Below are 43,305 nucleotides of genomic sequence, written 5' to 3'. Positions count from 1 at the left end.
CGGGTGGCACCGCCTCCCCCGCCTTGGATGCGTTGCGTCTTCGCACCGGCTATGCTGCCCTCGATGGCGGCGGCGATGCGATCCATTGCCTCGTTAATCTCAGTGAGGCTTTCACGGCGATCCTTGATCGGCAGGTAGGTCAGATCGAAGTTGAAAAGTCCGCCGGGGCTCGCCGGGCCGAAATAGGCGCCGGCGAGGCCGTGGACGACCTCGACCCTTTCATACATCTCGATGGGCTGCGCAGTGGCGGCGACGATGTTCATACCATCGAGGCGATTGTTGAAAACCGGCGTGCCCTGCATGCCACGCGATTGCGGGCGCCCGACATCGCCGCCGCCGCGCGCCTCCATCTGCGTCGAGGGCATGTATTTCAACAGATCGGGCAAGGTCGTCGCCTGCTGGTTTTCAATCAGCGTCTTGTCGATGACGCTGACCGAATAGGGCGTGTCCTTGATCTCGCGCCGGCCAAGCGGACCGATCGTCGCGGTTTTCGCGCGCACCCCGCTCTTGCCGCTGTCGTCGCCCCCCTGGATGACGACCTGATCAAGAACGATGGCGTCCTGTCCGGGCAGCGTCTGCGCATGACCTGCTGTGGCCAGGCAGAAAAAAGAAATCGCTATCCCACCATTCGAAACTGCGCGACGCATGGCACCCTGGTCCCCCGTGATATCTGGATCGCGTGGTTCCACGCCACCGACAATCGTGAGGTACCATCACGATATGCTTGTGTAAACATATCGAATCGCGTCAAGATGCCGCGTGACGTGATTGCCAAATTATTATTCCGGGAGTTGTGGGTGTGTCGGATACGGCCTCTCCCATGGACGTTCTCTTTCGTGCCGGTGCTCCAGCACCCGCTACCTTGGCGCGCCGACACCACTTGGGAATCGTCCGGTCTATCTCCTACCCCTCCTCTGCGGCACCGCTTGCAATGCAGCTTTCAGTGCCTATCCGCCTCGCACGGTATGATGCCTTTGGCTGATATGCGTCAGCATCGGCTGTTCCGACATCCGCTCGAGTCGGGTGCTGTTGGATACGATCGGTTGTTTCCGAAGGTCTGCCTCCGCTACCGATGCGCGTGTGCGCGATCCCAGTCCTCGCGCTTGGGCAGCTGCTCGAAGGTGTGCTCAGGCGGCGGCGAGGGCAGGGTCCATTCCAGCGTGTCGGCATGCTCGTTCCAGTAGTTCGGCACGTTCACGCGCTTGCCGGCGAAGAGCGTGTAGAACACGATGCCGATGAAGAACAGGAAGGACGCGAAGGAGATATAGGCGCCGATCGACGAGATATTGTTCCAATAGGCGAACTCGACCGGATAGTCGATGTAACGCCGCGGCATGCCCTGGCGGCCCAGGAAGTGCTGCGGGAAGAAGATCAGGTTCGAGCCGATGAACATCATCCAGAAATGCAGCTGGCCCGCCCATTCCGGGTATTGCCGGCCCGACATCTTGCCGATCCAGTAATAGGTGCCTGCAAAGATCGCGAAGACGGCGCCAAGGCTCATCACATAGTGGAAATGCGCCACGATATAGTAGGTGTCGTGATAAACGCGGTCCAAGGGCGCCTGGGCGATGACGACCCCGGTGACGCCGCCGACGGTGAACAGGAACAGGAAGCCGAAGGCCCAGAGCATCGGCGTCTTGAACTCGATCGAGCCGCCCCACATGGTCGCGATCCACGAGAAGACCTTGATGCCGGTGGGCACCGCGATGGTCATGGTCGCCATCTGGAAATAGGTCTGCTGGGTCAGGGACATGCCGGCCGTGTACATGTGATGCGCCCAGACGATGAAGCCGAGAAAGGCGATGGCGGCCATGGCCAGAACCATCGGCAGATAACCGAAGATCGGCTTCCTGGCGAAGGTCGAGATGACGTGACTGATGATGCCGAAACCGGGCAGGATCAGCATGTAGACCTCGGGATGGCCAAAGAACCACAGGATGTGCTGATACAGCACCGGATCGCCGCCGCCGGCCGGGTTGAAGAAGTGGGTAGCAAAATTACGGTCCATCAGCAGCATGGTGATACCCCCGGCCAGCACCGGCAGCGACAGCAGGATCATCCAGGCGGTGATGAAGACCGCCCAGGCAAACAGCGGCACCTTGAACAGCGTCATGCCCGGCGCACGCATGTTGAGGAAGGTGGTGATGATGTTGATCGCACCCAGGATCGAGCTTGCGCCCGAGACGTGGACGGCAAAGATCGCCAGGTCCATCGCATAGCCGGCCTCGGTTGTGGAGAGCGGCGGATACAGAACCCAGCCCACCCCTGCCCCCGGCTGATCCGAGCCGCCCGGCGACAGCAGCGAGGCGATGGCAAGCGAGACCCCGCAGACATAGAGCCAATACGACAGGTTGTTCAGCCGCGGGAAGGCCATGTCCGGGGCACCAATATGCAGCGGCATGAAATAGTTGCCGAACCCCCCGAACAGCGCCGGGATCACCACGAAGAACATCATCAGGATGCCGTGATAGGTCACGACGACATTCCACAGATGGCCGTTGGGCGTGCATTCCGACAAGGCGTCGGCGACCAGCCGCATCCCCTCCAGGCACATGTATTGCACGCCGGGATGCTGCAACTCCATGCGCATGTAGACGGTGAATGTGACCGAGATCAGCCCGGCCAGACCCGCCGTGAACAGGTAGAGGACACCGATATCCTTGTGGTTCGTCGACATGAACCAGCGGGTGAAGAAGCCCCGCTTCTCTTCGATGCTGTCGCTGATCTGGGCTGACATGGTCCTGTCCTTTATCTGTGCTGGCTCCGGTCTGCGGATACGCGGATGGTCGGGCGCGGCGGCAAGCCGACCTGGCCGGCCCTGCGGTTATCGGCAAGGCGAAGGGTGGCATCGAGCCTTGCGGTGATCCGCCGGGCTGCCGCCGCGCCCTTCATACAGGCCTCGACCCGTTGCCATGATTCCCAAGGGGCGGCAGCAGGGCATGGGCAGGCTTCACGCGCCATCGATCTGGTCCAGCACCGCAAGCGCCTTGTTGGCATGGGCATAGGCGGCTCCGGCGCGCATCTCGGCCGCGACCCAGATCGCCTCCATGATCTGTTCGTTGGTGGCGCCCTCGCGGCGGGCGCCCTTGACATGGCCCTCGATGCACCAGAGGCATTGCGTGACATGGGCCACGGCGACCGCGATCAGTTGCTTGGTGCGCTTGTCCAGCGCACCGTCGGCAAAGACGGCCTTCAACAGCGCCAGAAAGGCATCGTCGATGGCTGGCGCCAGCGCGTGACGTTTCGCGCCAAGCGCGGCGCTGGCCTTGGGCATGGAGATGTCGGCCATGGTCGTCCTCCCTTCAGATTCATTCGCGCCAATAGTCGTTGGCCGCGGCGATGGTCGCGAATCAGGCCGCCGCCACGGCCGAGACGTCGATCAGGCTGGCCGCATCCTCGGCATAGCGTGACCGCTGCGCCTTCAGCATCGCGACATCGGGCTGGGTCGTCCTGACCGCCCGCCGCGCCATGACGATGGCCAGATCGAAGCCCTGCTGCGGCGTATCGACCTGCAGGGTCGGCAGCCACGTCTCTGCCACCGCTGCGCCCGTGGCAGACTGGCCGGTCTGGGCAAGGCTGGCAGGCGGCAGCAGCGCCAGCGAGGCGGCAAGGATGCAACTGGATCGGAACATGGAACCTCCTCCTCGATTGGATCACATGGGGCGGGCTTCGGGGCGTTGGATGCGGGGCCGGCGGCAAGCGTCGCGGGATCGCATGAATAGCGGCCCGGCTTCCAGCAGCAGGCTCATGCGCCCTTTTCAAAGCGCGGGAACAGCACGTTGTTTTCCAGATGGATATGCTCCATCAGGTCGGCCCGCAGCTGCGCGGTCCCGGCGTAAAGCGCCTGCCAGGTCCGGCAGGCGCCCTCGGGCACGGTATGGTTCTGCGTCAGCCGCGCCAGCTCTGCCAGGAAGGCGCCGTGATCGTCGTGATCGTGCCGCATCTCGGCGATGGGGACGGCAATCCGGTCCGCCGCCTGCCGGCGCATGGCCGGGAAAAGGATCAACTCTTCCTTCTTCATGTGCACCTCCAGTTCGCCCCATATCTGCTGCAGCACGTCGGCTAGCCCCTTGGGCACGTCCGGGTGGCCGGCATGGACCGCCTCGACCTTGCGCGAAAGCGCGATCAGTTCGGGGATCTGCCGGCGATGCGCCTGGTGATAGCGGGTCTGGATATGGTCGATCAGCGCCCCGGTCTCCCGTGGCGCATCGGGGATCGCCAGGGGGTCGAGGTTGCCCAGGACCGCCTCGAGCGCGCCAAGGTCCAGGTGGCGCCGATTGGCTGCCTCTGCCAGCGGCACCTCTCCTTGGCAGCAGAAATCGATGCCGAAGCGACGGAACACGCCGGACGCGCCGGGAAGCCGCGCGGCGATCTCGCCGACCGTCCGGTCGTGCAATGGGAATGTGGTCTGGGGCATGGCGGTCTCCATGAGCGGGGGGTGTCTGACGGTGAGTCGGGCGCCGCGGGTCAGGAGGATGCGCGAAGCCCTTATATTCGGCACTTGCAATACCGAATATCTTCCCACATAATTGGTATTGTCAATACCAATTAGGAGAGCCGATGCGTCTTGCGACCTTTACCGACTACGGATTGCGGGTGCTGATGCGGCTGGCGGGGGCGCCGGAAAAACCGATATCGACCGGGCAGATCGCCAGGGAGTTCGCCATCTCGCAGCATCACCTGGCCAAGGTGGTCAGCGACCTAGGGCTTGGCGGCTTCGTGCGGTCCGAGCGCGGCCGATCCGGCGGGCTGCGGCTGATGCGCCCGGCGCATGAGATCACGCTGGGACAGGTGGTGCGCCATCTGGAGCGCAAGTTCGCCATCGTGGAATGTTTCCGCGCCGATGGCGGCGAATGCGTCCTGAGGCCGCGCTGCCGCCTGCGGCCGCAGCTTTCCGCCGCGCGCGAGGCGTTCATGGCCGAGTTGGACCGCACGACGCTCGAGGATTGCGCCTGGCCCGGAGCGGGTCCGGGAGGGCGCGTGGTGGCGGCCGAGTGAGGCCGGGAAAGAGAGGGGGCGATGCCTGGGATCGAATTGCAGCAAGACGGCGCCCGGATCGACGCGGCCGTCCTGGCCAGGGCATTCGGGATCAGCGCCGACGATCTGCGGCAGGGCATGCGCGACGGCACGATCACCAGCCGGTTCGAGCGCGGCGAGGGCAAGGATGCCGGCACGGTGCGGCTGCTCTTCTTCTCGTCCAGCCGCCGCATACGGATCACGGCGGACGCAAGCGGCAGGATCCTGAGCTGCGGCGCGATGGATTTCGCCCGATCGCCCGGCCCCGGAAGCCCAGGCGCGGAGGCCGGCGGGGATCACGGGACCCCCTTGCCGGCGAGGGACCGGGATCCGGGACAGGCGGCGCATGTCGAGACGCTTCTCGACCTGGCGCTGCAAGGAACCTTCCCCGCCAGCGATCCCATCGCCATCACCATCGACGCACAGCCCCCGGCATCCCGCCCACAAGGAGAGGGGCCATGATCGTCGATCGCTCGGACGAGGTGCCGCGTCTGAAGTGGCCACGGCGCTTTCCGGTCCCGCGCAACCTGGGTGTGGCGGTGCATTCGCGCATCGCCGAGGGTAAATCCTGGCCTGCGCCGGAGGGCGCCACGCGGATCGCAACGCTCCGCATCTATCGCTTCGATCCCGACGGCATGGCCGGCCCGCGGCTGGATACGTTCCGCGTCGATCTGGACGATTGCGGGCCGATGCTGCTCGACGCGCTGATCTGGATAAAAAGCAGGATCGACACGACGCTGACCTTCCGGCATTCGTGTCGCGAGGGCGTATGCGGGTCATGCGCCATGACGATCGATGGCACGAATTGGACCGCTTGCACCCGCGCCATGGCTGATCTGGCCCAACCCGCGATGATCTTTCCGCTGGCCAACCTGCCGGTGATCAAGGATCTGGTGCCCGACCAGAGCCATCTGTTCGCCCAATACGAGATGATCGAGCCCTGGCTGCACGCCGAGACGCCGGCGCCGGAGCGCGAGCGGCTGCAATCGCCCAGGGAGCGGGCAGCACTTGACGGCTATTACGAATGCATCCTGTGCTTCTGCTGCACCTCGGGCTGCCCCAGCCACTGGTGGAACGGTGACCGCTTTCTAGGTCCCGCCACGCTTCTTCAGGCGTGGCGCTGGCTGGCCGACAGCCGCGACGAGGGACGCGGCGAGCGGCTCGACGCCCTCGAGGATCCGTTCCGCCTCTATCGTTGCCACACGATCCTGAACTGCACCCGCACCTGTCCTCGCGGGCTGAACCCCGGCCGCGCCATCGCCGAGATCAAGAAGAAAATGATCGAGCGGCAAGGCTGACACGAAGGAAGCGCCATGTCTCACCGCCGTCCAAAATCACCCAACATGCAGAACTACCGGCCACAGCTGACCTCCGTCCTGTCGTTCGGGCACCGGCTTTCGGGCGTGGCGCTGAGCCTCGGCGCCTTCGGCCTCGCAGGCTGGCTGATGGCCGGCGCCTCGGGCCAGGACGCGTTCGGAAGCGCGCAGGCGCTGCTGCTGTCCGTGCCTGGCCGTATTGCGCTTTTTCTTGTAACGCTGGCGCTGTTTTACCATCTTTGCAACGGCGTCCGGCATCTGGTCTGGGACAGTGGCCGGGGCTTCGAATTGCGCGCGATCTATGCCGGCGGATGGACGGTGGTGGGGACAAGCCTGATCCTGGCACTGGCGTTGTGGACATGGTGGCCGGCATGACGATCCGCCATATCCCGCCATTCGCACGGGCACGCGGCCTTGGAGCAGCGGGGCATGGCACCGCTCATTGGTGGGCACAGCGGGTCTCGGCCGCGGGTCTGGTGCCGCTGGTCCTGTGGTTCGCCCTAGCGTTGGCCGGCGGCGCGGCCGCGGATCACGCCAAGCTGGTGGCCTGGTTGGCGGCGCCGCTCAATTCCGGGCTCATGATCCTGCTGTTGATGGCCGGCTTTCATCATGCGGCGCTGGGGCTCCAGGTCCTGGCCGAGGACTACATTCATTCCGGCGCGCGGTTCGTCGCCGTGGCGGCGATCCAGCTGGCCTGCTTTGCAGGCGCCGTGTTCGGCATCGCTTCGGTGCTGCGCGTCGCGCTGATGCCATAGGAAGGAGTTCACGTGCTTATCCAGAAATATCTGCCTACCGCGCGCCGGCACCTGCAATCGATCGATGTGAACGCGGCGCTTCTGCAGGCGGCAAGGCGGCTTGGCGAGGGCTGCGACATGCTGCTGGTCTGCGATGCTGCCGGCCGACTGGCGGGTGTCCTGACCAAGACCGACGTGGTGCGCCAGACGGGTCGCTGTGCCGGCGCCAGCTGCACCGCACCCGTCATCGAGGCGATGACGCGCGACGTCACCACCGTGACCCCGGACGGTTGGCTGCAGGATGTCTGGGACATCATGAAGACCCGCGGCTTCAAGAACATTCCGATCGTCGATGCAAACCGCCACCCGCTCGGCGTGCTGAATGCGCGCGATGTTCTTCAGACGCTGCTGCAGGAAGTCCGGGAGGAGGAAAACCTGCTGCATGATTATGTCATGAATATCGGCTACCGCTGAGCAGGCGCAAGGGAACACCCATGTCTCTTGCATCGGCATGGGCCCTTCGCCGGCAATGGCGCAATGCACCCCTGCCTGGGATGTGGCCAGGCGATGATCCTTCTGCAGGCAATGCCCGCAAATAACGCGGCCGACAGGACATCGCCTGGAGGCACCGACAACCGCTGTCCCCTTGCCTTAGGCCAGCCTGTTCCCTTGCATTAGCCGCCGGCGATGATCGCCCGCAAACCGGCACCGGAGCAGTAATCAGCGCAGGCAGGGGCTGCAGCACCGGCATGATCGAGTCTTCCCCAGCGCCCTGACGCGGCGACCTCCGGCTCCTGACGACGCATCATTGCATGATCGGGGGGGTGTTGGAATCACGCCCGACCCGACCAGATCTTCGCCGCCTGCTGCGCCTCCCACATCGCGCGGTAGCGGCCCGGCCGCGCCAGCAGCTCGGAATGCGTGCCGAGTTGGACGACGCGCCCGTCATCCACGACAGCGATCTGATCCGCGCCGGCGATGGTCGACAGCCGATGGGCGATCACGATGACCGTGCGGTCGCGCACGACGGCATCAATGGCGCGCTGAACGGCGCGTTCGCTTTCGGTATCCAGCGCCGCGGTAGGCTCGTCCAGGATCAGGATCGGCGCGTCCTTCAAAAGCGCGCGCGCGATCGAGATGCGCTGACGCTCCCCGCCTGACAGGCGGCTGCCGATCTCGCCCAGGGGCGTATTCCAGCCAAGCGGAAGCCGCTCGATGAAATCGAGGCATTGCGCGGCACGGGCTGCCTCGCGGACCTCGGCCTCGGTCGCGTCTGGGCGGGCCATGCGGATATTGGCCATGACGGTGTCGTTGAACAGATGCACGTCCTGGAACACCACGGACAGCATCCCGCGCAGGGCGCTCTCGGGGATCTGGCGCAGATCCGCCCCGCCGATCAGGATGCGGCCCTTCTGGGGATCGGCGTGGCGCAGGATCAGTCGCGCCAGCGTGGTCTTGCCCGATCCCGAGGGACCGACCAGTGCGGTCAGGCTGCCCTCGGGGATCGTCAAATCGACATCGCGCAGGGCCGGGGCATCGGCCCCTGCATAGGCAAAGCTGGCAGCTTCGAATCTGATGCCGCAGTGTGCCGGCGTTCGCGCGGGCAATGCCTGATCCAGGGGGGCAATGGCAAGCAGCGCCTTGATCCGGTCCAGGGCTGCCTCGACCAGTTCCAGGATCGCGGTATAGAGGATGAAGGTCGCCAGCGGCTCGGACAGCCGCACCACGATCACCAGAAGCGCGGCGAAAAGCGCGAGATCCATCGTCCCCGCGACCACGTAGGCCACGCCGAGCCCAAGCATCAGGACCAGCCCGACCTCGACGACGGTCGAGACGATGAGATTCGGCTTTTCTCCCTTGCGATGCCCGTAGATCTGGATCTCCTCGAGCTTGCGGAATGTCCGTTCAAGCCTGCCGGCGCGCGCTCCGGCCTGCAACGCGGCGCGCAACACGGGCAAGCCCTGCGTGTATTCCAGCACATCCGCATTCGCCTGCTGGTGGGCGGCGCCCAGAATGCGCTTGCCGCGTCCGATCGCGGGCCGGCGCCAGCGATACAAAGGCAGGATGGCGGGAAACACGACCAGGATCAGCAGCCCCGCCCGCCAGTCCAACGCCAACAGCGCCAGCCCCGTCACCAGCGGCGTGACGACCGAGATGAAGATCAGGTTGAGAATGGTCAGCGTGGTCAGAAGGTTTTCATCGACGTTGTTGATGACCATCGAGTTCAGCTCGCCGGTGCGGTGGCCGTGCAGCGTCTCCAGCGGCATGCGCCGCATCTGCTCGCCCAACCGCAGCCGGACACGATGCGTGGCCGCGGCCATGCGGCCGTTGAAGTCGAAGCCCTGCGCCCACCATCTTGTTGCCGTCGCCGCGATCATGAGGATCGTGCAGATCCCCAGCCAGCGCAGTGCACCCAGCCAGTCCCTGCCGTCGAAGGCGGCGACAAGGAGCGGCGCGATGGCCGCCAGCGCCAGTCCCTGCAACGCTGCGGCAAGCAAGAGGCCGAGAATGACCGCCCGCAAGCGCGGGGCGTCCTCGCCCACGCTGTACTGCAGTTGGCGCCAGGTCTCGCGGATCGCGGTTGGGCCGGGGCGGCCGGCCGGGATGGTGCGCCCGGTCATTCGGCGGCTCCCTTCCTCATGTGTCCCAGGGTCCATGCCTGCGCCTCGGCATGGCTGGCCCAAAGCCGTGCATAGCGCCCCGGCTGCGCCAGCAGGTCGTGGTGGCGACCCGTCTGGACAAGCCGGCCCGCATCGAAGACCAGGATCTGGTCGGCATGGACGATGCTTTGCAGGCGGTGGGTGACCGTGATCACCGTCTTGCCACGGGTGAGTTCGCCAAGCGCACGGATCAGCGCGGCCTCGTTTTCCGAATCTGCAAAGGCCGTCGCTTCGTCCAGGACGAGGACGGGCCGGTTCTGCAGAATCGCACGTGCGATGGTGATGCGCTGTCGCTGGCCGCCCGACAGCAGCCCGCCCCGCTCGCCGGCCGGCGTGTCGTAACCTTGGGGCAGTGCCGCGATGAAATCATGCGCCTGCGCGGCGCGGGCCGCGGCGATCACCTCTTCATCGGTCGCATCGGGACGACCGAGCCTGATATTCTCGGCGATGCTGTCGGAAAACAGGAAGGTATCCTGAAAGACGAAGGCCACCTGCCGCATGAGGTCGTCGGCGCCCATGTCGCGAATATCGACCCCGCCGATCAGGATGCGGCCGCCGGTCACGTCCCAGAACCGCGGGATCAGCCGCGCAACGGTGCTTTTGCCCGCGCCGGACGGTCCGACCAGCGCCGTCACGCTGCCGGGTGCGGCAACGAAACTGACATGGCGCAGCACCTCGGTCTCGTCAGGGCCATAGCGAAAGCTCACATCGTCGAAGACCACGCTGGAATCCGCCGGCCGGCGCAAGTGGCCCTGCGCCGGGACCGGCAGCAGCGGCGCGGCCAGCACGTCATGGATGCGCGCGATCGACAGCCGCACCTTGTCGATCATGTGGCGCAGCATCATCATCGGCATGACCGACTCGGCCATCCCGGTGCATAGCAGAAGAATTGCCAGCCACCGCACCGCGTCGAGGTCGCCCTCCCGGACCCGCCAGAGCCCCAGCCACAGCACGACGGCCAGCGTCGGAAGCGGGCTGAGGATTGCCCAGGTCATGCGGACCGAACGGCCGGAATCGCGATACCACCGCGCCAGCACCGCCAGATAGGCGTCAAGCGCCTGCTGATACCGGCCAAAGCTGGAGTGGCCGGTGTCGAAATTGCGGACCACCGGCATCGCCTGGACGAACTCGACCACCGCCGCGCTGACCTTCTCGCGCGCTTCGTTGTAAAGCCGCGCCATGTTGCGTCGGCGCTTCTGCGCGCCACGCATCGACAGGATGCCCAGGCCCAGAACCGCCAGCACCGCGAGCGCCATCCGCCAGTCGAGCCAGAGCAGGATCGCCGCCGTGGCCAGCGGCGTGACATAGGCGCGGGCATAAAGCGGCGTGCTGTCAGCGACGAAGACGTGCAAGGCCTTGACGTCGTCATGGATTACCTTGGTCAGCCCGCCGGCACCCTGGGCCTGGATATAGCCCAGGGGAACCTCCGCCATCCGCTCGGCCAGACGGCTTCGCAGGATACGCTCCAGCCGGAAGGCGGCATAGTGGGATTGATTGAACGCACCCAGCCGGGTCAGATAGCTGGCGACCGTCCCCACCAAAGCACCCAGCATCCAGACCCACGGCACCTGGCCCGGATGATTGCGCAGCGCCAGCACCGTCATCGCCAGGCAGATCATCGTGGCGAGGACCGCCAGCCCGGAGACCGCGCCCAACCCCATGGCAAGGCGGATCTGGCGACGTACGGGTTCCATGATGGCCCAGGCCCGGTCGTCGTCATCCCCGCGCTCTGGCCTTGCGGCATGGCTGGCAGCTCTCATGCGTCATGCTCCCTTGAACTGCATTGGGGCCGGATAGGGGATATCCGGGCTCTTGGGCCGGGCAGGTCAGAACCCGTCGGCAGATTGGTTCCATCGACCCGGTGGTTGACCATCTTGCTACATCGATATGCGTTCGTCGGAGAAGTCGTGGACACAGCCATGGACACCATCCGGTTCGATACCGTGCAGGTCACGCGGGCGTTGCGGACCGCCTGCCCGAGCAAACCCGTCAACCAGATCGCAGGTCATGATCTAGGGCCGCCGCGCCTGGATCAGGCGCCACCAGCCCTCGATGCTGGGCTCCTGAAGCAGTTCCCGCGCGCTGACCGTGATGCCCGCCTGCTTCAGTTCGGCGACCAGCTTCAGCACCGACAGCGAATCCAGCCCGAGGAACAGCAGGTTTTCATCGGAACCAATCTCCGCCTCGTCGGGGACAAGCGCCTGCACACGCGTTTCCAGCCATGCCCGGCCGAGCGTTTCGATAGATCCGATGTCGTTCATTTCGATCCCGTCCTGTCCTGCGCGGCCAAGCCTTTCCTTGACACCGCCATTAGTTGAGTATTTTTATCAACAACTATCGCCAGACGCAAGGGGATGAACATGGACCTGACCGCCATGCAGGCAGCCTATTGGACCGGGCGCGATTGGAAGGGGCCGGGCGGCGGCGTATCCGCACATCTGCATACCGAATTCCAGCCGCAGGGGCTGGAGCCGCAGCGGCTGGACCGCGCGGTGCGCGGGCTGTTCCGCCGGCACCCCATGCTGCGGCTGCGGGTCACGGCCGCAGGCCAGCAGGTGATCCAGCCGCTGGACGACCGCCACGCCCTGCGGGTCGAGGATCTGCGGGCGCTGGCGCCGGATCAGGCGCAGGCACGGCTGGCCGCGACGCGGCGGCGGATGACGCATCAGCGGCTGGACATCGCCTCGGGCGAGGCGGCGGAATTCCTGCTCAGCCTGCTGCCGGGCGACGAGCAGCGGCTGCATGTCGACCTGGACATGATCGCGGCCGATCCCTCCTGCTTCGGGCTGGTCATGGACGACCTGGCCCGGCTTTACGAAGATCCGGCCGGGATCACTGCGGTCGAGGAACCCGAGGGCTGCTATTTCGACTATCTGGGCCGGCTGCCCCCCGACCCGGCGGCCGAGGCGGCGGATCGGGACTGGTGGCGGGCGCGGCTGCGCGACATGCCGCCGGCGCCCTCGCTGCCGCTGCGCGACGGGGCGGCCGCGCCGGAAAGCACCCGGATCTCGGCCCTGCTGCCGCCGGCGCAGGCCGCTGCGCTGCGGGGCCTGGCGCGGGAACTGCCGGTCACGCAAACCTCGCTTTACCTGGTAGTCTTTGCCGCCATTCTGGCGCGGGCGACGGGCGACCGGGCCTTTCGCCTGACGCTGCCGGGCTTCTTCCGCGCCCCGGTGATGCGCGGCGCCTCGCGGCTGGTCGGGGATTTCACCAATATCCTGCCACTCGGCCTGCGGGTCGGGCCCGAGGCCACGCTGGCCGGACTGGCGCGCGAGGCAGGGCGCGAGATCGCCGAGGCGCTATCGCATCAGGCCTGCCCCGGCGTCGCCGTGCTGCGCGAGATGTCACGCGGCGGCCAGGACATGGAATCCGCGCCGGTGGTCTTTACCAGCGGGCTCGACCTGGACGGGGCGCAGCGCCAACTGCTGAGCCCTCGCGTCGGCCGGCTGTTCGGGCGACTGGTCTGGAGCGTCTCGCAGGCGCCGCAGGTTGCGCTGGACGTGCAGGTCGCATCGCTGGCCGAGGGCGTGCTGCTGAACTGGGACCTGCGGCTTGACGCGCTGCCCGGCGACTGGGTCCGCACCGCTTTCGATGCCTGCCACGCGGCGCTGTGCCGGCTGGCCGATGCGCCCGATCTGGCGGCGGCGCCGCTGTCGGACTGGCTGCCGGCACCGATGCGGATGCGGCGGCTGGGCGAGCTGCAAAAGGCCTATCTGCTGGGCCGCGAGGCCGAGCTGCCGCTGGGCCGCACCGCCATGCAGGAATATCGCTGCTATCGCGGCCCGCTGGATGCCGAAGCCCTGGCGCTTCGGGCCAAGGCGCTGATCGAGCGGCACGAGGCGCTGCGCTGCCGGCTCGACCCTGCCCATTCCGCGCTGCGCGTGCTGGACGAAGCCGAGCCGCCGCTGGAACGGATCGACCTTTCGGGACTGGCCGTCGATGAGGCCGAGGCGCAGCTCTCTGCCCTGCAGGACGAGTTCGCCCGCGCATCGCTGCCGCTGGACGGGTTGCTGTGGCGGCTGGTGCTGGTGCAATTGCCCCGGCCCCGGGAACAGGCATTGCTGGTCAAGATGGACGCGCTGGCGCTGGACGGCGCCGGGATCGGGCAGGTGATCGCCGAACTGCTGGCGCCCGGGTTGCCGCCGGCCTCCGCCCTGCCCGAGCCGCCGCCCGAACAATCCGACCGCGCCGCCGATGCCGACTGGTGGCGCGCGCGCCTGGCCGGGGTCGAGGGGCCGCCGCGCCTGCCTTGGCGGCAACCGCCGGAGGGCATCGACCGCCCGCGCTGGCGCCGCGACAGCCGCCGCATCCCGCGCGATCAGCTGGCGCGCCTGGCCCGGCTGGCGGCGGCGCGGAAACTGACCCGCAACAGCATCGCCATGGCCGTGGTGCTGGAGGTGCTGGCGCGCTGGACCCCGGACCTGGCGCCCTGTGTCGCGGTGCCGGTGGCGCCGCCGCCGGGCGGGGCGCTGGCCAACCGCTCGTCCTTCATCGCCGTCGACTATCGCGCCGACCGGGGCAGCTTCCTGGACCATGCCCGCCGGCTGCAGGAGAACCTGCTGGAGGGCATGGCGCATCCCGGTCTGTCGGGGGTCGGCCTCAGCCGGCTGCTGCTGGCGCAGAACGGCGGTCGGATCGCGCTGCCGGTGGTGCTGACCAACGGCATGGGCTGGGACCGGGTGCCCGCCGATGCCGGGCTGCGGCTGGTGGACGGGCTGGTGCAGACCCCGCAGGTCGCGCTGGACCTGCGGCTGTCGCTGGATGCGGAGGGTGCGCTGCTGCTGCAAGCCGATCACGTCGAGCAGGCGCTGGAGCCTGCGGTCGTCGGCGCGTTGCTGGACGCCGCCGCCCGCGCCTTCGCCGCGCTGGCCGGACGGGACGAGCTGACCCTGGCCGGCGCCGATTTCCTGCCGCCGCCGCCCGCGGCCCCCGCCGGGGCGGAACATGCCGGCCCCGGCCATCTGGAGCGCATCGCGGCGCAGCTGTTCGGCGGCGATCCCGACCGCACGGCCCTGATCTGCGACACCCGCCGCACCAGCTACGGCGCGCTTGGCCTGCGGGTGCGGCGCGTGATGGCCGGGCTGGCCGCGCGCGGGCTCGCGCCGGGCGACGTGGTCGCGATCTGCCTGCCGCGCGGACCCGAGCATCTGGTGCTGACGCTGGCCTGCGCCTTCTCGGGGCTGGTCTGGGTGCCCATCGACGCCGCCGCGCCGCCCGAGCGGCGCGACTACCTGCTGCGCAATTCCGCGCCGCGGCTGGTCGTGGCCGGGACCGACCTGCCCGGCTGGCCGCTGGCCTCGCCCCGCACCCTCGAAGCGCATGACCCGGCCCCGATCCCGCAGGGGCTGGCCGCGCTGTCCCGCTCCGAGGCGGCGGCCTATTACCTTTACACCTCGGGCACCACCGGGCGGCCGAAATGCGTGGTGCTGAACAACCGCGCCACCGCGAATGTCATCGGCCATACGCTGGATGCCTGGGGGATCGGGGCCGAGGACGCGGTGATCTCGGTCACGCCGCTGCATCACGACATGTCGGTCTTCGACCTGTTCGGCACCCTGGCCGCCGGCGCGCGGCTGGTCATGCCCGCGCCGGCCGAGGAAAAGGACGCCCTTGCCTGGAACCGTCTGGTGCGCGACCACGGCGTGACCGTCTGGTGCTCGGTCCCCGCCATCGTCGAGATGCTGCTGGCCTGCGCGCCGGATGACGGGCTGACCTCGCTGCGGCTGGTGGCACAGGGCGGCGACTACATCAAGCCGGCGGTGATCGACCGGCTGCGCCGGCTGCGGCCCGATGCGGCGCTGTGGTCGCTGGGCGGCCCGACCGAGACCACGATCTGGAGCATCTGGCACCGGATCGGCCCCGAGGACGACCGCATCATCCCCTATGGCCGCGCCCTGCCCGGCAACCGCTACCTGCTGCTGAACCCGCAGGGCGAACCCTGCCCCGAGGGCGTGGCCGGCCGCATCCACACCACGGGCGTGAACCTGGCGCTCGGCTATCTGCGCGACGGCGCGCTGGAACAGACCGACTTCACCGAGGTCGAGGGCATCCGCGCCTTTCGCAGCGGCGACCTGGGTCGGCTGCGCGGCGACGGCACCATCCTGTTCGACAGCCGGGTGAACGGCTATGTCAAGGTGCGCGGCGTGCGCATCTCGCTGGCCGACGTCGAGGCGGAGCTGGCCGCCCATCCCGCCGTCGCGCAGGCCCTGGTCGTAGACATTCCCGACGCGCGGGGCGAGACGGTGCTGGCCGCGCTGGTCGCCGGCCGCGACCTGCCCGAACCGGCCGCGCTGCGCGCCTTCCTGCGCGAGCGGCTGCCGCAATCGCACCTTCCCGACCGCATCCTTGCAATCCCGGCGCTGCCGCTGTCGGCCAACGGCAAGCCCGACCGCCGCCGCGCGCGCCAGATCGCGGGCCAGCCCGGCCCCGGGCCGACCGCACCGCCAGAAGCGCCAGGTGCCGAGCCGGCGGACGCGCTGACGGGCCTGATCCTCGCCGCCTTCCGCGAGGCGCTCGGCGCGCCCGGAATGGGGCCCGAGGACGATTTCTTCGACCATGGCGGGCATTCGCTGATCGCGACCCGGATCATCGGCAGGCTGCAGGCCGAGCATGGCATCGCCCTGCGCTTCACCGACATCTTCCGCCATCCGACCGCCCTCGCGCTGGCCGGGATCGCCACCCGCAGCGCGCCGGCCGCACCGATGCCCGCAGCCGGGGACGACGCGGCCGGGCCCCAGGCGGCGCCCCTGTCGCTGGCGCAGCAATCGCTGTGGAAGGCCTATGCCGCCTTCGGCTATGGCGGCATCTTCAACCTGCCCTTTGCCCTGCGTTTCCCGACCCCGGTGGACGAAGCGGTCTTCGGGCTGGCCTTCGGCGACCTGATCTGCCGCCATCCCGTGCTGCGCAGCCATTTCCGCGAGGAAAACGGCCAGCCGCTGCAAGAAGTGGTCCCGGTCGAGCGGCTGGGCAATTATCGCTGGTTCTGGACCAGCGCCGAGGCGGGCGAGGCAAACCGCCGGACCGAGGCCGGCCATGTCTTCGACCTTGCCCGCGAATTGCCGCTGCGGCTGCGCTTCTTCCGCGAGGGGGACGAGCAGGTGCTGTCCATGCTGTTCCACCATATCGTGCTGGACGAATGGTCGCTGAACCTGCTGATGGACCAGCTTGGCCACGCCTATCGCCAGCGCGCGGCGGGGCTGGCGCCGGATTGGCCCGACCAGCCGCCGGGCTTCCACCGCTTCGCCGCCGCGCAAAGGGCGGCGGATACGGACCGCGTGCATCTGGACTACTGGCTGGATCACCTGCGCGGCGCGCCGCGTGCCCGCCCGATCCTCGGCGCTGCGCCGGGCGGACAGGACCCGCAGGGCGGCTGGACCCGGATCGACCTGCCGGCCGAGGTCGCACGCGGGCTTTACGCCACGGCGCGGCGCAACGCGGCCTCGCTTTTCGCGACGGCCTATGCGGCGATCGGCGCGGCGCTGGGGCGGCTGGGCGGCATCGACGACCTGGTGATCGGCACCTCGGCCTCGGGGCGCAACGATCCGGCCTGGTTCGACACGGTGGGCTATTTCACCACCATGACCGCGCATCGGCTGGCGCTGGGGGCGCAGGACACGCCTGCCGCGCTGATCGCGCAGGTGCGCGACCGCATCGCCCGGTCGCTGCCGCATTCCGAGGTCCCGCTGGACCTGGTGGGCGAGGCGCTGACCGGCAATCCCGTCACCCGGCTGGACGAGATGTTCGAGGTCTTCATCCAGATCCACGCCCGGAACCGGATGAACGGCGCCATCGCGCTGATGGACGGCAGCCGCGTCGAATACCGGCAGATCGACCCCGACAAGGCGGAATCGCTGCTGGGCCTGCAATTCGAGATCGTCGAGGACGTGGCGGACGAGACCGCCGGCCTGCGCATCATGCTAAGCCATCGCGCCGACCGCTACGGCCCCGCCGAAATCCGCCGGATCACCCAAGCGGTCGAGGCGATGCTGGCCCGCTTTGCACAGCCGCAGGACGATCAGCCGCTGGACGCCGGCGAGGCAAGCCCCAGATGCGCGGCCAGCGTCTCTCCGGCATAGGCGTGGCGAAAGCGCCGCGCCTCGGCCAGCGCCGGGATCAGGTCGGACAGCAGCAGGTCCAGCGATTCCCCGCTGCCGCCCGGCAGGGCGATGAAGCCGTCCATGACCCCGGCATCCGACCAGGCGGCGATCTCGGCCAAGGCCTCGGCCGGGGTGCCGACGAAGGTCCAGTGCCCGGAATTGGCCACCTCGGGGCGCAGCAGCAGGTCGCGCAGGGGCGGGCTTTCCTGCCGGATCAGCCGCTGCAGCAGCCCCGAATGGGTGCGGCTGCGCAGCGCCGCGTCCCCGGCCGGCAGGTCCGCGGGGGTCAGGGGACGATCCTCGGGCCAGTCGCCCAGGTCGCGGCCGACCAGCGCCCCCAGCTTGGCCCGCAGCGCGGCCGGGTCGCGGCGGGCCTGCGCCTCGCGGAACATCTCCTGCGCCTCGCTCCGGCTGGGCGCCAGATAGGCGTGAAAGCCCGGCAGCAGCCGCGGCGCGTCGTCGCGGCCGGCGGCGCGGGCCCGGCGCTGCAGGTCCGACCGCAGCTCTTGCCCCGCGGCAGGGTCGGGGACCGAGGCGAAGATCGCATCGGCGACCGAGGCGGCGAAGCCGCGCCCCTCGGCCGAGGCGCCGGCCTGGAACAGCGCGACGCGCGCGGGATGGCGCGGCACGTTCAGCGGCCCCTCGACCTGATAGAAGGCGCCGCAATGGTCGATGGCCGCCAGCCCTTCGGCACCGTGGCTGTCCCAAAGGCGGCGCACGACATCGGTGAACTCGGCCGCGCGGGCGTAACGCTCGGCCGCCGAGGGCATGGCGGCAAGGCCGAAATTCCGCTCTCCATCCAGCGCGGTGACGATGTTCCAGCCCGCCCGGCCGTTGCTGAGCCAGTTCAGCGTCTGCAGCTGGCGCGCGGCGACATAGGGCGGGTTGAAACTGGTCGAGACCGTCGTGACCAGCCCGATCCGCCGCGTCGCCCCGGCCACGGCGGTCAGCACCAGCGTCGGATCCAGCGCCGCCCGCGCGATGCGCGGCCCCGCCCCCTTCGGGTCGATGTAAAGGCTGTCTGGCTTGAAGACGAAATCCAGATGCGCGGCCTCGGCCCGGACCGCCAGCGCGCAATCCAGCGCCAGCGCCTGGTCCGGGGTCGGCGGCGGCCCCCAGGTCCGGGCAAGGGCCAGACCGATATGCAGCATCCGCGCCATCGCATGCTCCTCGTGAAATTGCGTCTGGATAATTCCGAGTGTTTTACTTTACGAACCGGAGGACGCGATTGCCAGCCGGAGTGAAAACGTGATCCGCATCCAGGGCCTGACGGTCGGCTATGGCCGAAAGCCGGTCATTCGCGGGCTGGACGCCAGCTTTGCGCCGGGGCGCTTCACCGCGCTGGTCGGGCCGAACGGCTGCGGCAAATCGACGCTGCTGAAGGCGGTGATGGGCTTTCTGCGTCCCCAGGCCGGCCGCGTCACGCTGGACGGCGTGCCCATGGCGCGCATCCCGCGCCGGGCGCTGGCACGGCGCATCGCCTGGCTGCCGCAAGAGAACCATTGCCCCGACTACCTGACCCTGGGCGAGCTGGTCGAGATGGGCGGCCATGCCCGGCAGGGGCTTTTCGCCGGGCCGGACGACCGCGACCGGCTGCTGTTTCGCGAGGCGCTGCGCATCGTCGGGCTGCAGGATCAGGCGCATCTGCCGGTCAACGCCCTGTCCGGCGGCCAGCGGCAGCGCGCCTTCATCGCCATGGTGCTGGCGCAGGACACGCCCGTCGTGCTGATGGATGAGCCGGTGAACCACCTGGACGTCACCTATCAATATGCCCTGCTGGGGCTGGTGCGCGACCTGACGCGGCGCCATGGCCGCACGGTGGTCTCGGTCCTGCACGACCTGAACCTGGCGCTGAGCTTCGCCGACGAGGTGGTGATGATGTCGGGGGGAGAGGCCCGCGCCTCGGGGCCGGTGGCCGAGGTCCTGAACGCCGCGAACCTGCGCGAGGTCTTTGACCTAGACGCGCAGGTCATCCGCCACGAGGGGCGGCGGATCTGCCTGCCCGCCCTGCCGGAGCCCAGCGCATGAGGCGCGGCTTTCCGGTCCTTGCGGCGCTGGCGCTGGCGCTTTGCCTGCTGCTGGCCCTGTCGGCGGGCGAAAGCTGGATCCCGCCCTCGGGGATCTGGGCCGCGCTGGCCCGCTTCGACGAGACGCGGCAGGCGGATGTCATCGTGATCTACCAGCGCCTGCCGCGCGCGCTGATCGCCATGCTGGCCGGGGCGGCGCTGTCCATGTCGGGGGCGGTCCTGCAGGGCGTGCTGCGCAATCCCCTGGCCTCGCCCTCGCTGGTCGGGATCAATGCCGGGGCGGCGCTGGCGGTGGTGGCCGGCGCCTTCCTGCTGGGGCTGGAGCCGCGGGCGCAGGGATCGGCCGCGCTGGCGGGCGGCGGCCTGGGCTTTCTGGCCAGCCTCGGCGTCGCGCGGCTGGCCGGCCATGCGCATGATCCGCGCGGGCTGGCGCTGATCCTGTCCGGCGCGATCGTCTCGATGTTCCTGGGCGGGCTGACGCAGGCGCTGCTGCTGTCCGATCCGGCGCTGCGGCAGGATTACCTGGGCTGGCTGGGCGGCAATGTCAGCCATGTCCATGCCGAAAGGCTGGCGGATTTCTGGGGGCTGGCGGCGCTTGGCATGGCGGCGATGCTGCTGCTGGCCCGCCGGCTGTCGCTGCTGGCGCTGGGGGCCGAGAAGGCCGCCTCGCTGGGCATCGACGTGGCGCGCACGCAACTTCTGGCGCTGGGGGCGGCGGTGCTGGCCTCGGCCTCGGCGGTGGCGATCTGCGGACCGCTGGGGTTTCTGGGACTGGTGGTGCCGCATCTGGTGCGGCCGCTGACCGGCGCGCGCTTCGGGGCGCTGCTGCCGGGCTGCGCCCTGGCCGGGGCCTGCCTGTGCCTGCTGGCCGACCTGATCGCGCGCATGGCGCTTGCCCCCCTGGCGCTGCATACCGGCGTCGTGCTGGAGCTTCTGGGCGGCATCGCCTTCATGCTGATGGTGCGCCGCTTCTACCTGCGCGGAGCCGAGGCATGAGCAGCCGCGCCCTGGACGGCCGCCGCGTGCTGCGCCTGCCGGGCGGGATGCAGATCGGACTGGCGAATCTGGCCGCCGCGCTGGCCCTGACGCTGGCGAGCCTGGGGCTGGGGGCGGTTTCGCTGTCCTGGGGCGAGACGCGGCTGGACCTGCTGGCGCCGCTGGATGCGGATCAGGCTTTCGCGCTTTACCAGGTGCGGCTGCCGCGCCTGCTTCTGGGCTTCATGGCGGGCTGGTCGGTGGCGCTGGCCGGCGCCATGCTGCAATCGCTGGCCCGCAATCCGCTGGCCGATCCGGGCCTGCTGGGCCTGTCGCAGGGCGCGATGGTGGCGATCATGGTCCTGACCGTGCTGGCCCCCGGCCTGCCGCCGGCATGGCTGCCGGGCGCGGCGCTGCTGGGCGGCCTTGCGGTCGCGGCGCTGCTGCTGGCGCTGGTCCGCGGCCATGCCGGCGGGCTGGCCGTGCTGCTGATGGGCATTGCGCTGGAATCGACGCTTTCGGCGGTGACGGCGGTGCTGGTCCTCTATACCCCGCCCGAGACCTCGCATGCGCTGGCCGGCTGGATGGCCGGGTCGCTGGCCCTGGCCGACTGGCCGCGGGTGACGATGCTGGCGCCATGGTTCGCCGCCAGCCCGATCGCCATCCTGCTGCTTGGCCGGGCGCTGCGGCTGATCGACCTCGGCGCGCCCATGGCGATGGCGCTGGGGCTGGATGCGGCACGGGCGCGGGTGGCGGTCCTGATCGTTGCGGTGCTGCTGAGCTCGGCCGCCTTGACGGCGGTGGGGCCGCTGATGTTCCTCGGGGTCATGGCGCCGCAGCTAGCGGCGGCGCTGTCGCCCGCCTCGGGCCGGGCGCGTCTGGTGCTGGCGGCGCTGACCGGCGGGCTGCTGGTCACGGCGGCCGACATGCTGGCGCGCAACGCCGGCACCGATATCGGCCTGCCGGTCGGGCTGGTCCTGGTGACGCTGGGCGCGCCGCTTTTCGTGCTGGCGATGCGGATGCGGCTGTTCCTGCGGATGAGTTCAAGCTGAAAAGGAGGACGAGATGCGCCGATTGCTGATGACCGCCCTTGTGGCGCTGGCCGCCATCGGGACGGGACAGGCCGCCGAGGTGACCGACGATACGGGGCGGCAGGTGCGGATCCCCGACGACCCGCAGCGCGTCGTGGCGCTGCACGAGCCGGTGCTGGCGGTGCCGCTGATCGAGCTGGGCGTGCCGGTCGTCGGAATCTACGGCCGGGGCGACGACGGCTCCAGCCTGACCGCGGTGGATTTCCTGCACGAGATGCTGGGACGTTCCAAGGATGCCGACCCGATCCCCGGGATCGGCCCGGTGGGCAGCATCAACCTGGAAAAGCTGCGCGCGCTGCGGCCCGACCTGATCATCGGCACCGATTACGATGCCGGCAAGGCCAAGGCCCTGTCCCAGGCGGCGCCGGTCTATCTGCAGAACAGCAGCGCCGCGACCGCCCACGGCTTCAGCGTGCAGGAGGAGCTGGCGCGCGTCCTGCATCGCGAGGACCGCTTTCGCGAACTCAGGACCGCCTATCAGGCCCGGCTTGACGGATTGCGCGGCCGGTTTCCCGATCGCCTGCCCAAGGCGCCGGGGGAAAGGACCTATCTCATCGTCATGCTGACCGACCAGGCCAATGTCGTGGCCGGCATGTCCGGCGCGGTGCAGGCCCTGGAGGACCTGGGCTATCGCCGGGCCGAGATCGCCGGCGAGGGCTCGACCCGGCAGTCGCGCTCGATGCTGATCCTGCCCGTCGGGGCCGAAAGCCTGGCCGGCCTGAACCCCGACCTGCTGCTGGTGATGACCAGCTTCGCCGCCCCGGCGCGGGACGAGGCGGCCGCGCGCGCGGCGCTGGACCGGCTTTCGCCCGGCTGGGACCGTTTCATGGCCCCGGCGCGCGAGGGGCGGGTGGTGTTCCTGGATTCCGCCAGGGTCACCAGCCCTTCAGTCGCCAGCGCCATGCACACGCTCGACGCGGTCGAGGGCTGGCTGGCCGGCGGGCCGCGCTGACGGCGAGGGCGCCGGGGCCGACGACCGGCGGTCTGCGGCCGGCCGCTCTGCGCGGCAGGCCCGCCAATGCGCCACCTGCTGGCGGATGAACCATTCCGCCACCTGCCCGAACAGGGGGCCGATGAAATCGGGGGCGAGGCCCGCCTCGGCGGCCCAGGCCGCGCGTTCGTCCAGCATCTGCCGCACCCGCTCCGGCGCGGGGATCGAGGCGATGTCGGGCTTGAAGTCCGCCGCGGCCAGCACGTAGCGCAGCCGCAGCCCCAGCAGCCCGACGATGCGGGCGTCGATCATGTCGATGCCGCGCCGGACGTCGCCCAGCCCCGCCACCGCTTCCGGCGGGACTAGGTCCGGCGCCAGATCCTCGGGCACCACGACGGCCGGGCTCATGCACGCTCCTCCTGCCGCGCGGCGACGGGATCGGGGAAATGCGCCTCGCGCAGTTGCTCGCGCAGCTGGCGCTTGTTGACCTTGCCGACGCCGGTTTGCGGAAAGCGATCCAGCACGATCACCTCGTCGGGGATCTTGAAGGCGGCAAGCCCGGCCTCGGCCAGGTGGCGGCGCAACGCCCCCGGCCGGGGCGTGGTGCCCGGCGCGGCCAGCACGAAGGCGCAAAGCCTTTCGCCCATCAGCGCATCGGGCCGCCCCACCACCGCCGCATCCAGCACCGAGGCATGGGCGACCAGCAGATCCTCGACCTCGTCCACGCCGATCTTTTCGCCGCCCCGGTTCACCTGGTCCTTGGCCCGCCCCTCGACGGTGATCGCGCCGTCGGCGTCGCGCCGCGCGATGTCGCCCGAGCGATAGAAGCCGTCGGCGGTGAAGGCCTGGGCATTGTGCCCGGCCATGTCGTAATAGCCGCGGATCGTGTAGGGGCCGCGGACCTGCAGCTCGCCCGGCTCGCCGATGGCGGCCTCGCGCCCGTCCGGGCGGATGATGCGCAGCTCGTCCCAGGGCGACATGGGCCGGCCCTGGGTGTTCACGATACGCTCCTCGCTGTCGGTCAGCGCGGTGAAGCAGACCAGCCCCTCGGCCATGCCGAAGACCTGCTGCAGCTGGCAGCCCAGCTCCGGCCGGATGCGCCGGGCGCTGGACGGGTTCAGCTTGGCGCCGCCGACCTGCAGCAGCTGCAGCGAGGACAGGTCCGCCCCCAGCCCGGCCTGCGCATCCAGCCACAGCAGCGCCAGCGGCGGCACCAGCGCGGTCATCGTGACGCGATGGCGGGCGATCAGGTCGAAGCAGATCCCGGCCTCGGGCTCGGCTGCGACGACCACCGTGCCCCCGGCCTGCAGCGTGCCCAGGAAACCCGGGCAGGCCATCGGGAAGTTGTGCATCATCGGCAGCACGCACAGATAGCGCGTATCGCCGTCCAGCCCGCTGGCCGCCACCGCCATGCGGATGTTGTAAAGATATTCCATGTGCCGGCGCGGGATCAGCTTGGGCACGCCGGTCGTCCCGCCCGAGATCTGGAAACAGGCCACGTCCTCGGCATTGGGACCGGCCGGCAACGGGAGATCGGGACGGAACAGGCTGTCGAAGGGCGTCGCGTCCCGGCCGTCGCCCAGCACCACCACATGCCGGACCGAGGGAACCTTGTCCTGCACCCGCCGGGCCAGCGCCACCATGTCATACCCCCCAGGCTCCTGCGCCGTCAGGATCGCGCGGGCGCCGGTGAAATCGGCAAACTGGCCAAGCTCAAGGTCGCGATGCCCGGGCAAGGCCAGCACCGGCACGACGCCCAGCCGGCAAAGCGCGAAGAACAGCGTGACGAATTCCCCGCAATTGGGGAATTGCACCACCACCCGGTCGCCGCGAACCAGTCCCAGCGCCGAAAGCCCGCCCGCCAATGCCAGCGCATCGCGGTGCAACCGGTCGTAACCGATCTGCCGCGCATCGTCGATCAGGGCGATCCGCCGACCCAGCCGCCCGGCTTGCCGCGCCAGCAGGTCGAAGAATGTCTCGTATCGCCAGATCCCGGCCTCGCGGTAACGGTCAGCGACGTCCCGGGGCCAGAACGGGCAGCGGGCCTGCCAGTCCAGAGCGTGATCTGCCACAGCAATCTCCTTTCGCAATCCGCTGGCGAAGGGTGGGCAAATCTTCCTTGATAGGGAGGACCATGTCCGCTCCGCCGAAATCCCGACCGTGACGACTGGCGGAGGGCTGAACGCACGGTATCTTATCTTTTTTATCGGATTACTGTCGCACAACCACAGATGGGTGTAAAGTGATCCTGCGGCGCAGGTTGTGGCGCAGGGGTCACGCCCTGGATTCCCAGGCGCCGCCACCCCTTGCCCCAAGCCTTGTCAATCGGTTAACCCGGCGCTGTCGCTCGGCGGTTTCCCGCCGGCGGAACGGAATCGCAAATCGCAGCCAGCATTCGCCAGCCCGCAGTAGATCTGGATAGGGTTTGGAGATGAATGGACATAAAATCCCGGTGCTGCTTGGCACGGTCGCCATGCTGGCATTGGCCACGGCCCCCGCGCTGGCTCAGGACAATCAGGGCATGGCCGAGGCGGTGCGGCTGGACGAAATCGTCCTGACCGGCGAAAAGCAGGCGCGCAGCATCAAGGATACCGCCTCTTCGGTGGCCGTCCTGACCACGCGCGACCTTGAGGAGAGCGGCGGGCAGGACAGCACCGCCGATGCGGCGACGGGCATCGCCAACGTGACCTATGTCGCCTCGGGCGGCCAAGGCGGCGCCCCCACCATCCGCGGGCAGGACAGCGAGGGTCCGAATTCCGGCGCGGTGGCCTTCTTCGGCGGCACGGCCCCGCGGCTGGCCTTCAATCTGGACGGGCATTACCTGGGCTATAACGAGATCGTCTGGGGCAGCCAGGCGCTTTGGGACGTCGAGTCGATCGAGGTCTTTCGCGGCCCGCAGACCGCGACCCAAGGCGCGAACTCGATCGCCGGGGCGATCATCGTCAAGACCAAGGATCCGACTTTCCAGCCCGAGGGCGCCGCGCAGCTGGAATATGGCAGCCACAACCGCCGCCGCGCCAGCCTGATGGCCTCGGGGCCCTTGTCCGAGGATCTGGCCGGGCGCATCGCCGTCGACTACTGGGCGCGCGACAATTACATCGACTATACCAACCCGGATTTCGCCGTCGGCTCGACCGACCAGGACCATGAATCCCGCACCATCCGCGCCAAGCTGCTGTGGCAGCCGCAGGAGATCCCGGGGCTCGAGGGCAAGCTGACCTTCTCGCACAGCCTGACCAACCGGCCGAACTGGGAAGCCGCGACCGAGCCCTATGAGGATCTGGAAAGCGCCACCGCCTCGAATCCCAGCTGGCGGCTGCGCACGAACACCACCATCCTTGATGTCAGCTATGAATTCGGCAATGGCTGGACGTTGTTCAACCAGCTGCAATATTCCGACATCTGGGTCAAACGCTCGACCGAGCCGGTCAGCGCGGGCACAGCGATCCTGGATCAGGACGTGACCTCGAACGAGACGCGCGTAACCTTCGGGACGCCCGAAGACCAGTTCAGCGGCGTAGCGGGACTGTTCGTCTCGCGCACCGATTCGGACGAGCTTCTGGATTACCGCGGCACCACCACCTATGACGACCGCAAGGACAGCCTGGGGATATTCGCCGAAACCACCTGGCGCCTTGCCGACCGCTGGAGCCTGACCGGCGGGCTGCGCTATCAGCGCGACGACATCACCCGGCGCGGCGTGTCGAGCTTTACCCCGAACGTGCTGGATTACGACGAAAGCTTCGACGCCTGGCTGCCCAGGATCGCGCTGGCCTATGACCTGGACGCATCGACCCGCATCGGCGCCATGATCAGCAAGGGTTACAACCCAGGCGGGGTGACGCTGAACCTGACCAGCGGGGAATACGTGCCCTTCGACGCCGAGACCTCGTGGAACTACGAGATCTTCGGCCGCACCCGGTTGCTCGACGACCGGCTGGAACTGACCGGCAACCTGTTCTACACCCAGCTCCATGATGCGCAGCGCTATGTCGTGACCAGCCTGCCCGAGAACATCGGCAGTTCGATCACCGTCAATGCCGAGCGCGCCAAGTCCTATGGCCTGGAACTGGGGATGGACTATCTGCTGCGCGACAATCTGCGGGTCAAGGCGGGGCTGGGCCTGTTGCATACCGAGATCAGCCGCTTCACCAGCGCGGCGGCGGATTACCAGGGCCATCGCTTCGGCCGGTCCCCGGACTATACGCTTTCGCTGGCGGCCGATTGGGACATCACCCCGGAATGGCGGCTCAGCGGCCAGCTGCGCCATACCGACGGCTATTATTCCGACGACAACGAGGACCGCGACACCTGGGTCGATTCCTATACCGTGGCCAATGCCCGGCTGACCTGGCAACCGCGCGAGAACCTGCAGGCCTTCGCCTATGTCAACAACCTGTTCGACGACCGCTCGGTGACCTATCTGCGGGCCAGCCGCTCGATCGGCGGCTTCGAGGCCACCGTGGTCGAGCCACGCGAGCTGGGTATCGGCCTGAAGATGACCTTCTGATGCGAACGAATGCCCCGACAAGGATCGGGGCATTCATCTTCTCTAAGAGCCTGCTGATCCATCGGGCCTGGACTGGCCGGTTCCGAATTGTACGACGCTCTACCACAAGCAGAAAATTTGCATGTACAAAACCGTATCGGCCTGCTTCAGGTCCGCTGCACCCGTTGTTGTGAGCGGTCTGACTTCCTCTCTTGGACAAAGTGTCGCAGGTCAATACAACATCTTGACGGATACGGCGCCTTAATCCCTATATGTAGGCATCACGGTTCTTTCGGGTCGATCCGGCCCGAAAGCGAAGAGGGAAGCCGGTGCGCCTTTCGGAGCAAGGCCGGCGCTGCCCCCGCAACTGTAAGCAGCGAGCCTGCGCCGGATCACGCCACTGGTGCCGCACGGCATTGGGAAGGCCGGCAAGGGCCGCGACCTGCGAGCCAGGAGACCTGCCGTGACGATGACGATGAACCACGGGCGGGGTGTCCCGGCGGTGCGCCTGGCAATGCGGCCTTGTCGCCGCAGGGCTCCATGCGTCCTGGCCTGCCCCGCCCACAGCAGCACGGGGAACAGATGCGGCCATTCTTCACCACCAGACCTGCCGAGGCCGGCGTCGCCGTCCGCAGCACCGCAAGGGCGGCAGCAAGCCGCAGGCAAGGGAGGGCGCGTTGATGCCGGCGCCGCTTACGCCCCCGCCCGCCGCGCCGGCAAGGGATGTCGCCGTCGATGTCGCCTCGTCGGTCAACGAATACTTGGACCGTGCCGATTGGCGGGTGAATGCCAACGCCAACCAGGACTATTCGCTCGGCGGGCTGATCCTGAACGTCTCGGGCAAGGTGGTGGCCAACTACTGGCTGTCGCATGTCTATCCGCTTGCCGTGGGCGAGGCGCACCGCCGGGGCGACCTGCATATCCACGACCTCGACATGCTGGCCGGCTATTGCGCCGGCTGGTCGCTGCGCACCTTGCTGACCGAGGGCTTCAACGGCGTCCCCGGCAAGGTCGAGGCCGGGCCGCCGAAACGCCTGTCCAGCGCCATCGGCCAGATCGTGAACTTCCTGGGAACGCTGCAAAACGAATGGGCCGGCGCGCAGGCCTTCAGTTCCTTCGACACCTATATGGCCCCCTTCATCCGCAAGGATGGCTTGGGCTATGCCGAGGTGCGGCAGGCCATGCAGGAGCTGATCTTCAACCTCAACGTCCCCTCGCGCTGGGGCACGCAGACCCCGTTCACCAACCTGACCTTCGACTGGGTCTGCCCCGAGGATCTGCGCGACCAGGTGCCCGTGATCGGCGGTCAGCCAATGAATTTCACCTATGGCGCCTTGCAGGCCGAGATGGACATGATCAACCGCGCCTATATCGAGGTGATGACGCGCGGCGACGAAAAGGGCCGGGTCTTCACCTTTCCGATCCCGACCTACAACATCACGCCGGACTTTCCCTGGGACAGCGAGAACGCCAAGCTGCTGTTCGCGATGACGGCGAAATACGGCCTGCCCTATTTCCAGAACTTCCTGAACTCGGACCTCAAGCCGAACATGGTGCGGTCCATGTGCTGCCGGCTGCAACTGGACCTGACCGAGCTGCTGAAACGCGGCAACGGCCTGTTCGGCAGCGCCGAGCAGACCGGCTCGCTGGGCGTCGTCACCGTCAACTGCGCGCGGCTGGGCCATCTGCACAAGGGCAACGAGGCCGGGCTCCGGCGTCGCCTGGACGAATTGCTCGACCTGGGCCGCGACAGCCTGGAGATCAAGCGCCGGGTGATCCAGCGGCTGATGGACGACGGGCTGTTTCCCTATAGCCGGCGCTACCTGGGCACGCTGCGCAACCATTTTTCGACCCTGGGCGTGAACGGCATCAACGAGATGATCCGCAACTTCACCGACGATGCACATGACATCACCACGAGCTGGGGCCATGGCTTCGCGCTGCGGCTGCTCGACCATCTGCGGGCGCGCATCACCGCCTTCCAGGAACAGACCGGACATCTCTATAACTTGGAGGCGACGCCGGCAGAGGGCACCACCTATCGCTTCGCCAAGGAGGACCGCAAGCGTTTCCCCGGCATTCTCCAGGCCGGCACCGAACACGAGCCTTACTACACAAACTCGAGCCAGCTTCCGGTCGGCTTTACCGACGACCCGTTCGAGGCGCTGGAACGGCAAGAGGCGCTGCAGCGCAAATACACCGGCGGCACGGTCTTGCATCTCTACATGGGCACGCAGCTGTCCTCGGCCGAGGCCTGCCGCAAGCTGGTGCGCCGGGCACTGGAGAACTTCGGCCTGCCCTACATCACCGTCACGCCGACATTCTCGGTCTGCCCCAGGCATGGCCATATCGCGGGCGAACACGCGTTCTGCCCGCGCTGCGACGAAGAGCTTATCGCGAAAAAGCGGCAATCGGCCGCGCATTGAGAAAGGAAAAGACCATGTTCGACGACCGGAAAACCGGACCGGAAGAGATCCTGCTGGCGGATGAGGAACGCCAGCCCTGCGAGATCTGGACGCGGGTGATGGGCTATCACCGCCCGGTATCCTCGTTCAACCGCGGCAAGAAGGGCGAATTCCGCGAGCGGCTGTATTTCAGCGAGCGGCAGGCCGATCTTGGCTGAGATCCGCATCGGCGGCCTGCAGCGCCTCTCCAGCTGCGACTGGCCGGGCGAGCTGGTCGCCACCCTTTTCCTGCAGGGCTGTCCCTGGGACTGCCCCTATTGCCACAACCCGCATCTCATCCCGCCCGAGGCCGAGGGGGCGCTGGATTGGCAAGAGATCCTGGGCTTTCTGGCGGGACGGCGCAGCCTGCTCGACGGCGTGGTGTTCTCGGGCGGGGAACCGACGCTTCAGCGCGGCCTGCCCCAGGCGATGCGGGCGGTCCGGGACCTGGGGTTCAGGACCGGCCTGCATACGGCCGGCCCTTACCCGGCCCGGCTTGCGGCGGTGCTGCCGCTTTGCGACTGGGTCGGCTTCGACGTGAAGGCGCCGTTTTCCGGCTATCGGCGGGTGACGGGCGCGGCCGGCAGCGGCGACAGGGCCAGGGAAAGCCTGCGGCTGCTGCTGGCCAGCGGCACGGCCCATCAGGTGCGCACGACGGTCGATCCCGAACTGATCGACGAGGCGGCTCTGGCGCAGATGGGCGCGGAACTGGCGGCGCTGGGTGTCGCCGACCATGTCTTGCAGACCTGCCGCCACACCGGCGTGCGGCGGAGCCGACCCGTTCACCTGCGGGACTGAAGGTCCGGCCCCTTCCGCGCGGCCGGCATATCGCCGCGAAGCTGCTGGCGGATGGACCGGCGGAGCGGTAAGCGCTTGCGCCCTGCGCGGGCAGCACGCTGCGGGCGATGGATCGGTCCAGCGCCTCGAAGGCATTGAGCCCGATCGCGTCGTAAAGCTCGGCCCGGGGTCTGCATCTCGGGCAGCATGGCCGTCGTCGCGCCGTCGCGGGCCAGCGCGGCGTAAAGCCGCTCTTGCGCCTTGTTGGCCACCCGCAGCGACGAGACCGGCCAGATCACCATGTCATAGCCCAGCTCCTGGAACTCCTCGGCGGTCAGGGCGGGGGTGCGGCCAAACTCGGTCATGTTGGCCAGCAGCTTCACGCCGGGCAGGCGGGCGCGGACCTCGCGGAACATCTCGACCGAGGTCAGCCGCCCGGCGGGCAGGTCGTGCAGGCCTTGCACCGCGTCGAGGAAGCGGTGCTGCTCGGCGGTGGCGATGATGCCGTCCGACAGGGTCAGGAACTTCTGGACATAGTTTTCCCGCACGAAGGGGCGGGTGCCGTCGGGATGGGCGTCGGCCAGCGCCAGTTCGTCCTCGATCACCCGGCCGTCCCTGAGCGTGACCGCGACGCGGCCGCCGAACGCCTTTTCGCGCGGGTCGCGGGCGTGATAGCGCCGCGTCCATTCCGGGTCTTCGACGGTGGTGATCTTGTGCCACAGCGCCACGGTTTCGGGCCGGTTCGCGCGCTCGGGGGCATAGGAGCGTTCGTGGTGCCAGCCGCCATCCTCCAGCGCCACGGCAAAGATATACATGATGGAATGGTCCAGCGTCTCGCGCGAGGCCTTGGGGTCCAGCTTCTGCGGGTCGTTGGCGCCGGTGCCGATGACATGATGCGTATGGTGGCTGGTGTGGATCACGATTCTGTCCACCCGGGACAGGTCGCCGATCCTCGGCCCCAGCCGGCGGGCGAGATCGATCAGCGCCGCCAGCCCAAGGATCAGCCGCGACAGGCCCGGGGACCGTCGCCGGACAGGGACTGTCGCGGAAACGGTCATTCCCGCGCGCCACCGGCCTCGATGCCCGAGGGGATGCGGATCCCGGCATGGATCTGGTGGGCATCGACGATGATGATGCGCCGGTCCCGCACCGCCGACATCCTACTGGTGACCGGGTCGGCCTTCAGATATCGGCTGACGCAGTCCAACGTCCTGACTCAGGATCCCGACCCGCCGGCCAGCAACCCCTGGGCGCAGGTGCAGACCGGCGAGGTGCAGGTCCGCGGCTTCGAACTGGAAGGCAAGGCCAATCTGGCGGCCGGGTTCGATCTGGTCGCCTCCTACGCCTGGCAGGATTCCGAGATCACCCGGACCAACACCGCCGCGCAGCTGGGCAACCAGCTCCAGCTCGCGCCCGAGCATCAGGCGACGCTCTGGGCCCATTACACCGTCCAGAGCGGCGCGCTGGAGGGCCTGGGCATAGGCGGCGGCTTGCGTCATGTCGGGCGCTGCTTCGGCGACCTGAACAACCAGATCGAGCTGCCCTCCTTTACCCTGGTCGATGTGGCGTTGAGCTATGATTTCGGCAAACAGGATCCGTCGCTTGCGGGGGTGATGCTTCGGCTGAGCGCCAGCAACCTGTTCGACAAGCGCCATGTCACCTCCTGCGCCTCGCTGACCTCGGCCAACTGCTATTACGGCGAAGGACGCTCGGTGATCGCCACGCTCGACTATCGGTGGTGATCCGGGGGCCGGCAATATGGTGAGAATAGTTAGCCCGAGGAATTGCGCAGAAGGCTTGCAACTGTTTTTTGAGCCGCTGGGCTTGGGTGTCATAGGAAGCAGTTTATGCTGCGCGGAGAACGAGAGGGTCTCATGACCAAAGGGCGCCACCGAATTTTCAGAAATCCTTGCGCTCATTTCTAGAAACCGCATACCTTCGACCAATGACACGGCGGCGGACTTGCTGCGTAGGGCCGAGAAAGCCGAAGCCGCGCGCGACGCAAATGCTAAGTGGCTCGGGGAGTTGCTCGCGGTTATACATCGAGACGGTGGGCATTATCAATCTCAGCACGGTGACGAAAAAGCTGTAGATGAAGCGCATATGATTGTAGCCCGGCTCCTCACTGAGCGCGACGAAGCACGGGCGCAGGTGGCAATGGCATATGAGGCGGCGGCTAAAACGTGCAGTCTGGCAGCCACTAACTATCTGGGAAAAGGTGCCGATACTGACCTTGGATCCAGAAGTAGGGCAATCTGCGACGTAGCGTGTCGCATCCGCGCCCTCATTCCCGCTGACGCCAAAGCCGCCCTTGAAGCCTATGGACGCGAGAAGGTGCGGGAGGGGATGCAGAGAGCGGCGGACCTGTTCAAGGACGCCAATCACGGTGAGCATATCATGTCAGCCATCCTCGCCGCCATTGAGAAGGAGGGCGGGGAATGACCCAGCACGACAAAGCGCGGGAACTGGTGGAGTTGGACAACTACCTGCGGGACCCGAGTGTCGGGTTGCCATGGGAGATCCGCATCAAAATCGCCGACCTCATCACCGCGCAGGCCGAGGAAAACCGGAGGCTGCGGGAGGCGCTGCGCGGCATGGTCGGCCTCTATGACAGTGACGAGGGAACGCGCAGCCTGCCGGAAGTTGTCGCCGCTCGCGCCGCCCTGTCCAGCACGGGGGAGAAGGGGTGATGGCATGGAAGAGCGAGTTTCTGCCGTGTCCGCTGTGTGGGCAGCCAGTTTTCGTCAATTGCGACGACTACAGCCCCGCGTCCAGGGGACGGTTCTATACCGAGTGCCAAACCGTGGACTGCATCATGCCAAACTGTGAGCATGATAGCTATGAGGCGCTGCGAGATGGGTGGAACCGCCGCACCGGACAGGGAGGCGGGGATGAGTGAGCGACCCGTCCTCGATGCGATCCGCGCCGTCCTGAAATTCAAGGACACGGCGACGATCAGCGAAATCTCCAAATATGCCGGCATGACGCACAAGCAGGTGCTGGACGTGCTGAACACCAACGGTCACATGGTCTGGCGTAACCGAAAGAACGGCCATATTACCAAGGTCGATCCCCGCGCCGTCCACCGCCAGCAGCTTGTCGAGAGCGACCGCTACTATTTCCGCGAAAGCTACGGCGCGTGGGCACATGAGGGCTACTGCCTGCGCTTCAAGGGCCATGACGATCTGCGCCAATCGCTTGAGAGCAAGCACTGGACAGGTGGCCTTGGCGATAGCTGGCAGATTACCAAGGTCGAGGACACGCCGGAAAATCGGGCCGCGCTTGAGGCAGCCGGGCTGAAACTATGGTCCGAGGCCGAGGCAGATGAACGGCTATGGCGTGAGCCTGTCCGCCCCGCACAGAGGGAGGCGTAGATGGGGAGGCCATACACCCCCGACATGTTGGCCGAGCGCTGGGGCGTCTCGGGAGAGACGGTTCGTCATCTGATCCGATCCGGCAAGTTGCCGGCTTTCCGCGTCGGCCGCATGCTGCGGATCACGCATGATACTGTGGAGGCTTACGAATGCGGGATTATCGGATCGGCCGTCTCAAAGGACGATTCGTCGTCATCTGGAACGACGACGATGGAGGCAGACGGCGTTATCGCCTTGAGGCACACACGGCAAAGGAAGCCGAGCGTGAAGCGCGTGACCTGATTCTAAAAGCCAATGCGCCCAAGGCCGGGGTGCTGGTTTCGGAGATATGGGAAGCCTACACCCGCGAGGTTGAGGGCCGGCGGCAAGCCGCGAAGATGCGGCAGGTCGGCAAGAACGTCCTGCCAGACTTCGGCCACCTGTCGGCCAGTCAGATCACCGCCGAGGACTGCCGCAGTTTCATCGCTAAGCGCCGCCGGGCAGGCCGCAAGGATGGCACGATCAGGACCGACCTTGGTTGCCTGCGCACCTGCCTGTCATGGGCAGCGAAAAGCCGCCTGATCGAGGCCGCCCCGCGCATCGAATTGCCGCACACCCCGCAGCCTCGGGACCGCTACCTGACGCGCGATGAGGTTGAGCGGCTATTGGCCGCAGCGTCCGCGCCGCACATTCGTCTGGCGATTCTGCTGATGGTCACCACCGCCGGCCGGATCGGCGCGCTGCTGGATCTGACATGGGATCGGGTGGACCTCGCGCGCCGGGTGATCAAGCTGGCGCCGAACGACCTGGGGCCAAGGAAGGGCCGGGCCACGGTGCCGATCAACGATAGCCTGATGGCGGCCCTGCAAACCGCGAAGCTATCGGGCGTCTCGGACTATGTCATCGAATGGGGCGGGCGGAAGGTCGGTTCGATCAAGACCGGATTCAACGCCGCCGTGGAGCGCGCCGGGATCGCCCATTGCACCCGCCACGACCTGCGCAGGACTGCGGGCCGGTTCATGGCCGAGGCCGGCGTTCCTATCGAGGAAATCGCTGAATACCTGGGCCACTCGAACCCGAACATCACGCGGGCAACCTATGCCCGATTCAGCCCCCAGCACCTGCGGAAAGCGGCCGGCGCTCTTGAGATTCGACCAGTCGTTTCGGTTCGACAAACCAAAGGGCATACCTTATAATGACTGATAACTACCTGAAATTTATGGTGACCCCGGCAGGATTTGAACCTGCAACCTGCCCCTTAGGAGGGGGCTGCTCTATCCAGTTGAGCCACGGGGCCGCCTAGGACCCCTTTTGCCCCCTGGCTGCGAAAATGGCAAGCTTGCCGCGGCCGGACGGAAAAGATAACGGTAACATGATTGCGTCTCGGTAATTGCGATGAACACGAAAAGACCCCGCCGCCCGCTGACCCTGCGCGATGTGTCCGAAGCATCGGGCGTGTCCGAGATGACTGTCAGCCGCGTGCTGCGAAACCGCGGCGATGTCTCGGCCGCCACGCGCGAGAAGGTGCTGACCGCCGCCCGCACGCTGGGCTATGTCCCCAACAAGATCGCCGGCGGCCTGGCCAGCCAGCGCGTGAACCTGGTCGCGGTGGTCATCCCGTCACTATCGAACATGGTGTTTCCCGACGTGCTGGGCGGGATCTCGGCCGAGCTGGACGATACCGGGCTGCAACCGGTGGTGGGGGTAACGAATTACAGCCCCTCTCGCGAGGACACGGTGCTTTACGACATGCTGAGCTGGCGCCCCTCGGGGGTGATCCTGGCCGGGCTGGAGCACAGCCGGGCGGCGCGGGCGATGCTGGACAATGCCGGCCTGCCGGTGGTCGAGATCATGGATGTGGACGGCACGCCGATCGATACTGCCGTCGGCATCTCGCACCGCCGGGCCGGGGCCGAGATGGCCGACGAGATCCTGGCCGCCGGCTATCGCCGCATCGGCTTCATCGGCACCCACATGCCGGAGGACCACCGGGCGCGCAAGCGGCTGGCCGGCTTCGAAGAGCGGCTGGGCGAGCACGGCGTGCAACTGGCCGCGCGGGAATATTACCAGGGCGGCTCGTCGCTGCTGAAGGGGCGCGAGATGACCGAGCGCATCCTGACACGCGAACCGGAGCTGGATTTCCTGTATTTCTCCAATGACATGATCGGGGCCGGCGGGCTTCTGTGGTGCATGGAGAAGGGCTATGACATTCCCGGCCGGCTGGGGCTTGCCGGATTCAACGGCGTCGAACTGCTGGACGGGCTGCCGATGCGGCTGACCACCACCGATGCCCGTCGCATCGATATCGGCCGGCGCGCGGCCCGCATCGTCGCCGGCAAGGAGCCGCGGCCCGAAAAAGGCATCATCGCGCTGGCCCCAACCATCATGCCAGGCGAGACGATTCGCAAGCATTGATGCCGCGCCGGCGGGCGGCGCTGCTTGGGTATCTGCCAAACGGCGAAACGGGCGCCGGCCCGGCCCTTGGGCGATGGCCTGCGGTTTCTCCGTTTCACAAATACCCATGCGGCAGCGACGGTTGCGCGGTCGCATGGGTATTTCCGGAACGAAGAAGCCGGGCCGGGGACTCAGCCCAGATCGGGGAAGAACAGGCCCTTGGGCGACGGCGTGAAGATCTCGCAGCCATCCGCGGTGACGCCGATCGAATGCTCGAACTGGGCCGAGAGCGACTTGTCGCGGGTCACCGCCGTCCAGTCGTCGGCCAGAATCTTGGTCTCGGGGCGGCCCAGGTTCACCATGGGCTCGATGGTGAAGAACATGCCCTCCTCCAGCACCGGGCCCTTGCCGGGGCGGCCGAAATGCAGGACGTTCGGGGGCGCATGGAAGCTGCGGCCCAGGCCGTGGCCGCAGAAGTCGCGCACCACCGACATGCGGTTCGATTCCACATAGGACTGGATCGCCCAGCCGATGTCGCCGAAGGTGGCGCCGGGGCGGACGGCCTCGATGCCGCGCATCAGCGCGTCATGGGTGACCTGGATCAGCCGCCGCGCCTTGACGCTAGGCTTGCCCGCCACATACATGCGCGAGCTGTCGCCGAACCAGCCGTCCACGATCACGGTCACGTCGATGTTCAGGATGTCGCCGTCGGCCAGGATCTTGTCGCCAGGAATGCCGTGGCAGACGACATGGTTCACGCTGATGCAGCTGGCATGCTGGTAGCCGCGATAGCCGATGGTGGCGCTGGTGGCCCCCAGTTCCCCGACCCGGCCCCGGATGAAATCGTCTAAGGCGCCGGTGGTGGCGCCGGGCTGCACCAAGGGGCCGACCTCGTCCAGGATCTGCGCCGCGATCAGCCCGGCCGCCCGCATGCCCTGGAAGTCCTGCGGCTCGTGGATGCGGATCCCCTCGCGGGTCTGGCGTGCGTCGTTCATGGCGTCCCCTTGGCGTCGTCCTGCTGGTCCGCCTCCACAGATAGTCCCATGGCGCCACTTGTTCCAGCCCCTCGCGCGGACCTATACATTTGCGGACCGCAGCAGATCGCCAGAGGAACGCGCCGATGCAATCCGACAATCCCACCGCCGCCATCCTCGTCATCGGGGACGAGATCCTTTCGGGGCGCACGCGCGAGGGCAATGCCCATTACCTGTCGCAGGTCTTGAACAGCATCGGCGTCGACCTGCGCGAGGTGCGCATCGTCGGCGACGACCACGACCAGATCGTCGCCTCGATCAAGGCGCTGGACAAATCACTGGGCGGCGCCTGGGACATGCTGTTCACCAGCGGAGGCATCGGGCCGACGCATGACGACATCACCGCCGATGCCGTCGCCGCCGCCTTCGGCGTGGGTATCGAGATCAACGAGGAGGCCCGGCGCGTCATGGTCGAGCGCTGGCAGGCGCGCGGCGTCGAAGTGACCGGCAACCGCCTGCGCATGGCCCGCATCCCGCTTGGCGCGGCACTGATCCCGAATGCCCATTCCGCCGCGCCCGGTTTCCATATCGGCAATACCTATGTCATGGCCGGGGTGCCCGAGGTGTTCCGCGCCATGGTCGAGGCCATCGTGGACAAGCTGCCAACCGGCCGCCCCTCGGTCAGCGAGGCGCTGGAGGTGCTGCGCCCGGAATCCGACGTGGCCGACGAGCTGCGCGCCGTGGCCGATGCCTTCCCGGACCTGTCGCTGGGCTCCTATCCCTTCCAGAGCGGGCAGCGCTATGGCACCAGCCTGGTGATCCGCGGGCTGGACGGCAGGCGCGTCACCGATGCCATGACCCTGCTGCGCGAAAGGCTGGCGCTGTGATCGCCGATCCCGACCTGGCCCGCGCCTTCGAGACCACCTGGCCCGCCGCCGAATATGCGCCGGCCGGCGGCTTCCTGGTCGGCCGCGGCCGGGGCGGCGGCGGTCGCGTCAGCTCGGCCCGCGCCGCGCGGCCGGGCTGGACCGAGGCCGATATCGCCCGGGCCGAAGCCATCCAGCGCGGCTGGAACGAACGGCCGATGTTCCGCGTCGCCGATGACGATACGGCGCTGGCGCTGGCCCTGGCGGCGCAGGGCTTTCGCCATGGCACGCCGACCGCGATCCTGGCCGCCGACTGCGCCCGGCTGATCGCCCTGCCCGTCCCGCCGCTGACCGCCTTTGCGATCTGGCCGCCGCTGGCCATGCAGCGTGACATCTGGAACGACGGCAATGTCTCGGCCGCCCGCCAGGCGGTGATGGAGCGGGTGGCCCTGCCCAAGACGGCGCTGCTGGGACGGGTGCAGGACCGGGCGGCCGGCGCGGCCTTCGTGGCGCTGGACGGGCCGGTCGCCATGATCCATGCCATCGAGGTGGTGCCCGCCCTGCGCCGGCAGGGCGTGGCGGGCTGGCTGATCCGCACGGCGGCGGCCTGGGCCGAGGCGCAGGGCGCCACCCGGCTGGCGCTGGCGGTCGGCCGCGCCAATACCGGCGCCCGCGCCGTCTATGACCGGCTGGGATTCGCCGAGCTGGGCGGCTACGGCTATTGGAGCAAGGATTGAAGGGACAAGGACCGCGCGCGGCCTTCAGGCCGGCTCGGCTGCCAGCCGGCGCAGCTCTTTCTTGAGCAGTTCCAGTTCGCTGCGCATCAGGCTCAGCTCGGCATGCAGGTCGCCGTCCAGGATCTCGCCCGCAACCAGCGTCAGGCTGGCCAGGCGGCGGGCACCGGGCCGGGGCGGCTCGCCCTCGGCGCCCCCATCCTCGAGCAGAAGGAAGCTTTGCGCGCCCTCCGACAGCCGCTCGGCCGGGATCGCGGCGGCGACGCGCCAGCGGCCGGGGGCTTCGGCGGCCAGGCGGGCTTCGGCCACGCGGCTGCCCATATGCACCAGCACCAGCCGGCCCGGCTGGGCGTCACGGTGGATCACCCCCTGCCAGATCCCGCTTTTCAGCCCCAGGGATTCAAATTCACTCATTAAAAACATCCTTGGTCAGCATCGGGTCAGAACTGGGCTCGCAGATGGCGCGAGAAGAACAGCTCGCGGATCTCGACCGCGTTCATGCGCGGCGCCTCGAAGATCAGGTCCAGCCAGATCTTTTCCAGCCGCTTTTCGTTCATCGGAATATAGGCAAGGTCGAACTCGGTCACCTGCCGACTGTAATGGCCTGCCTCGAAGCGGCGCAATTGCAGCGTGGCCTGGTCGGTGTTCGGGCCATGGCCGATGTTGAGCCGCGCATAAACCCCCAGCGCGCGCTCGGCGAAGATACCGGTTTCCAGCCGCAGGATATGGCTGCGGGTCAGACCCTGCAACGCGCTTTCGGGCAGGTCGATGGACAGCGACAGGAAACTGCCGGCAAAGCCGAACACCTCGAGCCGCATGCCAAAGGGCGACAGGTCGGTCGCGCCGTCATTGGCCAGCTGTTGCAGGATCAGCGCGCTTTCGGGGCAGTCGTGCCAGACCGCCGCCCCCTCGCCCAGCCGATCCCCGCTCTCGGGCCCGGCCAGCCCGCGGGGCGAGACCTGCCCGGCCATGAAGCCGGGGCGCCAGCGCCAGTCGGTGCCGCCGGGCAGGTGCAGCGCGTCCAGCGCCGCGCGCGAACGCGACGCGTGGCGATCGGCGCCGATCAGGAAACGATCGAGGCTGCCACGCAATTCCCGCGCCTCGTCGCGCAGACGGCTCAGGCGGGCGGGGTGCAGCCTCTCGACCCTTCCGGCCAGCGCCGTCCATTGCCGTGCCGCCCGTTCCCGGGTCTTGCGTTCAAACCATTTACCAGGGCGTATTGCCATGCGTCCGCCTGTTACTGATCCATGTAGACGTGGGTTTCGGCGGCCGCACCCGGATGGGTCACGGCGCCGTAGCGGGCCTTGCCGACCAGCTGGGCGTATTTCCACAGCGCGCCCGAGGCATAATCCGTCTTGCGCGGCCCGGCCCATGCGGCACGGCGCCGCGCCAGCTCCTCGTCGCTCAGCGCCACGGAGATCTCGCCCCGGATCGCGTCGATGGTGATCATGTCGCCGTCGCAGAGCAGGGCGATGGGGCCGCCATGCGCCGCCTCGGGGCCGACATGGCCGACGCAGAAGCCGCGCGTCGCACCCGAAAACCGCCCGTCGGTGATCAGCGCCACCTTCTTGCCCATGCCCTGCCCCGAAAGCGCCGCGGTGGTCGCCAGCATCTCGCGCATGCCGGGGCCGCCGGCCGGGCCCTCGTTGCGGATGACGATCACGCAGCCCTCGCTGTAATCGCGGCGGGTGACGGCCTCGAACGCCTCTTCCTCGCATTCGAAGACGCGGGCGGGGCCGGTAAAGACCTGGTGTTCGGGCGCCATGCCCGCGACCTTCACGATGGCGCCGTCGGGTGCCAGGTTGCCGCGCAGCCCGACCACGCCGCCGGTCCTGGACAGCGGCGCCGTCACCGGATGGATGACCTTGCCGTCGATGTCGCGGTCCACCAGATCCAGCTCCTCGCCGATGCTGCGGCCCGAGGCAGTCAGGCAATCCTCGTGGATCAGCCCGGCGCGGCGCAGCTCGCGCATGACCACCGGCACGCCGCCGGCCTCGAACAGATCCTTGGCGACGTATTCGCCGCCGGGGCGCAGGTTCACGAAATAGGGCGTGTCGCGAAAGATGTCGCAGACGTCGAACAGGTCGAAGGGGATTCCCGCCTCATGCGCGATGGCGGGCAGGTGCAGCCCGGCATTGGTGGAGCCGCCGGTGCAAGCCACCACCCGCGCCGCGTTTTCCAGCGACTTGCGCGTCACCACGTCGCGGGCGCGGATGTTCTTTTCGATCAGGGCCATCACCGCCTCGCCCGAGGCCAGCCCGTATTGGTCGCGCGATTCATAGGGCGCCGGCGCACCCGAGCTGTTCATCAGCGCCAGCCCGATGGCCTCGCTGACGCAGGCCATGGTGTTGGCGGTATATTGCCCGCCGCAGGCCCCGGCCGAGGGGCAGGCCACGCGCTCCAGGATCTCCAGCTCGGCATCGGACATGTTGCCGGCCGCGTGCTGGCCCACCGCCTCGAACACGTCCTGCACCACCACGTCGCGGCCGTTGAGCTTGCCCGGCAGGATCGAGCCACCATAGATGAAGACGCTGGGCACGTTCAGCCGCACCATGGCCATCATCATGCCCGGCAACGACTTGTCGCAGCCGGCAAGCCCGACCAGCGCGTCATAGCAATGCCCGCGCATGGTCAGCTCGACCGTGTCGGCGATGGCATCGCGCGAGGCCAGGCTCGAGCGCATCCCCTCATGCCCCATGGCGATGCCGTCGGTGACGGTGATGGTGGTGAACTCGCGCGGGCAGCCGCCGCCCTTCTTGACGCCCTGCTTGACCGATTGTGCCTGCCGGGCCAGCGCGATGTTGCAGGGCGCGGCCTCGTTCCAGCAGGTCGCCACGCCGACCCAGGGGGAATGGATCTCTTCCTCCGAGATGCCCATGGCATAGAAATAGCTGCGATGCGGCGCGCGGGCCGGCCCTTCGGTCACATGGCGACTGGGCAGGGTCGACTTGTCGAAACGGCTGTTCTTCATGGCTGCATCCTCCGGCTGGATTCTGGATAGGCCCAGCCCGCCCGCGGAGCAAGGGGCTGGCGCTCGTGCCTAGCCCAGGGCGGTATCCAGCCGGGCGGCCATGATCAGGTCGTTCATCGTCACGCCGCCGGCCGAATGGGTGGCATAGGTGACGCGGGCATGGCCCCAGCCAAAGGCGATGTCGGGATGGTGCCCGGCTGCCTCGGCCTGCCAGGCGGCCAGGTTGGCCAGCTGCGCCGCCCGCCTGAAGTTCTTGAAGCGCCATTCGCGGCAGATCGACTTGCCGTCCTCGGCCAGGCGCCAGTCGGGCAGGTCGGCCAGCGCCCTGCGCAATTCGTCCGGCAACAGCGCCGGCGCGCCCTCCACGATCTTGTCCTTGCTGCGGTCCGTCATCGCTTCCTCCGTCACAGGATCGGCGCCGCCAGCGCCAGAAGGTTGTTGCGCAGCCGCCGCCGGATCGACCAGCCGCGGATCTCGTCCAGGTGGATCGGGCGGGCGCGGTCGATATAGCCCTGCTGGCGTTCATCCAGCCGCTCGGTGACATCGCCGCCCAGGAACAGCATGTTCATCTCGTAGTTCAGCTCGAAGCTGCGACGGTCCATGTTGGCGCTGCCCAGCATCGCCATGCGCCCGTCCACGGTGATGATCTTGGAATGCAGCAGGCCGTCCCTGAACAGCATCAGCCTCACCCCGGCCGAGACCAGCCCGTAATAGAACCCTTCGGAGGTGGCCTGCACCACCAGCGAATCATTGCGCTCGGGCAGGATCACGGTCACGTCCACGCCCCGCCGCGCCGCGGTGCGGATCGCCGAATCGAGCGAGGCGTCGGGCACGTAATAGGGCGTGGTGATCACCAGCCGCTCGCGCGCGGCATGGATCATCGTCACCATGCAATCCGACAGCGAGCCCTGGCGCTCGTCCGGGCCGGTGGCGACGACCTGCGCCACCTCGCCCGGCGCGGTGACGGGACGGGTCATGCGCAGCATCTCGCCCAGGTCTTCGCCGGTATAGCTCATCCAGTCCTGCAGGAAGACCGCCTGCATCTGCCGCACCACCGGCCCCTCGATGGCCAGGAAAACATCGATCCAGGGCGCATAGCGCGGTTTGACGGCAAAGGCCCGGTCCGAGCAGTTGCGGCTGCCGGTAAAGCCCAGCACATGGTCGATCACCACGATCTTGCGGTGATTGCGCAGGTCCATACGCTGAAAGAGGCCGCCGATCACCGGGATGCTCAGCGGCAGCGCCTCGACGCATTCGACCCCCGCCGCCTTCATCTGCGCCCAGGCATCCGAGCGGCCGAAGGCGCGCGAGCCGAAGGCGTCGATGATCGCCCGCACCTTGACGCCACGCCCCGCGGCGCGGATCGCCGCCTCGGCCACGGCCCGGCCCGAGGCATCGTCGAGCCAGATATAGAACAGCATGTGGACATGTTCGTTCGCGCCGTCGATCGCCTCGAC

Annotated in this window: 42 protein-coding genes, 1 tRNA gene and 1 riboswitch (1 of these 44 running past the window's edge); of the genes, 24 read left to right on the top strand and 19 right to left on the bottom strand. The window is 67.9% G+C overall.

Annotated elements, in window-relative coordinates; translation table 11 throughout:
• From ACDP63_RS08995 to ytfE, 5 genes are all read right to left on the bottom strand, one after another.
• Positions 1 to 647 (bottom strand): TonB-dependent receptor plug domain-containing protein (locus tag ACDP63_RS08995; protein WP_409927915.1); only part of this gene is annotated, 647 nt, incomplete at its 3' end.
• A gap of 419 nt (positions 648 to 1,066) precedes the next feature.
• Positions 1,067 to 2,737 (bottom strand): cytochrome c oxidase subunit 1, encoded by a 1,671-nt coding sequence (locus ACDP63_RS08990; RefSeq protein ID WP_333483753.1) that lies wholly within the window; start codon positions 2,735 to 2,737, stop codon positions 1,067 to 1,069.
• A gap of 213 nt (positions 2,738 to 2,950) precedes the next feature.
• Positions 2,951 to 3,289, bottom strand: a complete 339-nt coding sequence (locus ACDP63_RS08985) for a carboxymuconolactone decarboxylase family protein (RefSeq protein WP_409927914.1) — start codon at positions 3,287 to 3,289, stop codon at positions 2,951 to 2,953.
• A gap of 61 nt (positions 3,290 to 3,350) precedes the next feature.
• Positions 3,351 to 3,632 carry a hexameric tyrosine-coordinated heme protein gene (locus ACDP63_RS08980; protein WP_333483755.1) on the bottom strand — a complete coding sequence of 94 codons (282 nt, stop codon included), beginning with the start codon at positions 3,630 to 3,632 and terminating at the stop codon, positions 3,351 to 3,353.
• Between the two features lie 113 nt (positions 3,633 to 3,745).
• Entirely contained in the window at positions 3,746 to 4,417 is a 672-nt protein-coding gene (ytfE, locus tag ACDP63_RS08975) for an iron-sulfur cluster repair protein YtfE (protein ID WP_333483756.1), read from the bottom strand.
• A gap of 143 nt (positions 4,418 to 4,560) precedes the next feature.
• Between ytfE and ACDP63_RS08970 the strand changes: the two genes are divergently transcribed.
• The 6 genes from ACDP63_RS08970 to ACDP63_RS08945 are packed head-to-tail and all read left to right on the top strand — an operon-like array spanning position 4,561 to position 7,540.
• A complete protein-coding gene (locus ACDP63_RS08970) occupies positions 4,561 to 4,998 on the top strand; it encodes an RrF2 family transcriptional regulator (protein ID WP_011749294.1) in 438 nt (145 codons plus the stop codon).
• 21 nt (positions 4,999 to 5,019) lie between these two features.
• Positions 5,020 to 5,478 (top strand): DUF6522 family protein, encoded by a 459-nt coding sequence (locus ACDP63_RS08965; protein WP_287883378.1) that lies wholly within the window; start codon positions 5,020 to 5,022, stop codon positions 5,476 to 5,478.
• Positions 5,475 to 6,314 (top strand): succinate dehydrogenase iron-sulfur subunit, encoded by an 840-nt coding sequence (locus ACDP63_RS08960; RefSeq protein ID WP_409927913.1) that lies wholly within the window; start codon positions 5,475 to 5,477, stop codon positions 6,312 to 6,314. The genes ACDP63_RS08965 and ACDP63_RS08960 overlap by 4 nt, the downstream gene beginning before the upstream one ends.
• A 15-nt stretch (positions 6,315 to 6,329) precedes the next feature.
• Entirely contained in the window at positions 6,330 to 6,707 is a 378-nt protein-coding gene (gene sdhC / locus ACDP63_RS08955) for a succinate dehydrogenase, cytochrome b556 subunit (protein WP_333483758.1), read from the top strand.
• Positions 6,704 to 7,087, top strand: a complete 384-nt coding sequence (gene sdhD, locus ACDP63_RS08950; RefSeq protein WP_333483759.1) for a succinate dehydrogenase, hydrophobic membrane anchor protein — start codon at positions 6,704 to 6,706, stop codon at positions 7,085 to 7,087. Before sdhC ends, sdhD begins: the two co-directional genes overlap by 4 nt.
• 12 nt (positions 7,088 to 7,099) lie before the next feature.
• Positions 7,100 to 7,540, top strand: coding sequence for a CBS domain-containing protein (locus ACDP63_RS08945; protein ID WP_333483760.1), 441 nt, complete (start codon positions 7,100 to 7,102; stop codon positions 7,538 to 7,540).
• Positions 7,541 to 7,899: 359 nt separating this feature from the next.
• Here ACDP63_RS08945 and ACDP63_RS08940 read toward each other — a convergent pair whose 3' ends face one another.
• The 3 genes from ACDP63_RS08940 to ACDP63_RS08930 form a co-directional block, all read right to left on the bottom strand.
• Positions 7,900 to 9,687 carry an ABC transporter ATP-binding protein gene (locus ACDP63_RS08940; RefSeq protein ID WP_072462911.1) on the bottom strand — a complete coding sequence of 596 codons (1,788 nt, stop codon included), beginning with the start codon at positions 9,685 to 9,687 and terminating at the stop codon, positions 7,900 to 7,902.
• Positions 9,684 to 11,486, bottom strand: coding sequence for an ABC transporter ATP-binding protein (locus tag ACDP63_RS08935; protein WP_083539174.1), 1,803 nt, complete (start codon positions 11,484 to 11,486; stop codon positions 9,684 to 9,686). Before ACDP63_RS08935 ends, ACDP63_RS08940 begins: the two co-directional genes overlap by 4 nt.
• A gap of 252 nt (positions 11,487 to 11,738) precedes the next feature.
• Positions 11,739 to 11,987, bottom strand: coding sequence for a phosphopantetheine-binding protein (locus tag ACDP63_RS08930; protein WP_036697886.1), 249 nt, complete (start codon positions 11,985 to 11,987; stop codon positions 11,739 to 11,741).
• 99 nt (positions 11,988 to 12,086) lie between these two features.
• Between ACDP63_RS08930 and ACDP63_RS08925 the strand changes: the two genes are divergently transcribed.
• Entirely contained in the window at positions 12,087 to 17,801 is a 5,715-nt protein-coding gene (locus ACDP63_RS08925; RefSeq protein ID WP_409927912.1) for an amino acid adenylation domain-containing protein, read from the top strand.
• Here ACDP63_RS08925 and ACDP63_RS08920 read toward each other — a convergent pair.
• Complete coding sequence (locus tag ACDP63_RS08920) at positions 17,741 to 18,982, bottom strand: NtaA/DmoA family FMN-dependent monooxygenase (protein WP_409927911.1); 1,242 nt, start codon at positions 18,980 to 18,982, stop codon at positions 17,741 to 17,743. The genes ACDP63_RS08925 and ACDP63_RS08920 overlap by 61 nt on opposite strands.
• Before the next feature lie 88 nt (positions 18,983 to 19,070).
• Here ACDP63_RS08920 and ACDP63_RS08915 point away from each other — a divergent pair, with 88 nt between their 5' ends.
• Genes ACDP63_RS08915 through ACDP63_RS08900 form a run of 4 tightly spaced genes read left to right on the top strand, consistent with a single transcriptional unit; the run spans position 19,071 to position 22,867 of the window.
• The gene (locus ACDP63_RS08915) at positions 19,071 to 19,850 is read left to right on the top strand and encodes an ABC transporter ATP-binding protein (RefSeq protein ID WP_285049669.1); all 780 of its coding nucleotides are present in this window, start codon (positions 19,071 to 19,073) and stop codon (positions 19,848 to 19,850) included.
• On the top strand, positions 19,847 to 20,845 hold the full coding sequence (locus tag ACDP63_RS08910; RefSeq protein WP_024845256.1) for a FecCD family ABC transporter permease: 999 nt from the start codon (positions 19,847 to 19,849) through the stop codon (positions 20,843 to 20,845). The genes ACDP63_RS08915 and ACDP63_RS08910 overlap by 4 nt, the downstream gene beginning before the upstream one ends.
• Entirely contained in the window at positions 20,842 to 21,876 is a 1,035-nt protein-coding gene (locus ACDP63_RS08905) for an iron ABC transporter permease (protein ID WP_028712691.1), read from the top strand. Before ACDP63_RS08910 ends, ACDP63_RS08905 begins: the two co-directional genes overlap by 4 nt.
• Positions 21,877 to 21,889: 13 nt before the next feature.
• On the top strand, positions 21,890 to 22,867 hold the full coding sequence (locus ACDP63_RS08900; protein WP_028716740.1) for an ABC transporter substrate-binding protein: 978 nt from the start codon (positions 21,890 to 21,892) through the stop codon (positions 22,865 to 22,867).
• On the opposite strand, the gene ACDP63_RS08895 is transcribed toward ACDP63_RS08900, so the two are convergent.
• Both ACDP63_RS08895 and ACDP63_RS08890 read right to left on the bottom strand, forming a co-directional pair.
• The gene (locus ACDP63_RS08895; RefSeq protein WP_409927910.1) at positions 22,802 to 23,254 is read right to left on the bottom strand and encodes a chorismate mutase; all 453 of its coding nucleotides are present in this window, start codon (positions 23,252 to 23,254) and stop codon (positions 22,802 to 22,804) included. The two genes, ACDP63_RS08900 and ACDP63_RS08895, sit on opposite strands and share 66 nt — an antisense overlap.
• Positions 23,251 to 24,918, bottom strand: a complete 1,668-nt coding sequence (locus ACDP63_RS08890) for a (2,3-dihydroxybenzoyl)adenylate synthase (protein ID WP_028716741.1) — start codon at positions 24,916 to 24,918, stop codon at positions 23,251 to 23,253. Before ACDP63_RS08890 ends, ACDP63_RS08895 begins: the two co-directional genes overlap by 4 nt.
• A 359-nt stretch (positions 24,919 to 25,277) precedes the next feature.
• Between ACDP63_RS08890 and ACDP63_RS08885 the strand changes: the two genes are divergently transcribed.
• The 4 genes from ACDP63_RS08885 to ACDP63_RS08870 all read left to right on the top strand — a co-directional run bounded on the left by ACDP63_RS08885 (position 25,278) and on the right by ACDP63_RS08870 (position 30,577).
• Positions 25,278 to 27,356 (top strand): TonB-dependent receptor, encoded by a 2,079-nt coding sequence (locus ACDP63_RS08885; RefSeq protein WP_147428489.1) that lies wholly within the window; start codon positions 25,278 to 25,280, stop codon positions 27,354 to 27,356.
• A gap of 246 nt (positions 27,357 to 27,602) precedes the next feature.
• Positions 27,603 to 27,816: riboswitch (cobalamin riboswitch) on the top strand.
• Between the two features lie 199 nt (positions 27,817 to 28,015).
• Positions 28,016 to 29,761 carry a ribonucleoside triphosphate reductase gene (locus ACDP63_RS08880; protein ID WP_104494137.1) on the top strand — a complete coding sequence of 582 codons (1,746 nt, stop codon included), beginning with the start codon at positions 28,016 to 28,018 and terminating at the stop codon, positions 29,759 to 29,761.
• A 14-nt stretch (positions 29,762 to 29,775) separates the two neighbouring features.
• Positions 29,776 to 29,958, top strand: coding sequence for an anaerobic ribonucleoside-triphosphate reductase (nrdD, locus tag ACDP63_RS08875; RefSeq protein ID WP_072462921.1), 183 nt, complete (start codon positions 29,776 to 29,778; stop codon positions 29,956 to 29,958).
• Positions 29,951 to 30,577 (top strand): anaerobic ribonucleoside-triphosphate reductase activating protein, encoded by a 627-nt coding sequence (locus ACDP63_RS08870; protein ID WP_072462922.1) that lies wholly within the window; start codon positions 29,951 to 29,953, stop codon positions 30,575 to 30,577. The genes nrdD and ACDP63_RS08870 overlap by 8 nt, the downstream gene beginning before the upstream one ends.
• On the opposite strand, the gene ACDP63_RS08865 is transcribed toward ACDP63_RS08870, so the two are convergent.
• On the bottom strand, positions 30,562 to 31,614 hold the full coding sequence (locus ACDP63_RS08865) for a hypothetical protein (RefSeq protein ID WP_231000293.1): 1,053 nt from the start codon (positions 31,612 to 31,614) through the stop codon (positions 30,562 to 30,564). The genes ACDP63_RS08870 and ACDP63_RS08865 overlap by 16 nt on opposite strands.
• Positions 31,615 to 31,722: 108 nt before the next feature.
• Between ACDP63_RS08865 and ACDP63_RS08860 the strand changes: the two genes are divergently transcribed.
• From ACDP63_RS08860 to ACDP63_RS08835, 6 genes are all read left to right on the top strand, one after another.
• Positions 31,723 to 32,298: a TonB-dependent siderophore receptor gene (locus tag ACDP63_RS08860; RefSeq protein ID WP_409927909.1), complete on the top strand. Its 576-nt coding sequence runs from the start codon at positions 31,723 to 31,725 to the stop codon at positions 32,296 to 32,298.
• A gap of 220 nt (positions 32,299 to 32,518) precedes the next feature.
• Positions 32,519 to 32,998: a hypothetical protein gene (locus tag ACDP63_RS08855; RefSeq protein ID WP_409927908.1), complete on the top strand. Its 480-nt coding sequence runs from the start codon at positions 32,519 to 32,521 to the stop codon at positions 32,996 to 32,998.
• Positions 32,995 to 33,246, top strand: a complete 252-nt coding sequence (locus ACDP63_RS08850; protein WP_409927907.1) for a hypothetical protein — start codon at positions 32,995 to 32,997, stop codon at positions 33,244 to 33,246. Before ACDP63_RS08855 ends, ACDP63_RS08850 begins: the two co-directional genes overlap by 4 nt.
• A gap of 201 nt (positions 33,247 to 33,447) precedes the next feature.
• Positions 33,448 to 33,930: a hypothetical protein gene (locus tag ACDP63_RS08845; RefSeq protein WP_409927906.1), complete on the top strand. Its 483-nt coding sequence runs from the start codon at positions 33,448 to 33,450 to the stop codon at positions 33,928 to 33,930.
• Positions 33,931 to 34,212 carry a helix-turn-helix domain-containing protein gene (locus ACDP63_RS08840; RefSeq protein ID WP_409927905.1) on the top strand — a complete coding sequence of 94 codons (282 nt, stop codon included), beginning with the start codon at positions 33,931 to 33,933 and terminating at the stop codon, positions 34,210 to 34,212.
• Entirely contained in the window at positions 34,095 to 35,105 is a 1,011-nt protein-coding gene (locus ACDP63_RS08835) for a tyrosine-type recombinase/integrase (RefSeq protein WP_409927916.1), read from the top strand. The genes ACDP63_RS08840 and ACDP63_RS08835 overlap by 118 nt, the downstream gene beginning before the upstream one ends.
• 24 nt (positions 35,106 to 35,129) lie before the next feature.
• Here the strand turns inward: ACDP63_RS08835 and ACDP63_RS08830 are convergent.
• Positions 35,130 to 35,206, bottom strand: a tRNA-Arg gene (locus tag ACDP63_RS08830).
• Between the two features lie 98 nt (positions 35,207 to 35,304).
• Between ACDP63_RS08830 and ACDP63_RS08825 the strand changes: the two genes are divergently transcribed.
• Positions 35,305 to 36,324, top strand: a complete 1,020-nt coding sequence (locus tag ACDP63_RS08825; protein WP_024845600.1) for a LacI family DNA-binding transcriptional regulator — start codon at positions 35,305 to 35,307, stop codon at positions 36,322 to 36,324.
• Between the two features lie 170 nt (positions 36,325 to 36,494).
• Here the strand turns inward: ACDP63_RS08825 and map are convergent, their stop codons facing one another.
• Positions 36,495 to 37,298 (bottom strand): type I methionyl aminopeptidase, encoded by an 804-nt coding sequence (map, locus tag ACDP63_RS08820; RefSeq protein ID WP_024845599.1) that lies wholly within the window; start codon positions 37,296 to 37,298, stop codon positions 36,495 to 36,497.
• A gap of 125 nt (positions 37,299 to 37,423) precedes the next feature.
• On the opposite strand from map, the gene ACDP63_RS08815 reads away from it, so the two are divergent.
• Both ACDP63_RS08815 and ACDP63_RS08810 read left to right on the top strand, forming a co-directional pair.
• On the top strand, positions 37,424 to 38,164 hold the full coding sequence (locus tag ACDP63_RS08815; RefSeq protein ID WP_028710758.1) for a competence/damage-inducible protein A: 741 nt from the start codon (positions 37,424 to 37,426) through the stop codon (positions 38,162 to 38,164).
• Positions 38,161 to 38,880 (top strand): GNAT family N-acetyltransferase, encoded by a 720-nt coding sequence (locus ACDP63_RS08810; RefSeq protein WP_024845597.1) that lies wholly within the window; start codon positions 38,161 to 38,163, stop codon positions 38,878 to 38,880. The genes ACDP63_RS08815 and ACDP63_RS08810 overlap by 4 nt, the downstream gene beginning before the upstream one ends.
• A 24-nt stretch (positions 38,881 to 38,904) precedes the next feature.
• Here the strand turns inward: ACDP63_RS08810 and ACDP63_RS08805 are convergent, their stop codons facing one another.
• The 5 genes from ACDP63_RS08805 to cls all read right to left on the bottom strand — a co-directional run.
• Entirely contained in the window at positions 38,905 to 39,291 is a 387-nt protein-coding gene (locus ACDP63_RS08805) for a hypothetical protein (protein ID WP_024845596.1), read from the bottom strand.
• 26 nt (positions 39,292 to 39,317) lie between these two features.
• A complete protein-coding gene (locus tag ACDP63_RS08800) occupies positions 39,318 to 40,103 on the bottom strand; it encodes a DUF6478 family protein (RefSeq protein WP_024845595.1) in 786 nt (261 codons plus the stop codon).
• An 11-nt stretch (positions 40,104 to 40,114) separates the two neighbouring features.
• Positions 40,115 to 41,848: a dihydroxy-acid dehydratase gene (gene ilvD / locus ACDP63_RS08795; protein WP_024845594.1), complete on the bottom strand. Its 1,734-nt coding sequence runs from the start codon at positions 41,846 to 41,848 to the stop codon at positions 40,115 to 40,117.
• A 69-nt stretch (positions 41,849 to 41,917) separates the two neighbouring features.
• On the bottom strand, positions 41,918 to 42,241 hold the full coding sequence (locus tag ACDP63_RS08790; protein ID WP_024845593.1) for a 4a-hydroxytetrahydrobiopterin dehydratase: 324 nt from the start codon (positions 42,239 to 42,241) through the stop codon (positions 41,918 to 41,920).
• Positions 42,242 to 42,252: 11 nt separating this feature from the next.
• A protein-coding gene (gene cls, locus ACDP63_RS08785) for a cardiolipin synthase (RefSeq protein ID WP_024845592.1) crosses the window boundary here: on the bottom strand, positions 42,253 to 43,305 show its 3' portion. It continues 375 nt past the right edge of the window; 1,053 of the gene's 1,428 nt are visible here — the last part of the coding sequence; the start codon falls outside the window, past its right edge; its stop codon occupies positions 42,253 to 42,255.

Source organism: Paracoccus sp. P2, from assembly GCF_046335115.1.
Lineage (GTDB): Bacteria > Pseudomonadota > Alphaproteobacteria > Rhodobacterales > Rhodobacteraceae > Paracoccus > Paracoccus pantotrophus.
Note: the sequence above shows the minus strand (reverse complement) of the source record. Positions and strands in the feature narration are given on the sequence as shown.

Bases quoted from the DNA above. Each gene is read 5' to 3' on its own strand.
- ACDP63_RS08990 (WP_333483753.1), bottom strand. From the start codon at position 2,737: ATGTCAGCCCAGATCAGCGACAGCATCGAAGAGAAGCGGGGCTTCTTC.
- ACDP63_RS08985 (WP_409927914.1), bottom strand. From the start codon at position 3,289: ATGGCCGACATCTCCATGCCCAAGGCCAGCGCCGCGCTTGGCGCGAAA.
- ACDP63_RS08980 (WP_333483755.1), bottom strand. From the start codon at position 3,632: ATGTTCCGATCCAGTTGCATCCTTGCCGCCTCGCTGGCGCTGCTGCCG.
- ytfE (WP_333483756.1), bottom strand. From the start codon at position 4,417: ATGCCCCAGACCACATTCCCATTGCACGACCGGACGGTCGGCGAGATC.
- ACDP63_RS08970 (WP_011749294.1), top strand. From the start codon at position 4,561: ATGCGTCTTGCGACCTTTACCGACTACGGATTGCGGGTGCTGATGCGG.
- ACDP63_RS08965 (WP_287883378.1), top strand. From the start codon at position 5,020: ATGCCTGGGATCGAATTGCAGCAAGACGGCGCCCGGATCGACGCGGCC.
- ACDP63_RS08960 (WP_409927913.1), top strand. From the start codon at position 5,475: ATGATCGTCGATCGCTCGGACGAGGTGCCGCGTCTGAAGTGGCCACGG.
- sdhC (WP_333483758.1), top strand. From the start codon at position 6,330: ATGTCTCACCGCCGTCCAAAATCACCCAACATGCAGAACTACCGGCCA.
- sdhD (WP_333483759.1), top strand. From the start codon at position 6,704: ATGACGATCCGCCATATCCCGCCATTCGCACGGGCACGCGGCCTTGGA.
- ACDP63_RS08940 (WP_072462911.1), bottom strand. From the start codon at position 9,687: ATGACCGGGCGCACCATCCCGGCCGGCCGCCCCGGCCCAACCGCGATC.
- ACDP63_RS08935 (WP_083539174.1), bottom strand. From the start codon at position 11,486: ATGAGAGCTGCCAGCCATGCCGCAAGGCCAGAGCGCGGGGATGACGAC.
- ACDP63_RS08930 (WP_036697886.1), bottom strand. From the start codon at position 11,987: ATGAACGACATCGGATCTATCGAAACGCTCGGCCGGGCATGGCTGGAA.
- ACDP63_RS08925 (WP_409927912.1), top strand. From the start codon at position 12,087: ATGGACCTGACCGCCATGCAGGCAGCCTATTGGACCGGGCGCGATTGG.
- ACDP63_RS08920 (WP_409927911.1), bottom strand. From the start codon at position 18,982: ATGGCGCGGATGCTGCATATCGGTCTGGCCCTTGCCCGGACCTGGGGG.
- ACDP63_RS08910 (WP_024845256.1), top strand. From the start codon at position 19,847: ATGAGGCGCGGCTTTCCGGTCCTTGCGGCGCTGGCGCTGGCGCTTTGC.
- ACDP63_RS08905 (WP_028712691.1), top strand. From the start codon at position 20,842: ATGAGCAGCCGCGCCCTGGACGGCCGCCGCGTGCTGCGCCTGCCGGGC.
- ACDP63_RS08900 (WP_028716740.1), top strand. From the start codon at position 21,890: ATGCGCCGATTGCTGATGACCGCCCTTGTGGCGCTGGCCGCCATCGGG.
- ACDP63_RS08895 (WP_409927910.1), bottom strand. From the start codon at position 23,254: ATGAGCCCGGCCGTCGTGGTGCCCGAGGATCTGGCGCCGGACCTAGTC.
- ACDP63_RS08885 (WP_147428489.1), top strand. From the start codon at position 25,278: ATGAATGGACATAAAATCCCGGTGCTGCTTGGCACGGTCGCCATGCTG.
- ACDP63_RS08880 (WP_104494137.1), top strand. From the start codon at position 28,016: ATGCCGGCGCCGCTTACGCCCCCGCCCGCCGCGCCGGCAAGGGATGTC.
- nrdD (WP_072462921.1), top strand. From the start codon at position 29,776: ATGTTCGACGACCGGAAAACCGGACCGGAAGAGATCCTGCTGGCGGAT.
- ACDP63_RS08865 (WP_231000293.1), bottom strand. From the start codon at position 31,614: ATGACCGTTTCCGCGACAGTCCCTGTCCGGCGACGGTCCCCGGGCCTG.
- ACDP63_RS08850 (WP_409927907.1), top strand. From the start codon at position 32,995: ATGACCCAGCACGACAAAGCGCGGGAACTGGTGGAGTTGGACAACTAC.
- ACDP63_RS08845 (WP_409927906.1), top strand. From the start codon at position 33,448: ATGAGTGAGCGACCCGTCCTCGATGCGATCCGCGCCGTCCTGAAATTC.
- ACDP63_RS08840 (WP_409927905.1), top strand. From the start codon at position 33,931: ATGGGGAGGCCATACACCCCCGACATGTTGGCCGAGCGCTGGGGCGTC.
- ACDP63_RS08825 (WP_024845600.1), top strand. From the start codon at position 35,305: ATGAACACGAAAAGACCCCGCCGCCCGCTGACCCTGCGCGATGTGTCC.
- map (WP_024845599.1), bottom strand. From the start codon at position 37,298: ATGAACGACGCACGCCAGACCCGCGAGGGGATCCGCATCCACGAGCCG.
- ACDP63_RS08815 (WP_028710758.1), top strand. From the start codon at position 37,424: ATGCAATCCGACAATCCCACCGCCGCCATCCTCGTCATCGGGGACGAG.
- ACDP63_RS08805 (WP_024845596.1), bottom strand. From the start codon at position 39,291: ATGAGTGAATTTGAATCCCTGGGGCTGAAAAGCGGGATCTGGCAGGGG.
- ACDP63_RS08800 (WP_024845595.1), bottom strand. From the start codon at position 40,103: ATGGCAATACGCCCTGGTAAATGGTTTGAACGCAAGACCCGGGAACGG.
- ilvD (WP_024845594.1), bottom strand. From the start codon at position 41,848: ATGAAGAACAGCCGTTTCGACAAGTCGACCCTGCCCAGTCGCCATGTG.
- ACDP63_RS08790 (WP_024845593.1), bottom strand. From the start codon at position 42,241: ATGACGGACCGCAGCAAGGACAAGATCGTGGAGGGCGCGCCGGCGCTG.